The 57,671-nt window shown below is 47.3% G+C and carries 48 protein-coding genes; 13 read left to right on the top strand and 35 right to left on the bottom strand.

Going from position 1 to position 57,671, the window contains the following annotated elements; translation table 11 throughout:
• Nucleotides 1–19: 19 nt before the first annotated feature.
• The 3 genes from ASG16_RS26775 to ASG16_RS26765 all read right to left on the bottom strand — a co-directional run bounded on the left by ASG16_RS26775 (nt 20) and on the right by ASG16_RS26765 (nt 3,111).
• Entirely contained in the window at nt 20–1,078 is a 1,059-nt protein-coding gene (locus ASG16_RS26775) for a Gfo/Idh/MocA family protein (RefSeq protein WP_056494359.1), read from the bottom strand.
• 13 nt (nt 1,079–1,091) lie between these two features.
• Nucleotides 1,092–2,060 (bottom strand): sugar phosphate isomerase/epimerase family protein, encoded by a 969-nt coding sequence (locus tag ASG16_RS26770; RefSeq protein WP_056494361.1) that lies wholly within the window; start codon nt 2,058–2,060, stop codon nt 1,092–1,094.
• A 64-nt stretch (nt 2,061–2,124) separates the two neighbouring features.
• Nucleotides 2,125–3,111: a substrate-binding domain-containing protein gene (locus tag ASG16_RS26765; RefSeq protein WP_082517289.1), complete on the bottom strand. Its 987-nt coding sequence runs from the start codon at nt 3,109–3,111 to the stop codon at nt 2,125–2,127.
• Nucleotides 3,112–3,300: 189 nt separating this feature from the next.
• Here ASG16_RS26765 and ASG16_RS26760 point away from each other — a divergent pair, with 189 nt between their 5' ends.
• Nucleotides 3,301–4,197 (top strand): NAD-dependent epimerase/dehydratase family protein, encoded by an 897-nt coding sequence (locus ASG16_RS26760; protein ID WP_056494367.1) that lies wholly within the window; start codon nt 3,301–3,303, stop codon nt 4,195–4,197.
• Nucleotides 4,198–4,209: 12 nt separating this feature from the next.
• Here ASG16_RS26760 and ASG16_RS26755 read toward each other — a convergent pair whose 3' ends face one another.
• From ASG16_RS26755 to ASG16_RS26725, 7 genes are all read right to left on the bottom strand, one after another.
• Nucleotides 4,210–4,698, bottom strand: a complete 489-nt coding sequence (locus tag ASG16_RS26755) for a MarR family winged helix-turn-helix transcriptional regulator (protein ID WP_056494369.1) — start codon at nt 4,696–4,698, stop codon at nt 4,210–4,212.
• A gap of 145 nt (nt 4,699–4,843) precedes the next feature.
• Nucleotides 4,844–6,181 carry a serine hydroxymethyltransferase gene (gene glyA / locus ASG16_RS26750; protein WP_056494374.1) on the bottom strand — a complete coding sequence of 446 codons (1,338 nt, stop codon included), beginning with the start codon at nt 6,179–6,181 and terminating at the stop codon, nt 4,844–4,846.
• A gap of 11 nt (nt 6,182–6,192) precedes the next feature.
• The gene (locus ASG16_RS26745; RefSeq protein ID WP_056494377.1) at nt 6,193–6,855 is read right to left on the bottom strand and encodes a GntR family transcriptional regulator; all 663 of its coding nucleotides are present in this window, start codon (nt 6,853–6,855) and stop codon (nt 6,193–6,195) included.
• Between the two features lie 180 nt (nt 6,856–7,035).
• Nucleotides 7,036–7,635, bottom strand: a complete 600-nt coding sequence (locus ASG16_RS26740) for a TetR/AcrR family transcriptional regulator (RefSeq protein WP_056494379.1) — start codon at nt 7,633–7,635, stop codon at nt 7,036–7,038.
• 7 nt (nt 7,636–7,642) lie between these two features.
• Nucleotides 7,643–8,392: an alpha/beta fold hydrolase gene (locus ASG16_RS26735; RefSeq protein ID WP_056494382.1), complete on the bottom strand. Its 750-nt coding sequence runs from the start codon at nt 8,390–8,392 to the stop codon at nt 7,643–7,645.
• A 153-nt stretch (nt 8,393–8,545) separates the two neighbouring features.
• Complete coding sequence (locus ASG16_RS26730) at nt 8,546–9,478, bottom strand: response regulator (protein ID WP_056494385.1); 933 nt, start codon at nt 9,476–9,478, stop codon at nt 8,546–8,548.
• Nucleotides 9,479–9,482: 4 nt separating this feature from the next.
• Entirely contained in the window at nt 9,483–10,742 is a 1,260-nt protein-coding gene (locus ASG16_RS26725) for an ATP-binding protein (RefSeq protein ID WP_056494499.1), read from the bottom strand.
• 268 nt (nt 10,743–11,010) lie between these two features.
• Between ASG16_RS26725 and ASG16_RS26720 the strand changes: the two genes are divergently transcribed.
• Nucleotides 11,011–11,988 (top strand): glutaminase, encoded by a 978-nt coding sequence (locus tag ASG16_RS26720; RefSeq protein WP_056494388.1) that lies wholly within the window; start codon nt 11,011–11,013, stop codon nt 11,986–11,988.
• Between the two features lie 43 nt (nt 11,989–12,031).
• Nucleotides 12,032–13,444, top strand: coding sequence for an alanine/glycine:cation symporter family protein (locus ASG16_RS26715; protein ID WP_056494391.1), 1,413 nt, complete (start codon nt 12,032–12,034; stop codon nt 13,442–13,444).
• A gap of 337 nt (nt 13,445–13,781) precedes the next feature.
• Here the strand turns inward: ASG16_RS26715 and ASG16_RS26710 are convergent, their stop codons facing one another.
• Complete coding sequence (locus ASG16_RS26710) at nt 13,782–14,660, bottom strand: PhzF family protein (RefSeq protein ID WP_056494394.1); 879 nt, start codon at nt 14,658–14,660, stop codon at nt 13,782–13,784.
• A gap of 380 nt (nt 14,661–15,040) precedes the next feature.
• Nucleotides 15,041–15,424, bottom strand: a complete 384-nt coding sequence (locus ASG16_RS26705) for a MerR family transcriptional regulator (protein WP_056494396.1) — start codon at nt 15,422–15,424, stop codon at nt 15,041–15,043.
• A 231-nt stretch (nt 15,425–15,655) separates the two neighbouring features.
• Between ASG16_RS26705 and ASG16_RS26700 the strand changes: the two genes are divergently transcribed.
• The 3 genes from ASG16_RS26700 (at nt 15,656) to ASG16_RS26690 (ending at nt 17,391) form a co-directional block, all read left to right on the top strand.
• Entirely contained in the window at nt 15,656–16,411 is a 756-nt protein-coding gene (locus ASG16_RS26700) for an SDR family NAD(P)-dependent oxidoreductase (RefSeq protein WP_056494398.1), read from the top strand.
• A gap of 101 nt (nt 16,412–16,512) precedes the next feature.
• The gene (locus tag ASG16_RS26695) at nt 16,513–16,950 is read left to right on the top strand and encodes a tautomerase family protein (protein WP_241970838.1); all 438 of its coding nucleotides are present in this window, start codon (nt 16,513–16,515) and stop codon (nt 16,948–16,950) included.
• Between the two features lie 84 nt (nt 16,951–17,034).
• On the top strand, nt 17,035–17,391 hold the full coding sequence (locus ASG16_RS26690; protein WP_370444419.1) for an SDR family NAD(P)-dependent oxidoreductase: 357 nt from the start codon (nt 17,035–17,037) through the stop codon (nt 17,389–17,391).
• Here ASG16_RS26690 and ASG16_RS26685 read toward each other — a convergent pair.
• Complete coding sequence (locus ASG16_RS26685; RefSeq protein ID WP_056494400.1) at nt 17,288–19,873, bottom strand: metallophosphoesterase; 2,586 nt, start codon at nt 19,871–19,873, stop codon at nt 17,288–17,290. The genes ASG16_RS26690 and ASG16_RS26685 overlap by 104 nt on opposite strands.
• A gap of 2 nt (nt 19,874–19,875) precedes the next feature.
• Nucleotides 19,876–21,141: a class I SAM-dependent methyltransferase gene (locus ASG16_RS26680; RefSeq protein ID WP_056494402.1), complete on the bottom strand. Its 1,266-nt coding sequence runs from the start codon at nt 21,139–21,141 to the stop codon at nt 19,876–19,878.
• 179 nt (nt 21,142–21,320) lie between these two features.
• Here ASG16_RS26680 and ASG16_RS26675 point away from each other — a divergent pair, with 179 nt between their 5' ends.
• Nucleotides 21,321–22,025, top strand: a complete 705-nt coding sequence (locus tag ASG16_RS26675) for a TioE family transcriptional regulator (protein WP_056494405.1) — start codon at nt 21,321–21,323, stop codon at nt 22,023–22,025.
• Here the strand turns inward: ASG16_RS26675 and ASG16_RS26670 are convergent, their stop codons facing one another.
• Both ASG16_RS26670 and gnd read right to left on the bottom strand, forming a co-directional pair.
• Complete coding sequence (locus ASG16_RS26670) at nt 22,026–22,811, bottom strand: enoyl-CoA hydratase/isomerase family protein (protein ID WP_056494409.1); 786 nt, start codon at nt 22,809–22,811, stop codon at nt 22,026–22,028.
• A 180-nt stretch (nt 22,812–22,991) separates the two neighbouring features.
• Nucleotides 22,992–23,888, bottom strand: coding sequence for a phosphogluconate dehydrogenase (NAD(+)-dependent, decarboxylating) (gene gnd, locus ASG16_RS26665; protein WP_056494413.1), 897 nt, complete (start codon nt 23,886–23,888; stop codon nt 22,992–22,994).
• Nucleotides 23,889–24,059: 171 nt separating this feature from the next.
• On the opposite strand from gnd, the gene ASG16_RS26660 reads away from it, so the two are divergent.
• From ASG16_RS26660 to ASG16_RS26650, 3 genes are all read left to right on the top strand, one after another.
• Nucleotides 24,060–24,926 carry a MurR/RpiR family transcriptional regulator gene (locus ASG16_RS26660; RefSeq protein ID WP_056494417.1) on the top strand — a complete coding sequence of 289 codons (867 nt, stop codon included), beginning with the start codon at nt 24,060–24,062 and terminating at the stop codon, nt 24,924–24,926.
• A gap of 195 nt (nt 24,927–25,121) precedes the next feature.
• Nucleotides 25,122–26,663: a gluconokinase gene (gntK, locus tag ASG16_RS26655; protein WP_056494420.1), complete on the top strand. Its 1,542-nt coding sequence runs from the start codon at nt 25,122–25,124 to the stop codon at nt 26,661–26,663.
• 25 nt (nt 26,664–26,688) lie between these two features.
• On the top strand, nt 26,689–28,017 hold the full coding sequence (locus tag ASG16_RS26650) for a GntP family permease (protein WP_056494422.1): 1,329 nt from the start codon (nt 26,689–26,691) through the stop codon (nt 28,015–28,017).
• Between the two features lie 76 nt (nt 28,018–28,093).
• On the opposite strand, the gene ASG16_RS26645 is transcribed toward ASG16_RS26650, so the two are convergent.
• On the bottom strand, nt 28,094–28,516 hold the full coding sequence (locus tag ASG16_RS26645; protein ID WP_048032855.1) for a VOC family protein: 423 nt from the start codon (nt 28,514–28,516) through the stop codon (nt 28,094–28,096).
• A gap of 124 nt (nt 28,517–28,640) precedes the next feature.
• Between ASG16_RS26645 and ASG16_RS26640 the strand changes: the two genes are divergently transcribed.
• A complete protein-coding gene (locus tag ASG16_RS26640; RefSeq protein ID WP_056494425.1) occupies nt 28,641–28,910 on the top strand; it encodes a hypothetical protein in 270 nt (89 codons plus the stop codon).
• Between the two features lie 228 nt (nt 28,911–29,138).
• On the opposite strand, the gene gltB is transcribed toward ASG16_RS26640, so the two are convergent.
• On the bottom strand, nt 29,139–33,752 hold the full coding sequence (gene gltB / locus ASG16_RS26635) for a glutamate synthase large subunit (RefSeq protein ID WP_056494428.1): 4,614 nt from the start codon (nt 33,750–33,752) through the stop codon (nt 29,139–29,141).
• A gap of 124 nt (nt 33,753–33,876) precedes the next feature.
• On the opposite strand from gltB, the gene gltC reads away from it, so the two are divergent.
• Complete coding sequence (gltC, locus tag ASG16_RS26630) at nt 33,877–34,779, top strand: glutamate biosynthesis transcriptional regulator GltC (protein ID WP_056494431.1); 903 nt, start codon at nt 33,877–33,879, stop codon at nt 34,777–34,779.
• 91 nt (nt 34,780–34,870) lie between these two features.
• Entirely contained in the window at nt 34,871–35,305 is a 435-nt protein-coding gene (locus ASG16_RS26625) for a VOC family protein (RefSeq protein ID WP_056494505.1), read from the top strand.
• A gap of 488 nt (nt 35,306–35,793) precedes the next feature.
• Here the strand turns inward: ASG16_RS26625 and ASG16_RS26620 are convergent, their stop codons facing one another.
• The 17 genes from ASG16_RS26620 to ASG16_RS26530 all read right to left on the bottom strand — a co-directional run.
• On the bottom strand, nt 35,794–36,585 hold the full coding sequence (locus ASG16_RS26620) for an SDR family NAD(P)-dependent oxidoreductase (protein WP_048032850.1): 792 nt from the start codon (nt 36,583–36,585) through the stop codon (nt 35,794–35,796).
• Between the two features lie 187 nt (nt 36,586–36,772).
• The gene (locus tag ASG16_RS26615; RefSeq protein ID WP_056494434.1) at nt 36,773–37,795 is read right to left on the bottom strand and encodes an AraC family transcriptional regulator; all 1,023 of its coding nucleotides are present in this window, start codon (nt 37,793–37,795) and stop codon (nt 36,773–36,775) included.
• 790 nt (nt 37,796–38,585) lie between these two features.
• Nucleotides 38,586–39,065: a Cys-tRNA(Pro) deacylase gene (gene ybaK / locus ASG16_RS26600; protein ID WP_056494440.1), complete on the bottom strand. Its 480-nt coding sequence runs from the start codon at nt 39,063–39,065 to the stop codon at nt 38,586–38,588.
• A 115-nt stretch (nt 39,066–39,180) separates the two neighbouring features.
• Nucleotides 39,181–40,758, bottom strand: coding sequence for a glutathione ABC transporter substrate-binding protein (locus ASG16_RS26595; protein WP_056494443.1), 1,578 nt, complete (start codon nt 40,756–40,758; stop codon nt 39,181–39,183).
• A 184-nt stretch (nt 40,759–40,942) separates the two neighbouring features.
• Nucleotides 40,943–41,233, bottom strand: coding sequence for a hypothetical protein (locus ASG16_RS26590; protein ID WP_048032845.1), 291 nt, complete (start codon nt 41,231–41,233; stop codon nt 40,943–40,945).
• Nucleotides 41,234–41,257: 24 nt separating this feature from the next.
• Nucleotides 41,258–42,916, bottom strand: coding sequence for a hypothetical protein (locus ASG16_RS26585; protein WP_056494446.1), 1,659 nt, complete (start codon nt 42,914–42,916; stop codon nt 41,258–41,260).
• A gap of 2 nt (nt 42,917–42,918) precedes the next feature.
• The gene (locus ASG16_RS26580; RefSeq protein WP_056494449.1) at nt 42,919–46,386 is read right to left on the bottom strand and encodes a DUF4132 domain-containing protein; all 3,468 of its coding nucleotides are present in this window, start codon (nt 46,384–46,386) and stop codon (nt 42,919–42,921) included.
• 25 nt (nt 46,387–46,411) lie between these two features.
• A complete protein-coding gene (locus ASG16_RS26575; protein WP_056494451.1) occupies nt 46,412–47,551 on the bottom strand; it encodes a VWA domain-containing protein in 1,140 nt (379 codons plus the stop codon).
• Entirely contained in the window at nt 47,536–49,938 is a 2,403-nt protein-coding gene (locus ASG16_RS26570; RefSeq protein ID WP_056494453.1) for a DUF5682 family protein, read from the bottom strand. The genes ASG16_RS26575 and ASG16_RS26570 overlap by 16 nt, the downstream gene beginning before the upstream one ends.
• The gene (locus ASG16_RS26565; RefSeq protein WP_198674280.1) at nt 49,899–50,999 is read right to left on the bottom strand and encodes an ATP-binding protein; all 1,101 of its coding nucleotides are present in this window, start codon (nt 50,997–50,999) and stop codon (nt 49,899–49,901) included. Before ASG16_RS26565 ends, ASG16_RS26570 begins: the two co-directional genes overlap by 40 nt.
• 200 nt (nt 51,000–51,199) lie before the next feature.
• Entirely contained in the window at nt 51,200–52,060 is an 861-nt protein-coding gene (gene kynA / locus ASG16_RS26560) for a tryptophan 2,3-dioxygenase (protein WP_048032839.1), read from the bottom strand.
• 80 nt (nt 52,061–52,140) lie between these two features.
• Entirely contained in the window at nt 52,141–53,136 is a 996-nt protein-coding gene (locus tag ASG16_RS26555; protein ID WP_056494459.1) for an aliphatic sulfonate ABC transporter substrate-binding protein, read from the bottom strand.
• A gap of 30 nt (nt 53,137–53,166) precedes the next feature.
• A complete protein-coding gene (locus ASG16_RS26550) occupies nt 53,167–53,922 on the bottom strand; it encodes an ABC transporter permease (RefSeq protein ID WP_048032837.1) in 756 nt (251 codons plus the stop codon).
• Nucleotides 53,855–54,697 carry an ABC transporter ATP-binding protein gene (locus ASG16_RS26545; protein WP_056494462.1) on the bottom strand — a complete coding sequence of 281 codons (843 nt, stop codon included), beginning with the start codon at nt 54,695–54,697 and terminating at the stop codon, nt 53,855–53,857. Before ASG16_RS26545 ends, ASG16_RS26550 begins: the two co-directional genes overlap by 68 nt.
• A 188-nt stretch (nt 54,698–54,885) precedes the next feature.
• A complete protein-coding gene (locus ASG16_RS26540) occupies nt 54,886–56,370 on the bottom strand; it encodes an amidohydrolase family protein (protein ID WP_198674279.1) in 1,485 nt (494 codons plus the stop codon).
• 184 nt (nt 56,371–56,554) lie between these two features.
• Complete coding sequence (locus tag ASG16_RS26535) at nt 56,555–57,166, bottom strand: DedA family protein (protein WP_056494465.1); 612 nt, start codon at nt 57,164–57,166, stop codon at nt 56,555–56,557.
• A gap of 328 nt (nt 57,167–57,494) precedes the next feature.
• A partial coding sequence (locus ASG16_RS26530; RefSeq protein WP_198674278.1) for a transposase occupies nt 57,495–57,671 on the bottom strand: 177 nt, incomplete at its 5' end.

Genomic DNA, 57,671 nt, shown 5'->3' with positions numbered 1-57,671 from the left:
GTAACCCCCTATGCTCATATTAGAAACGGACTGCTTCCCCTTTTTGTGCGGATGCGTAGATGGCTTCGATCAATCTGTTGATGTACAAGGCTTGTTCAGGTGTGCAGAGCACCTCTGCTTTCCCTTCGATGGCGTCAATGAAATTGCGGAATAAAAGTACGCGTTCTTTTTGAGGCTTTGGTGTTAATTCTGTCGAGGCAGTTACCCCGTTCCACTCGTGGTACAGCGTAAACTGGTTCTCCAATAAACGAAGGGATGCCCCGCCTTCTTGTCCATATAGTTGAAGGAAAACGTTTTCCTCTTCGATGTGAGAAGCCCAGCTTGCATCGAGCGTAAGCGACAATCCATTCTCAAAGGTGATCATCGCCACTGCCATATCTTCCACGTCAAACTTCCCGGTATCATCGATCCTGCCCCACTCTGACAAGCCGCGTTTGTGAGGCCCGAATTGCGCGTACGTTTGCCCGAGGACGGATACAGGCTTTGGATGATCCAAGAGCCATAAGGTCAAATCGAGCATATGTACGCCGATATCAATCAACGGACCGCCGCCTGCCCTTTCTTTTTGCGTAAACCAGCTTCCCCATCCTGGAATCCCATTACGTCTGACCCAACCGGTTTTGGCGTGATAAATATTTCCTAGCTTGCCTGCCTTCAGCCAAGCTTTGACTTGCAGGGAATCGCTTCGGAATCGGTTGTTTTGTGCGACCATGAGGATTTTGTCTGCTTTTTTTGCAGCCTCGATCATTTCTTCTGCTTCCTGGGCATTCATCGCCATCGGCTTTTCGCACAGCAAGTGTTTGCCGGCTGCAAGCGCACTTTTGGTGGCCTCTGCATGTAAGTAGTTCGGGACACAAACAATGATCGCGTCTGTATCAGACTCTTGTAGCATTGTCTCATATTCGGTGAAAACCTGTGGAATGTCATGCCGTTTCGCACGATAGGCAGCCATTTCTGCGGAAACATCTGCAATGGCAACTACCTCCGCTCGCGGCTCTTCTCTGATCGCCTCCAAGTGTGCTTCTGTAATCCCCCCTGCACCGATGATTCCGATTTTCCATTTGCGTTGATTCGTCATCTTTTCTCCCCTCCTACACCCACCATAGATTCTGGACTGGTTCTCGCAAGATGACTTGCTGCAGGTTTTGAACAGCGCGCTGAAAGCCTTCTTCAATCGACATGATGGCATCCTCGTGCTCGATGCTCACGACATAATCGTATCCATTCATACGAAGTGCGCTCATCATATCCGCCCACGTCTGTTGGGAATGCCCATAGCCTACGGTTCGGAAATACCAGGCACGTTCATGAAGATTGGCGTAGGAATTCATATCCGTCAGCCCGTACATGTTCACTTTTTCCTGGTCAATATACGTGTCTTTGGCATGGAAATGATAGATGGCTTTTTCTTTGCCCAAGATTTTGATCGCAGCTACCGGATCTATCCCTTGCCACCACATGTGACTTGGATCGAAGTTTGCCCCAATCCCCTCGCCTACCTGTTCCCGCAGCTTCAGCAGTGTCCCTGGTGTGTGAACGAGAAAGCCCCCATGCAGTTCCAACGCAACCTTGACATGATGCTCAGTCGCATAAGCAGTCCACTCGCGCCAGTACGGAATAAGCTTCTCGTTCCATTGCCATTGGAGCACGTCGCGATACTCATTGGGCCAAGGAGCAACGGGCCAGCTCGGGTACTTCGCTCCTTCGTGGTCACCTGCCGTACCAGAAAAGCAATTGACCACAGGCACCTCCAGCATCTCGGCTAGCTGTACCGTTTTCACAAACGTATCGTGGGACTGCTGCGCAAAGCTTTTCTCTGGTGTCAACGGGTTGCCGTGACAACTGAGTGCGCTAATTATCAATCCCCGATCTTCTACTGCTTTTTTGTATGCTCGTCTTTTTTCCGGACTTTCCAACAGCTCATCCAGATTGCAGTGCGCATTGCCCGGATAGCAGCCTGTGCCGATTTCCACCGCTTCTAAACCTACTGCCCTCACATGATCCAGCATTTCTTCGAACGACTTCTCGCTAAATAGAACGGTAAATACACCAAGCTTCATGTCTCTTCACCCCTTTTGCATGCGTAAACTCGTTTGCTTCCTTTATATGGTAAGACTTGTTGCTTCATTCCAGTAAAGCGCTTACAGTTTGGCGAATCACGAGATGGTGTGGGACGGTGCTCATTTTCTCTACGGGTTCAATGCGGATTTGTCTGAGTAATTGCTCTGCTGCGGCTTTTCCGTACATGAACGGGTCATTTTGCACGGTGGTGAGCATAGGGCGGGAAAGGGAGGCGAGCTCCAAATTGTCGAAGCCCATGACGGAGATGTCTTCTGGTACACGAATGCCATGGTCGTACAAGTAATTGAGGACGCCAACCGCCATCAGGTCTGTTGCAACAAAAACTGCTGTCGGACGAATTTTTTCCTCACAAATACGGCGCATAGCTTCGTAACCGCTCTTGGCTGTGAATTCTCCTTCCACGACGAATCCTTCATGGATGGGTAAATCATGTGCCCGCATGGCTTTTCGGTAACCGCCCATGCGATCCAGACCGCACGGCGGGTCCCACAGTGGACCTGATATACAAGCGATTTTTTTGTGGCCTTGCGAGATGAGATAAGCCGTAGCATCATAGGAGGCTTGCACATTGTTGACGTTGACAGTCGGAATCTGATAGCCGGGCAAATCGTGGCCGGTAACAACTAGGGGAACCTGAATCTCTTGCAGCGTCTGGATATTGCCCTCCAGGAAGTGAATACTCGCGATAATGACACCATCGATTTGTTTTTCTTTGAACAGTCGCAAGTACTTCAGCTCTTTGTCCACTACTTCATCGGATATCGCCAAGAACATGCTGTAGTCGTACTCGCTAATGACACTGTCGATCCCATAAATGAGATTGGAGTAAAAATTGTTGGAGATATCGGGAATCATCACCCCGATGATGCGGGTTTCTTTGCTGACTAAGCTCCTGGCAATCGCATTCGGCTGAAAGCCCGTCTCTTGCACGATTTTCAAAACTCTTTCCCGCAGCTCTGGACGGACTGGCTTGGAATTGTTCAGCACGCGCGAAACAGTCGCGATGGAAACGTTGGCGAGTTGTGCGATGTCTTTAATGGTTACAGTAATGGTTCTTCACTCACTTTCCATGTAACGGGTAAACGTTTTCCTAATGTGAAAATAACACCCCGCTTTTGTTTTGTCAATATTCTGTTAATTACAAACGCTGTTGACATCGCTATAATGTTATTAAATAATTTAGTTACTAAATTAATTATATACCAAGGAGGTTTTGTCATGAATGTTTTCCTTACAGGAATAACAGGTTACGTCGGGTCCGTAGTCGCCGAGCATTTTCAGTCTCTGGGGTATCAGGTTGCTGGACTTGTTCGATCGGAAGAGAAAGCGGAGTTGTTACTCACACAAGGGTTCACCCCTATTGTTGGCGATCTTGCGGATACCACACTGCTAACAGAAAGTGTTAAAAAATTCGATGGTGTCATTCATATGGCGATCTCACACACACCTGATATGGAAAAATTGGATGTCGCAGCGGTTCAGGCCATGCTAGATGGTTTGGAAGGCACAGGGAAGCCATTCATTTATACGAGTGGAACGCTGATCTATAACGATACGTACGACAATGTCGTGGATGAGAACTCCCCTCTCAAACCTTTGCCTTTTCTCCAATGGAAAGCGAACCAAGAGCAGGAAGTATTAGGAGCAGCCGAGCGAAATATTCGTACGATCGTCATACGTCCTACACTTGTATACGGTCGTGGCGGTGGACTCGTCCAAGCAACGATTCAAAGGACGCAGCTCTCCCAATCAGCCAACTATATCGATGACGGGCAAACAGCATGGTCTACTATCGATATTGATGATTTGGCGAGACTATACGAATGCGCTTTTTTACGAGCAGAGCCAGGCTCATTATTCAATGCAGCTTCTAAGGAAATGATCACGACGAAAGAGCTCATTACTTCGATCGCAAAAATAGCTGGGATAGAAAAAGTGGAATCATGGAGCTATGAAGATGCGGCAAAAGCCTTGGGACCAGCCGCTTGGGGGGCGAGCATCAACCAGAGGATATCTGGATTACGCGCGGAACAACAGCTACATTGGAGCCCCTCTGCAAACTCGCTCCTCAAAGAGCTGGAGCAAGGTTCTTATCAAAACAATAAAAAACCATAGTCCGTCATCGAACTATGGTTGTGATTCATCGCTATCCTGATAGGTATGCAGGAATCTGATTGATTTCGTTAATATCCGTATGAGTGCCTGCGCATCATCCGTACCAAGATGCTCATGTAATTGCTGAAAACGATTAAACAGCTCTCGCTCTCTCGCTGCCACAAAATCAAAGCCCTCTTTCGTAGGGGCCACGAGAATGGAGCGTCGATCCTTGGGTCCCACGGTACGGGTAATAAGCCCAAGTTGTTCGAGTGATTGAATGACATGCGTCACGGCTGCTGACGTTATTTTCAACTGCTTTCCTAGCTCGGAAACTCTGATGCCGTTCGTGCCTGGGGGACTTACGTAGGTCAAGTGAACAAGCAAATTCAATTCGCTCTGACGGAGGTCTTTCGAAGGACTGAAAACATGTCCGATCCGCTTTAACTGGCCAAATACGAGAGCCAGCTCTTTCGTCGTATGATCAATGGTAACATCCGAGTTTGTATGGTCTGTACTCATCCATTTAGACTCCCATTCTTTGATGGTATCAATCGATTATTTACGAAAAGAAATGACATTGTCAAGAATGAGAGTCTACTTACGACTCGAAAAAGCACCGTATGCCAAGTCTGAACTCCGACATACGGTGTTTATCCTACCTACTCTATTCTGGGAAGCAGTACTGCATCTTGCTAAACGATCTGCGCATTTCGATCACCTTTGACTGGACAACCTCGGGCTTTTCCCTGCCGGACAACACACTTACAATCAGCTCTGCAATCTTGTCCATCTCTTGTTCTTTCATGCCAAAGCGGGTGACTTCTGTCGTCCCGATACGCAGACCGCTTGGGAAATCCCAATCCTCTGGTCCGTCACCCGGAATCAAATTTTTGTTCGTGATGATATTCGCTTCAGCCAATCGCTTGCCTACCTCGTAACCACCACCAAACTCTTTTACGTCCAGAATGACTTGATGTGTACGTGTATAGCCTTTGTGTGCGCAAAGCACCCGTATTCCCCGTTCATCGAATGCTTTACCCAGTGCTTGTGCATTCGTCACAATTTGTGCCATGTATTCCGTGCCAAATGCCAAAAACTCTGCCGCCGCTGCTGCCAATGCCGCTACCCGGTTGACTTGATGTGTAGCGGCAAGTGCCGGGAAGATGGCATCAGTTATCGGTACAGATAGTTCCGGGTCATTCCAGACGATGATGCCGCTTTGTGGACCGCTAAACGTTTTCCCAGCCGAGCCAGTCATCACACATGCCCCTTCTCGTAACGGGTCCTGAAATTGACCACCTCCGATCAATCCCAACTGGTGTGCACCATCAAAATAAATGCGACCACCCCATTCTTTCACGATCTCAGCCATCTCCTTCAGTGGATATGGAAATAAGGTCATGGACGCGCCTAGGGTAACGAGCTTTGGCCTAACTTGCCGTGCGACTTTGGCGAACTCGTCCAGATCAACAGTAAGCTCAACAGGGTCCATTGGCACATCGACAATTTGCAAACCACGAATGCCAGCAGGCCCGTCCACCCGATTGCTAGAATGTCCCCCAAACGGTTGCGCGATCGTCATAATCGTATCGCCCGGTTGCGTTAACGCCGCATAGACCGTCATGTTCCCAATCATGCTGGCTACCAATCGATGGTCAGCGAAATTGGCTTGGAATACTTTTTTCAACAGCTCAACACATAACGCTTCGATTTCATCGATATATTTCGTGCCAGCAAACCATCTCTGCGTGCTGCCGATATGTCCTTCCGCAGCGCGAGTCCCTACCTCAGAAGCGAGCAGTTGTCGTACGATAGGCGTAGTGGGTGCTTCTGGTGCGAGCAAATTCAAGCATTCCTCGCCTCGCCAAATCGCATTGCGGTTTACTGCATTCACGATCTCTTGCTGAATCAGACGGTGGGACGGACTCTCTTCGATAATGGAACGCGCCCATTGCAAAACTCGCGAATCATGTACTTCCCCCTTCATTTCAACCGTACTCATGCCATTACCCCCTATTCATCATTGGAATGGTTCGTAAGCAATCTGCCAAGGTTGATCCAGTTTTCTTCCATCAAAGAAGAGGCAAGCTGACTGTTGTTGTCTCGAATCGCTTCGATGATTCTGCGGTGCTGTTCTACTGATTCCACCCCTTCTAAAGAACCGAACCGAGCAAATTCCAAACGCCGAATTTTCGGTACAACTCGCTCAAGTGCCAGGTAAATTTCACGATTCCCCGTAGTCTCGAGGATCACGTCGTGAAAGCCGTCATCTGCTTCAATCGCTTTGATCACATCTTGCTGTTCGAGTGCGACCTGCAGCTTTTCATTCCATTGCTCCAGACTACGGATGACCTCCGATTCAACTGGCATCGCCAATCGTACTGCCAACCCGTGCAAGGCCGCAACAACTGGAAACGCGTTCTTCGCCTCCTTTTCAAGTAAGGGTGTCACTCGTGTGAGAGAACCGGGAACAGATTCAATAAGCCCTTCGTCCTCCAACCGTTTGAGCGCTTCTCTCACAGGAGTTCGACTCACGCCAAATAAAGCCGCCAGTTCGTTGTCGTTGACTCGTTGTCCTGGCGTTAGCTCTAGCATGACAATCGCTTTCTTCAAGCCTTGGTATACCTGTTCGCGTAATGATGGGCGTTCGATTTGTTTGATTAGGTTAGTGTCCATGAAACCAATATATTGGTTTTGATTATTTCTGTCAATTTTAAATATTTCGATATATGATGGAAACGGTTTGAACGGAATGTGCTTTAGGCTTTTCAGTTATACCAACCGTGCAGAAAAAAGAGGCTACCCCACCAGTAATCATTTACGAATGGGATATCCTCTTCTTTTTTCAACGTAACGCTATGATTCTTCCGGAGGGCTACAATACTCCCGAATCATCTGCTCCTTCATCTCTTCAACCGGAAACCCTTCCGGATAAGTCGTCATCATCAACATTGCGCCTTGGAGCGCCGAAGAAAAATAGAGCGATCTCCATCTGGGCTGCTTTACGCCTAACTGTTTGAATATCTGGCATTGGACTTCAAACTGCCTGCCCGACTCCTCATTTAATTGCTCTCTGTAAGAAGCAAGTACCCGATCATCTTCGGGCTGTGTTTGCAAATTCAAGTAAAAACGATAGACATCCGGCCGTTGGTAGACGTTATCAAGCGCACCGTTGACAATATGGCGCAGTTGTTCATGCGGCGTTGCAAGCTGAGTCGCAGCCTCCATCACTTTTTTTACTTCCTCGATCCGTACCTGAACCATCGCGGCGAGAAGCTCTTCTTTTCCTTTGTAATAATTGTAAAGCAGTCCCTTCGATATCTGGGCCTGTCTGGCTACATCGTCGATTGAGGTTGCGTGGTAGCCTTTTTTTATGAAGAGCGTCATTGCGGCTGCATGGATCTTCTCTTTAGCAGCTTGGCGAATTCGCTCATTTTCAGCAGGGGTACGCGGCACGGTTCAGTCAATCCTCCAAAAATTCAGTGATAGCGCGAGCGATTTCTTCAGGATGCGTCAACGTTGGTTTATGATCGGCACCCGTAATCTCAACAAACCTTCTCTCGGGTAATACTTCTTTAAAATATTCAGCAATCTGTTTCGCATCCACGGCATCTTCCTTGCCGATTATCAAGCATGTTTGATTGGCTAATTTTTCGAGCCGTTCAATCGCAGGTGGCTGCGGCCATACAGACTCCCATGTCGCCCACTCGAATATTTTTGCTAAATTATGTTTCGCCATCTCAGTCAGAAGGTCCTTCTGTGGACTTCCCATCACGACGCGGTACGGGCAGGCCGATAAGGAAAGCTCTACCATGCGGTCAACATCCTGCGTTTCTTGGATTTTCTGCATCCATTCCGTGAATGGCTGACTCGGTGTATACCCTGTCAAATCAGGAGCAATCAGCACGAGCTTGCTCACTCGCTGCGGATAAGTCAGCGTAAAATCCGTTGCAATTCGTCCGCCTATCGAGTGCCCTACGAGCGTGGCTTCGTCCAGTTGAAAATGGTCCATAACGGCAAGCAAATCATCGACGTAGTTCGCTACCCCTGTTGGAGACGGCGATTTCCCGCATCCGCGTCCATCAAAAGCGATGACCTGATAATGCTTCGCCAAAATCGGTGCGACATACATCCAATCTCGCATATCAGCACCGCCACTGTGCAATAAAATGACTGGTTTTCCTTCCCCTGAAACCTCATAGTACAAATCCATCGAAGTAATCCCTCCGTGAATTGCAGATTTGGTATACAATCCCAGTTTATTATTGAATGAACGTTTAGTCAATAAAAAGAAGTACTCCTATACAAAACAAAAAGCCCTAATCAACATGATCAGGACTTACCTCTACCGTCAGACAAAGAACAATTACGCCTCCGACTGTATGCGCTTCGCCTCTGCATACAGCACTTGAATGAACTTTTTCATATTGATCCGAATATCTGAACCCGGCGATGCGGCATTGCTCTTTAACTCCGCCATCTTCTTCCACACATACGTAAAATCAAAAAACTGCGAAGCGTAATTCTCGAACTTCCAATTCGAGAGGTCTGCAAGCCCAAGCGACGCCAAATGATTCAGTGACTGATAGATTGCTCGACGGACTCTCTGCTCAGAAGCTTTGACAACCTTGGCGACTTGTGGATCGTCCGCAGCTACTCCATGTCTGTGCTGTGCTACTGCCACAAAGATCTCTTTCAGGGCTGGAAATCCATTTTTAAACGTATGCGTCTGTTCGTATCCATGCAAGAAGTCCAAAATATCTAGCAAGTCATTGCTTCCATTGTCACCCGCGATACCCAACTCCGTTAACAGAAACTGTCCCGCCTCGCGAAGCGGTTTGCCCTGTGACGGACGAAGTTGTCCGGAAGGCTGCTGGTCCACTTGCATGACAGCATTCAGCGATTTGTGAATGTCCCGTATCGAACGCTCGAGACGAATTTTCTCGATCACTTTTTGGAGGATCGTTACGACTTCGATCTTGTTTACAGGCTTGATAATGTAGTATTCGCTTCCAAGGGCATAAGCTTGGGCAATCAAATCTTTCGTTTCTGCCTGAGAGATCATGATGATCTTTCCTGTGAATGTCGGCTTCACTTGGCGAATCGTCTCAATCCCATCCCGGTTGGGCATGAACAAATCGATCAGCATAATATCTACGTTGCGTGCGGTTAATGTATGACCGTCTACCATCGAGCCGTCAGATGCTTCCCCCACGACTTCGCCCAGATTCTCGTCTTCTATGATTTCCGTCAACATGAGGCGAACGGCATCATCGTCATCAACTAAATAAAACAGCATCTTCTCACTCTTTCTTCGTTATCGGATCAATTGGTAATCGCATGAGAAATGTTGTCCCCTTCCCATCTACTCCATCCTGTAAGGAGATTTCCCCTTGCCATTGTTCCACCAATTGTTGTACATAAGACAGTCCGATCCCTGTAGAGGGGTTGCCGGTTTGATCGTATTTCGTAGTAAAGCCAGGCTTGAACAGCAAAGCCTTTCTCCGTGGAGGTACTCCCGGTCCGTCATCGTTGATTCTGATTTCCACAAGATCGCTTATCCGTTCAATTTCAATAGAAATCGCTCCTGTTTGCTGGATGGCCTCCACTGCGTTTGCCACCAAATTATTAATCAGGGAAAGCATCATGAAAACGTGATAGAGCGGATGTGTCCCCGTAATAGAAGCTGTGATTTGTATGTCCTTCTCCAACAAAGTTGCATACTTCATATTGCTTCGTTTGATTATGTCCACGAGCTGATGGATGTCCATGTAATCCGTGATGCTTTCATCGGATATCAGCTTGTGAAGCCCTGCAAATATGCGTTGGTTGTCCTTTTTAATTTCGTGAACCTCGCCTGCAACAATCAATGCTTGCTTGGCAAATCTCTCTACATTCGTGGGCACCTGTTCCTTATGAAGCTCCTGCAAGCCTTGGTATAGCTCAAAAGACTTCATACTAATACTCTCGGCATTTTGCAGTGTTTTTTTCAGATGAATCGATTCCTCATACAAGGTGGAAATCAGCATCAGCATACGCTCGTTCTGTTTTCTTGTCTGCTGCTCTCGCGACTGTGCTTCGTACAGCTTCATCATGTTGAGAAAACTAATCACGATAAAGCTGTGGGACAGAGCGATGACGAGCATCTCTTGCACCGCTCCCCATGTGAGGACGGTATCTAACAGTACATGTTGCGAGAGAACTTCAATCAGGTCGGCCAATACCTCGATGACCATTCCCATCAATCCAACCAAAATCGTCCTGTTGTGAAAATAGCGTACTCCGGTTAAATAAAACAGAACAGAATAAGCAAAATAAAAGAAAAAGCTAGAATAATGCGCTTGGAGAGAAGCCTCCCATACTGTATGATTCCCGGCGATGAGGTCAATCACAATCCGAAAGCATACGACCGTAATCCCCGTCAAAAAGCCAGCGAGAACAGATGGAATTCTTTGAAACAGTAATAAAAAGAAGAAAAAGGTAGGAGCTCCAAAGCTAATTCGAAATGTCTCATTGACGGGATAAAATTTCAACTCCCCTGCCAACGGAACCGTAATAAGCATGAGGGCCAATATATACCAATCTCGTTTTACTTGTGTTTGAACACGCACGCCTTTCACTTCCCATGTTGTTTCTTGATGCCCCTATCTATTTTTACCGAGGATACGCCTGTAGGACAAGTCTCAAAAAAAAAATGGAGCACTCACATGAATCAATCTGTGAGTTTTTGTTTTATTTTGTAGGGTGGTTGTAAAGTGTTCATTATATGTATTTCGCGAAGCATGGAAGCGCTTTCTCTTCCTCTTCGCGTAAGAGCAGTGTATTCGATTTTTGGGGGGAAAGGCGTTGATTCAACAGGTTTTACTTGTGGATGAATTACAGCAATGGGTGGAACAATATCGTTCCAAGGCATCTGAAGGAAAATGTGCCAGTTATATCCCTGCTTTGGACAGAACAGATCCGAATCAGTTAGGAATTTGTATCATCGAACCTACAGGAAAAATGCACACAGCGGGTGACTGGGAAGTTCCTTTCACGATGCAAAGTATTTCCAAAGTAATCAGTTTTATTGCTGCTTGCTGCTACCATGGTATCCCTTACGTGTTGGATCGGGTAGATGTAGAACCGACTGGAGATGCATTCAACTCCATTATCCGTCTGGAAATGAACAAGCCAGGTAAGCCTTTTAATCCGATGATCAATGCGGGAGCGATTACGACATCTTCACTCCTCCCTGGTCAAACACCGGATCATAAGCTGCGTTACTTGTATGCATTTTTCAGTAAAATTACAGGCGTTACACCAATGGTGAACGAGGAAGTGTTTCTTTCCGAATGGGAAAACTCTCACAGAAACCGGGCACTTGCCCACTATTTAAAGGATACCGGCTATTTGGCGTGCGAAGTGGAAGACGCTTTGGAGGTCTATCTCACTCAATGCTCGATTGAAGTAACCACCGAGCAAATTGCCTTGATCGGTCTCCTTTTAGCACTCGATGGCTACCATCCGATACGTAACGAACAAGTTCTCCCGAAAGATGTCGTCCGCCTAGCCAAAGCACTGATGCTCACCTGCGGCATGTACGATGCATCGGGCAAATTCGCCGCGAATGTTGGCTTGCCCGCAAAAAGTGGCGTCTCAGGTGGAATCATGACACTGGTTCCTCCTAACCGCAAACCACGTTCACCGTTTCAAGATGGTTGTGGAATCGGTATTTTTGGACCTTCCATTGACGGTTGTGGAAACAGTGTAGCGGGCGTTTCTTTGTTAAAACATATGGCTCAGGAATGGGATGTAACGATTTTTTAGAGAATACTAAGGAAAAATTCATAACAAAATTCGAGGTGACACGATGCAACAATTCTTACTCGATGTAACAGCTACTATAAACGATTTTTTGTGGTCCTATATTATCATTATCATGCTAATCGCGTTAGGCTTGTTTTTTACCTTCCGTGGCAAATTTTTGCAAGTACGCATGTTGCCGGAAATGCTCCGTTCCATTAAAGAAGGAAGAGCGAAAGACGATGGCGGCATCTCCCCTTTCCAGGCTTTCGCTATTAGTATGGCCGCGCGTGTCGGTACAGGTAACATTACGGGAATTGCTATTGCGATCGCATTAGGTGGTCCTGGTGCCGTATTCTGGATGTGGGTCATTGCGATTATTGGTTCTGCATCCAGCTTTGTTGAGAGTACGCTCGCTCAGATTTATAAAATCAAGGATAAGAACGGTTTTCGTGGCGGTCCGGCTTATTACATGGAAAAAGGGTTGAACAAACGTTGGATGGGCGCCCTGTTCGCTGTCCTTATCACCCTTTCTTTTGGTCTCGTATTTAACGCCGTGCAATCCAACACCATCACGATTGCCTTTGAAAATTCTTTTGGGACAGATCGACTGGTACTCGGTATCATCATGACGATCGTATTTGCTGCCATCATCTTCGGCGGTGTGAAACGCATTGCGAAAATGTCCGAGTACATCGTCATTGTATTGGCTGTATTGTACATCGGGATGGCGCTCTTCATTGTGATCCTGAACATCTCGAAAATGCCGGAAGTCCTTTCTCTGATTGTGAAAAACGCGTTCGGCTTCGAGCAAATCGCAGGCGGCTCTCTCGGTGCAGCGCTCATGCACGGCATCAAGCGTGGTTTGTTCTCTAACGAAGCTGGTATGGGTAGTGCCCCGAATGCTGCGGCTACAGCAACGACAAGCCATCCAGTGAAGCAAGGTTTGATTCAAGCATTCGGTGTTCTATTCGATACCCTCGTGATCTGTACAAGCACAGCTTTCATCATTTTGCTGTCCGGCGCATACACACAGCAAGGACTGAGTGGCATTGAGCTGTCACAAGCAGCACTGAGCATTCATATCGGTTCTTGGGCTTCTGGCTTCCTTGCCATCATGGTGTTCTTGTTCGCCTTCAGTACATTGATCGGGAACTACTATTACGGCGAGACCAACATCGAGTTTTTAAAGACAAGCAAAGCATGGCTCTTGCTGTATCGTTTTAGTGTACTCGCCATGGTGTTGTTCGGATCAGTGGCAAAGGTACAGCTCGTGTGGGATTTGGCCGATTTGTTCATGGGCTTCATGGTCATTGTCAACCTGATTGCGATCGCCATGTTATCAAAAGTCGCGTATGCTGCCCTACATGATTATTTGGAACAGAAAAAAGCAGGAAAAGATCCTGTGTTCTACAAGGACAGTATTGAAGGCGTGGATAATATCGAAGCCTGGGATGCTGCTCCATCGTCCAACAAATAGCTCTGCAAATCAAAACGAGAAGCTTGCTCGGTCAGCAGCTTCTCGTTTTTGTTCAGAGAAAATAAAGTATTAGACTGGCCTGGTTTATTGAGCTATCGTACTGGTTAGCTCCATGAAACTATGTGTCGCTCACGATCTTCAATGCAAGCGACCTAGCATTGCGTTAGCCCCGAGGAACGCAAAACGATCAAAATCAGAGGAAACGACAGATTGGATGAAAAACGGTTAACCCGTCTGTTCACGCATACATCCTCTGCTATCTATCCTCGCCTTACCATTAGCAGAATTAGCCTATTTGCCCCTATATAGTGGCTGAAAACAAGCTATTTAATTCCGCTTATATCATGATATGTCTTTGTTCAATGCCAGCCACTGCACCGCCAACTCGAACTTGGATGATTTCACCGCTCTCGCTCAGGCGCAAACTTGCCTTGATTTCAGAAGGACAATCCATCGAATACCCTTGCCTGAACATGACATGCTCCACTTCCTGCAAAGATCGTTGGCCATGTTGGTACAAATAGCTAAGCAGGGCACCGTTGGATGTTCCTGTAGCGCTTTCCTCGGGAATATCGTACAGCGGCGCAAAATTCCGGCATTCCGCAGCAGCATCGTCTGGAGTATCCATCGTGAACAGATGATATCCAACCACATCATATTTTTCGCTGATGGCGGTTATAGCGTCAAAATTGGGCTGAACCTCATACAAGAGCTTCCTGCTGCGGATAGGGATAAAAATGTCCCGCAGTCCCGTCGAAACAATTTGGATGGGTAACCCGGTTTCCAGATCCTTGGCATCCATTCCCAAGGATGGGGCTATTTCCTCACAGGATATCCTTTCAAAAAATTTTGGTAAAGCCTGTGACAAATAAACAAGACCCTCGGAGCTAATATCCACATCCAAAATCCCTGCCTTGGTTTCTATCGTATAGAAGGTCCCTTCCTTTGCCAAACCCAGCGAATGCATGAGTCCAAATGCAGCAATCGTGGCGTGTCCGCACAGATCAACTTCGCTGGCGGGGGTGAAATAGCGGATTTTGTAATCCGCAAGCAAGGATTTTTCCATAAAGGCCGTCTCCGAAAAGCCCAATTCTTTCGCGATGAGCTGCATATCTGCAGCATTCAGCGACAGGCCATCCTCTAAGACAACACCTGCTGGATTACCGCCACTCTCCCCTTTCGAAAACGCATTTAACGTATACACTTCCACATTCATGTTCCGCTCGTCCTCTCCTTATCTTCAAAAAACGATGTGCGCAACAGCACGTCCCACTCGCTGCCATGAGACGGATGTCAGGGCTCTCCGTCAATTCGGAATCGTTCAGTTTCGTAACATGCGAATAATAAGGACTAATCTCTCCCGCTCCGTACGGCATTACATTATGTTCACTCCAGACCGGCTCTCCCTGTTTATCAGTATCCATATACATCGTACCGCAACCACCTATTTGTAGAAACATGTTTAAGTCTGGTTGACACTACAAGCGAAACGAGGGGCTGCGGGCTTAACTTATGAAATCTATAACAACCCCAGTACAATGATAGGCCTGGGGCTACTGACGTTTATACCGTATGCGTTTCGGAAACAGGCTTTAGTCAAATTTTTATGCTAGTCCGTTCAATCTGTGATTCTAATACATCATATAGAGCAAGTTTATAGTTTATTTTGTCCAAATTAAAATATAGTTCCCTTATACTCTTCTCAATTTCTTTTTTATGATGAAGCATCATCCTTTTTCGTTCCGAAATAGTCGAATCCCCTTCTTTATACAAGTATACATACTTCTGAATTTGGGCAATGGGCATTCCTGTTGCTCGAAGTGCAGTAACAAAGTGTATCCAGCTTAAATCTTCTTCGTCATATAACCGCTTCCCACTTTCATTTCTCTTCACATGTGGAAGAAGCCCCTCCTTTTCGTAATATCGAAGTGTGGGAGCCGCCATTCCTGTCAATTCAGTTACTTCTCTTATAGTCAACATAAATATCCCTTCATCCCCCTCTATTAAAGTAAACTTTAACACTTTCTTGACTTGTCTAATTAAATTAACCGTGTTTTCGCTATAAATATTGGTAGAAATATGATGAAAACAAAAAAATCCTCTGTTTAATTATGTACTTATTATTATATAAAAAACCCTTGACTTCAAGTAAACTTTAACTTTTATGCTAACAGTGTAATTAATAATGATTCTTGAGAGGATGAAGTTACAATGACAAATATCTCAATCGTCACTGGCGGCAGCCGCGGACTTGGTCGCAATACTGCCATCAGTATTGCGCGTCATGGCGGGGATGTCATCCTGACCTATCGTAGCCAAGCAGATGAAGCAAAGTCTGTTGTTACTGAAATCGAAGCTCTGGGGCGTAAAGCAGTCGCTCTACAACTCGATGTTGGAAACATCGCCAGCTTTGCGGCCTTTGCTAAGACAGTCCGTTCGACCTTGCATTCTACTTGGGATAGCGCCAGTTTCAATCATCTGGTGAACAATGCCGGCCACGGAGAAATGATAGACTTCGCCGAAACAACAGAAGCTCAGTTCGACGGCCTGTTTAATGTGCACGTCAAGGGCATGTTTTTCTTGACTCAGACCCTTCTGCCACTTCTTGCAGATGGTGGCCGTATTGTGAATTTCTCATCAGGTCTCACTCGTGTATCTTATCCCGGATTCTCCGCCTATTCTGCGGCGAAGGGAGCGGTCGAGATTCTAACCCTCTATATGGCCAAAGAACTTGGTCACCGCGGTATCACCGCTAATACCATTGCACCTGGAGCAATCGAAACCGATTTTCTAGGAGGTTCTGTACGCGACATACCTGCTTACAATGACACGTTTGCCGCGATGACTGCCCTTGGTCGAGTCGGGGTACCTGAGGACATTGGTCCCGCAGTCGCCAGCCTACTTGAAAACGATAATCGCTGGGTTAATGCTCAGAGAATCGAAGTCTCGGGTGGTCAGAACATCTGATCGCAGGTAATGGCCCCAAAGTGCCTTCCTTCTAGTTGTCAGAGGCCGCTGCGTGGAGATGCGGCGGCCTCAAAAATATGTCTAAGGAAAGGAAAAATACAATGCCAATGATTATTGTTCACGCACCTGAAGCTGCATTCGATTTGAAGGCACGGCGAGCAATTGTCGGAGAGCTTACCGATTTTGCGCTTGAATGCGAAACCTTGCCAAAGTCCCCCTTCGTCAAAAGTACGGTTTGGACCTATTTTAATCTTTACGATCAAGATACCGTTTTTATGGGAGAAGAAGAAGCGACAACGAATGTTGTCAGCGTGCAGATCTTCGTAATTGAGGGCGGTTTAGACAGCGACGCCAAAAAAAGGCTGATCGAAGGAGCTACTACAATTTTCGGACGACAACTCGGTACTTCTACTCTCATGCCCGTCTATATCATTATTCACGAAGTCCCCGAAGAAAATTGGGGGATCTTTGGGCGGAAAGCGGATTTAGCAGCTTACCGAACATCACCAATTGACGCGGCAGCTATGATAATCAATTGAGCAGCAATAACAACTTCAATTGCGGCCCAACAACAATGCACCCGTTGTGAAATTATCTGATACGACAATTCCATTAATGGGAGGTTGCAGAGTTTTTTAGGTTTGTCTCTAGCGAAAAAATTCGGAGAAAATGGTTTTAAGGTTGTGCCGATTGCACGTAATCCTGAGAAATTAGCCATTATCGAAAGCGAGCTTAGAAAACAAAATATTGAAACACAGTCATTTGTAGCGGATATTACAGACTTAGCCGCTTTGAAACGAGCCATTCAAGCTGCAAAAAAAGAGTTCGGTTCGATTGATGTGTTGGAATTTAGCACCTATGCCAAGGAGAATACATTTACAAGCGCGGATCGATCTCTTTTTCCTTCGCCACTTCAAAGAGCATGGTTGCGACTACTTTTTGATACTCCGTATTTTCTGGAGAAATATCGTCGAATTTGAATCCAAGCATCCGCTGACCCAGCTTGTATTCCCGCATCGAAGTCTTGAGCTTTTGCGTACTATTTTTCTGATTAAAAAGCTTGCGGTACTTGTGGGGGAAACGGTAATCGTAGCCATAAATAATCGCCAAGTACTCCGGATTGCGAACCTTCATGGCAGGCACGACCTTGTGATCGATGAACTCTGGCTTGATCACAATGCCTTCCATCTTGTTTTCCAGTGTAATCGTGGAAAAGTAACGTGCCGCTTGTTCATATGCATTCGGCTCAGACAAATCGATGGCGAGAAAATGATCGTCATTTACAAAGCGATACATATCAGATGTCTTCCAATCCGGCAATTGCTCGTCCCCATTCAAATAGACAGCCTTTAGAATCGAAAAAGGCTTGTAGACCAGCTCCCCTTCTCCTGCATAAAGCTCCATCTGTTTTTGGTAAATGTGATAGGCCTCCAAATGCTTGTCGACAGGAACGTAGCTCTCTTTGATTTCTCGCACATACTTGTAGCTTTGATACACGCTCGAACCGAATTTTTCCGTGAGCGCACTCTTGGATAGGTGGAACTGGTCTTTTTCGAATCCGCTCTCGCCATAGTTGTGAACGAGTTGGTGAAGCGCCTCTTCAAAACCGTTTTCCTGCAAAAATGCAAATTCACTGCGAAGCGCGGATTCGATTGGTTTGAACTGCTTTTCGATCAAGCCCTTCCCTATTGCACTCCACGGCAACAATTCGCCATCCAAGATGAGCATCGCCATTTCATTTTGCTCCATATATTCACGGAACCTTGCATGTAGCTTGTCATATATCGATGTCAAATCAACCTGATTGATGGCATATCCATTTCTGCTGATCGCAAAGCATTTGTCGCGATCATAATGGAGATAGAGATTGCATCTCGAACCCATGTATTTCGGCTGCAACACGACTTGATGAATGCCTCGATTCGCGAAATAATCCAGCCCCGCCTTCAACGACTCCAATTCCTGAGTCTCCACATCCTTATCCGCTGGGGGCATCGTTCCGGAAATAAAATTGACCTTATTTTGCGAGCAGTAACGGAGTCGACGGAGTTCTTCCTCTTCCAAATCACCCACGGATACTTGTTTTTCTGCATGGAACAAGATCGGCAGCTCATCAGTCATCACCCGATGCTCAGATTGAAACGATTTGAAAAACGGCTTGTGTGCGATCACGACGGAGGTTAAAGCGTTTCCGTGTACACATCCGGTATCGAGATGGAGCTTGTTCTTCAGGCGAAACGTTTTTTGGGCCGCGATATGTCCAAAAATATGGTACGGATGATTACTGACCGCTTCAACCGTCAAAAATGCGAGCTGCTCTTCCAATGATGCTGTTCGGTCTATCCGATAATTGCGTTGGCGCCGCATCGAATTCGCATCAAGCTTTCCAATATACTTCTTTTTGCAGGGAGCGTGTGTTACATAATAGGACGGGCCAGTCAGTGCGTTCGATCGATAAAACGGCTGAGCCAGCGTATACAGGTGATTGAACATCGCTGTTAATTCAGCGTCTTTTTCCAGGACGTGTGTGGAATCAAAATAAGTATTCAGTAGCTGTTGATCTACCCCTTTTAGTTCCTTTCGCAAGTACTTGTAGACAAAATTTTCATGGTTCCCGAGAACAAACAAGAAATGCTGTTGATTTTCGTATAGAAACTCGATAATCTCCCTGGTTTGCGCTCCTTTGTCGATCCAGTCCCCTGCTACGATGATTTTGGTATGCTGCACCTTTTCCGTCGTGATGAGACGATTGCCCTCAAGCTTGAATCCGTAGTTTTGCAGGAGACCTTTTAATTCTTGGACGCATTCGTGAATGTCTCCGATGATGATGTATGTTTGATCTTTGGGAAGGATCGTTGCCAGATAGGCATCCTTATTTTCGATCACAACCTCATAACGAGGATTAGTCCCCCCATCTGCCAGTACGTAAAAATCTTTGTGCCGTATCCGGTGAATGTTGTGGTACCCTTCCTTTGATAATGCTCGGAGCACTTCTTGCTTCAACCGGAGAATATGGTTGGTAATCAGCTTTTTTGACCGTTCGGATGCATAGTAATCTTCCCGATTGCGATAATCAAAGAGGATCACTTCCAAGCGGTAATTGTTCTCGGCTGCAATGTCGCGGACTTTCGAGCGAAAGTCTTCTGCTAGCCCTGTTGTATCGACAACCACGAATTCGGCGTTGATCGGAAACGAAGTCACCAAGCGCAGCTTTTCAAACAGGAGCTGAAATGCCTGCTCACTGGCCTCCAGCATCACCTGATCATACTTGTCGTAATCATAGCCCAGCAGTTCCTGGCGAATGCTGTCCGAGGAAATGTATTGGACATTTGCTTTTACGTTTTTTTGTTCATCTTCAAATGAAAGCCTCGGTATAAGAACTTCCTTGGCAAAGGTCGTTTTCCCACATTCGGTGGGACCGACGAGCATAAAAATCGTGTGGACCTGCGTCTGTATCAGCATCGTTACGCCCCCTTTCGCTGGACAATGACGCCTTGTGTGGTGTGTATGTCATTCACGCCGTCACCAATAGATACAAATTGCCCCTGCACCCCGGCTTCTTCCATGATCTCGGTCATCCATGCCTGGAACTCTTCTTGTCCCATTTCCCATTTATGATCGTCGTGGCGATAACCTTCCAGCTCATAGAACTGATTAAAATCTGAGTTCGGTGTCGTAATGATAAAATGGTCAAAATCCAATTGACTGCAAATTTGCTTAATGAACACTCTCGCTTCCTCTTTGCTCATGTGCTCAATGACCTCAGTCAAAATGACATCTACTTGTTCTCCGTTGTAATCCTGTAAAAACTGATCAAGCGAGCTGAACAAAATCAGATTCGAGATTTCTTTTTCCACGGCCCTGCGTCTGACTAAATCCAGCGATTGTTCATTGATATCGATGGCATAGTAATACTGCGGCAGCTTGGTAGCGAACGGGATCGCATAAAAGCCCTCTCCGCATCCGATATCCACAATGGATTTCGTAAAAGGAAGCTTACTCGAGATGTAGTTCCTTCTCTGCAAACCGGTGCTGCCATATTCCAATTGTATGGGGTAGCGGCTCGTCTTCTCGATCTCGGTCTTGTACTTGCGATAGCGCTCTCTGGTTGTCAGGAAATTGCGAGCGAACAGGCTTCTTATGTAAAAAGGCGCGTCGATGACATGGATGCTTTTGATGTATTTATCCAGGATGTTATCGGATATATCGATGTGCTCTTTTCCAAACATACTCAAGAATAGACAGAGCACGCTCACGACGTGGAGAAGCTGATGCAGACTCGTTCTCGTTGTGATGGTCAAAGCGTAGCTTTTATCGGCGTGGTGCTTGAGTTCAAAGGTGAAATCCTTCAGGTGCTTCTCAAAAAATGTCAAATACAGCAGACGTTCGATGTGAATCATGTTGATGAAAAAAACATGCTCATACCCTTCTGCATCCCGCTCGTCGTGTTGCTTCATCGGAGCGGAAAAAAATTCATTGATCGCATTTAACGGAAACAAGGGTGTATTGTACCGGGAGACATTCAAGTATTCAAAATGCTCCTGTTCGGATTGCTTGTAGGAAACCTCATTTTCTGCATCTTTAAAGTAAACGTTATAGGTATCCGCATTGGAAAACCACCCGTATGCGATGCCTTTTCGAATGGATCGTAAACTCATTCCGGAATTCGGATTTTTCTTGATCATGTACGAAAAGTCCGGGTTCTCTGATCGTAGCTGAACAATGGCCATACGTTATCTCCCCTCTGGAAAAGAAGAATCAATACCTACTGACAATCTTCGCTTTTCCATCCCATGCTGAACAGGGTAAAAGTATTACGACCTTCCAAAAATGACCGGAACATTTGCTACGAGATGCTGTTCTTGGTATAGTGATATCCGCGATAACTAACCAGCGGGAGGTACGTTTGATGCCTTATTACAAGCCGATTGAGATCGCTCGCGAGCTACATATTAGCACGAGTGCTTTGCGCCATTATGAATCATGGGGAGTCGTTCCTGCTCCTGATCGTGCCGACAATGGTTATCGACTTTATACAGAAATTCATCTTGCCTATTTTCGTTGCCTGCGCGCCATGTTTCCCGGCTTTGGGGTCGCTGTCACCTGTGAAGTCCTTCGATCGCTTCAAAAAACGGATATGGATGCTGCCTTTTGGCTCGTGAATAAAGAACAGGCCAACCTTCAGCAGGAGAAGGTCGCAGCAGACCAAACACTCGAGCTTTTGCAAAATCTTGATCTCCCCTTGCCTCCAAATAAAAAGTGGCGAAACCGCATGACGATTGGTGAAGTTGCTGCTTACACAGGAGTCACAACGTCTGCGATTCGTCATTGGGAAAAAGAAGGCTTGCTAGTACTGCCACGCGATCCTGAGAATGGCTACCGCCAATTCACTCCCATGGATATACGGAAGATTTTGCTTATCCGCACATTGCGCAATACCGTGTATTTTTTAACGAACATGAAAGAAATTGTACAAGCAGTCGAAAATCAAAGTATTGAGCAGGCCAAAAAAGTGACGGCAGATGCGATCAAAAGTATTCACGATCGCAATCGCCATCAGATGTACGGAATTAGGCGGTTGGTTGAATTATGCGAGGTACTGAAGCTCGTATGATTATCTCCCTGTAAAATGCGGTTTAGTCTTGTCTAAGAAAGCCTTGGTTCCTTCCCGGAAGTCTTCGGTGGATGCCACGAGTCCGAAGTAGTCTGCGCCTAGAAGTGCGGACTCCTCTACTGTCAGATTACTCCCTCGATGAATCGCATCCCATGTTAGTTTCACTGCCAGCGGAGACTGAGACAAAATTTCTCGGAGAACCTCCTCTGTTTCTGCCAGTAGCCGCTCAGACGAAACGACCCGGTTTACCAGTCCCATTCGATATGCTTCATCCGCATCTATCGCTGATCCTGTAAGCAGTAACTCCGCGGCACGGCCTTTTCCTATTAGCCTAGGGAGCCTTGTTGTTCCACCAAAGCCCGCCACTGCTCCAATTCGCACTTCTGGATGTCCCATTTTGGCATGTTGAACCGCAATACGCAGCGAGCACGATTCAGCGATCTCAAGGCCTCCGCCTAACGCATAGCCGTTTATCGCAGCAACAACTACTTTTCCCAACGATTCGATTTGACTGGTCACCGAAACAGCCAACTGAGCAAAATCCCTTACTTCCAACGGTGTCGCCTGATGCAGATACGAGATGTCGGCGCCGGCCGAAAATGCTTTTTCTCCCGCACCTGTAAGGATGACCGCTTTCACACTGGGATCGGCTTTGATCCTGTCCAAGATGGTCGAAAGCTGAGTAAGGACATCTCGGTTCAATGCATTCAATGCCTCTGGTCTGTTTAGCGTAAGAGTCACGATTCCTTTCTCATTCTTGTACAAAACAACCTCTTCGACGCTCATCTTTCCATCCTCCCATCGTTTTAGAAGCTACTGAATAAAAAAGCACTTTTCGACCAGGCAAACTTCTGGGCGATACCTGCATACTTTGCTTTCTAAATAAAAATTCCTTCTTCTTCCATATAAAAAAAGGATGACCCCGGAGCTTCAACCACCGAAGCACCTTTACGGTCATCCCATTTCTTATTTCTTTTCTACGGCATGTCCACCAAATTCATTGCGCAAGGCTGCGACCACTTTTCCGTGGAACGTATCCTCGTCCAACGAACGGTAACGCATCAGCAAGGACATCGCAATCACGGGTGTAGCTGCCTGTAGATCCAGCGCGGTTTCCAGCGTCCATTTTCCTTCCCCGGAAGAATGCATGACCCCACGGATTTCATCAAGCTTGGCGTCTTTTCGAAAAGCTCGCTCTGTTAAGTCCATCAGCCAACCTCGAATGACGGAACCATTTGCCCACACGCGTGCGACCTCGGCAAAATCGTAGTTATACTGGCTTTTCGCAAGTACCTCAAAGCCTTCTCCGATCGCCTGCATCATACCGTATTCGATCCCGTTATGAATCATTTTCAAGAAATGGCCGCTGCCCGCTTCCCCAGCGTATAAATATCCGTTTGCAACGTTAATGTCGCGAATCATCGGCTCGATATGAGTGAATGCTTCCCGATCGCCACCAATCATCATACATGCTCCGTGGCGCGCTCCCTCCATACCTCCGCTCGTACCTGCATCCATGAAGTGAATGCCTTTTTCTTTTAAGCGAGCATAGCGATCTACAGATTGCTTGTAATGAGAGTTGCCACCGTCAATGACGATATCTCCTGTATCCAGCAAGGTAGAGAGTTGATCAACCAATTGATCCACAATCTCTCCTGCCGGTACCATCAGCCATATGACGCGAGGTGTCGGCAGCTTCGTCACAGCGTCTTCCACCGAAAATGCTGGAATCGCGCCTTCATGACTCAACTCTTCTGCACGCGTAGAATCTACATCATAGGCTACGACCTCATGCTGATGCGAGAGCAAATTAAGCGTAAGATTGTACCCCATTTTTCCTAACCCGAGGATCGCAAGTTTCATATCGTGTACGTCACTCCTTTTTGGATCATATCCGTTACCACGTATTATAAGACAAAAATTTTCATCTTTCATCAAAAATGAAGAAAATTTTTTCGAACCTATGAAAAGAAGTCTGATTTTCCTTATACTATCAGTACAGATTCACAATGGAACGTTAGGAGGTACCTATTGATGAACGCTTCCACCCCGCATGCTCCTCGTGTGCTCACGCAATTACGCGCCATCTATACGCAATTAAGCGGGAAAGAACAACAGATCGCCGACTATATTTTGGAGCATGCCAGTGAAATTATTCACTTCTCTATCACGGAGCTAGCCGACCAATGCCAGTGTGCAGATGCTACCGTATTTCGTCTTTGTCGCAGGCTTGGCTTTCGCGGCTACCAAGCATTCAAGATCGCCTTGGCGAGTGAAGTCACGAATCCGAAGCAAACCATTCACCAAGAAATCAATCTCGACGACGATGACGTCAGTGCGATTGCTGAAAAAATTTTCACAGCGAATATCGAGACGATTCGAGATACACAGCAGATTATTAATAAAGATGAGTTAATGAAAATCGTCTCCTGTTTGGAAAACGCAAGTCGGATCGAGTTTTATGGCTCGGGAGGCTCAGCCGTCATCGCACAGGATGCGTACCACAAATTTATGCGGACAGGCATCCCTTGTCTCTATCATTCTGATGCGCACTATCAAGTAATGTCCGCCTCTCTGCTTACCAAAGGAGCTGTCGTCGTAGGCATCTCCCACTCTGGCTCCAATAAAGATATTTTGGCAGCCCTACAAGTTGCCAAGGAAGCCGGAGCAAAAACAATCGGCATCACAAGCTATGGGAAATCTCCTCTCGTGCGTCTGGCAGACATGTGCTTGTACACAACCTCACGCGAAACGGTATTTCGTACAGAAGCCTTGTCCTCCAGGCTTGCTCAACTCAGCTTGATTGATCTGCTCTATGTAGCCGTATCTTTACGGCGGCAGGATGATACGATCGCCAATATCCAGCACATCCGCGAAGCCATCTCACTCAAACGCCTGTAAATCAGGCGTTTTTTCTTTTGCTTGCCTTCTTTTGCAACTTGCAGGAGAAAAATGCAAAACATACAAGCATGGTGTGAAGTGTTCAACTGCGAAATAATTTTTTTCTTAATGCTTAACAAATGAAAAAAATTTCGATATAATCGCGTTATCTCCATGACAACACGTTGAAAGCGTATTCAATTAGGGGTGACTTCTATGACGCAAACCTACTTTATCGGGCTCGATATCGGGACAACCAGTACCAAAGCAATTGTTTTTACTCCTTCCGGCGCCATCCGCGGTACGGGTAATATCGATTATCAGCTACTCGTTCCCCAGCCGTCTTGGGCTGAGCAAGAGCCGGAGACGATTTTTGCTGCTGTCATCCAGGCATTGAAACAAGCACTGGAGCATGCAGGCATTGCCAAAAGCGAGATCGGTGGTATTGGTTTCTCTACTGCCATGCACAGTCTGATCGCTGTCGACCCGAGTGGCAATCCCCTGACAAACAGCATCATCTGGGCTGACAATCGGAGCGTGGCCCAGGCAGATCGACTAAAAGCAGACGGTGTCGGCCACCAGATTTACTTAGTGACGGGCACACCCATCCATCCCATGTCTCCACTGCCCAAAATCATGTGGCTACGGGAGAACTTGCCAGATACGTTTCGCCGGGCAGCCAAGTTTATTTCGATCAAGGAATATGTCATTTATCGGCTTTTTGGTGAGTATATCGTCGATTACTCCATTGCTTCAGCTACGGGGCTGTTCAATCTGAGAAAGCTCGACTGGGATGAGGAGGCGCTGCGAGTCGCAGGCATTTCCAAGCAACATCTCAGCGAGCCTGTACCAACTACTCATATCCTGCGAGGAATGAAGATTCGCTATGCGGAAGAGATCGGGATCGATCCAGATACGCCTTTCGTTGTCGGTGCCAGTGATGGGGTTTTGGCAAACCTCGGCATCGGTGCCATTGATCACGGACAAGTAGCCATTACGATTGGCACGAGTGGCGCTGTAAGAACAGTAGTTCCAGAGCCGATCACCGATCCAAAAGGACGGACTTTCTGCTACGTGCTGACGGAAGATCATTGGGTAATTGGCGGACCATCGAACAACGGTGGGATTATGCTTCGCTGGTTCCGTGACGAATTCAGTTGGCCCGAAGTGGAAAAAGCCAAACAGCTCGGCGTTGATCCTTATGAAGTCATGATCCAAGCTGCTGAGCATGTTCGAGCTGGTGCAGACGGGTTGCTCTTTCTCCCCTTCCTATCCGGCGAACGAGCTCCGTACTGGAACGCCCAAGCAAGAGGCTCCTTCTTCGGTATCGGCCTCCATCATAAGCGCGAGCATTTCATCCGGGCTGTTCTTGAAGGAATCTTGTTTAGCGTATACAGCATCGGTATCGCCCTGCGCGATCTGGCAGGTGGAGCCAAGGAAATCCGTGCATCGGGTGGATTCGCCCGCTCGCGGGAATGGCGCCAGATTATGTCCGACATGTTCGGCTATGAAGTGCTGATTCCGGAAAGTCATGAAAGCTCGAGCTTTGGTGCGGCCCTCTTGGCGATGCATGCATTAGGGGCAATGGATCATTTGCAGGATGTGAAAAAGATGATTCATATTTCGCATCGCCATGAGCCAGATTTGGAACGATCCAGTGTCTATTTGGAGCTTTTCTATATATACGAGCGTGTTTATTACAACCTGCTAGAAGAGTACAAGCTGATAGCCGAATTCCAAAAGCGGTTAAACAACTAGAGACAACAACTAGGGAGGGTTCATCATGCCACTCGTCATTACACTGCTGTCCATCGTCTTCCTGCTCGTTCTCATTACTCGCTTCAAACTGAACCCATTCATCGCACTTTTATTGGCCGCTGGATTTGTGGGAATCGCATCCGGTATGCCGCTTGTAAAAGTTGTGGATTCAATAAAGGATGGGATGGGCGGCACTCTCGGCTTTATCGCGATCGTGCTTGCCTTGGGAACCATGCTTGGCAAAATGATGGCAGAATCTGGCGGTGCCGAACGCATTGCCCGTACTCTCATCAATCGCTTCGGTGAGAAAAACGTACACTGGGCCATGATGTTCGTGGCGTTTATCGTAGGGATTCCGGTATTTTTCCAGGTTGGTTTTGTTCTATTGATTCCACTCGTGTTTACGATTGCCAGACAAACAGGTGTCTCCCTTGTCAAAATTGGAATACCGCTCGTAGCCGGCCTTTCCATCGTTCACGGGATCGTGCCGCCGCATCCTGCTGCTATGGCCGCTGTCGATCTGTTCCAGGCGGATGTTGGTAAAACGATTTTACTCTCGATCATTGTCGCGCTGCCTTCCGCGATCATTGCAGGACCGATCTACGGCAGTTGGATTAGCAAACGAGTCAAGGCCAGCATTTCTCCAGAGCTCTCTTCCCAATTGGCGGAGCCAAAATCCGAGCGTGATTTGCCTAGCTTTGGGATCACCGTCTTCACCGTCCTGCTCCCTGTACTGTTGATGTTGTCTGCAACCGTTGCGGATGTAACTCTGCCAAAAGAACATACCATTCGCCAATGGGCTGATTTTATCGGAAGCCCGATTACGTCTCTGTTGATTGCCGTGATTGTCTCCTTCTGGACGCTCGGGTTCAACCGTGGTTTTACTAAAGACGATATTCTCAAATTCACAAATGATTGCTTGGCCCCAACCGCGACAATCTTGCTCGTCATCGGCGCAGGTGGCGCATTTAACAAAGTTCTGCTGAACAGCGGTGTGGGTGATTATATTGCCGAGCTCGCTACTGCATCTGCGATCTCCCCTATTTTCCTGGGCTGGCTGATCGCCGCCTTGATCCGTGTAGCAACAGGCTCTGCGACCGTCTCCATGATGACGGCAGCCGGTATCGTAGGTCCGATCGCGCTGCAAATCCCTGGAACAAGCCCTGAGCTTTTGGTACTGGCAACAGGTTCTGGCTCCCTGATCCTGTCTCACGTAAATGATTCCGGCTTCTGGCTGATCAAGGAATACTTCAATATGTCTGTGCAAGATACATTGAAAACGTGGACAGTGATGGAGACCATTCTTTCTGTTGTAGCAATCATTTTGATCATGGGACTGTCCTATATCGTGTAATAGGAAATAAAAAACAGGTCTTTCCATCCACATCGCTGGGAGGTAAGACCTGTTTTTTGTCTGGCTGTATAACTGGCTACTTCATACGTTTGGCAATCGGATGATCTTCATTTAACTCTAGCAAATCCCACAGGTTGCCATATAAATCCTGAAAGACCGCCACCATTCCATACGGCTGTTCTTTTGGCTCTCTCACAAATTGGATTCCTCTTGCAACCATCTCATGATAATCTCGCCAAAAGTCATCTGTGTTTAAAAAGAGAAAAACTCTCCCACCAGCCTGATTCCCGATAAATAGCTCTTGCTCAGGTTTGGATGCTTTTGCAAGCAAGATCGTAGTGCCAACAGAACCAGGTGGAGATACGACAACCCACCGCTTGTCCTGTTCTGGCTGATACGTATCTTCCACTAAGGTAAAATGGAGCTTTTTCGTATAAAACGCTATGGCTTCATCATAATCTTTGACCACGAGCGCGATATGGACGATGGATTGAATCATGATCCGGTACCTCCAGCTTTAAATTTTTTTTGGAATGAAATGATAGGTTTGGGACAACCTATGCTTTGGGACTGCACGTTTGATATAGCAGAACTTCCCAACACTAATCGAGGGAGTGACAATCTTGGCTACTAACAACGAACGCAATCACAACGATGCTGTTGAGAACGACGACGCGAACATGTCAGGCAGTGGAGCTTCTGAAGCTGTAGGAACAGTTGGCGGTGCGGCAGTAGGTGCTGCCGTAGGTTCTATTTTAGGGCCACTTGGTACCATTGCAGGTGCGGTTGCCGGGGGTGCACTTGGCAACGAAATGGGAGAAAATGTGGCGGCTGACGGTAATGACACATGGGATGTTGCGAATAATGATGCCAATAAAGACCGAGCAGAATAAAGCAAGCTTCTACTAGGTTTGACGAAACGGGGTGCAGGGGAGAAATCTGCACCTCGTTCCCATTACTTAGCGCAAATGCCTCTTTACTTCTTATTTAAATAATATTCTACTGATTTTCGCAAGACCATCTTTTTAGATTCTTGTTGTTGTTCCTGGTTGGTTATTTCTTTGCTTTGGGCGTAACAGAAAAAACCGACGACTCACAAAATAAGTCATCGGCTCTCCTCCTTATTTGCCCACAGAAACAAAGGCTTGCTCGTGCGCTTTCTTTTTCGCTGCTTTGGCATCGCCTTTCTTCTGGCTCATTTCAAAAGCGGCCAAAATCGCCTCTTGACGCTTCATACCCGATTTCTCCAATTCCTCCATCGTGGAGACGATTTGCTTGTAATCTTTTGGAATGACTTTAACAAACTGCTGGACGGTACGTTCCCACTCATCGAGCAAAGCCTGGGCATGACGGCTGCCTGTGTGGCTAACATGGTTTTCCAGCAAGCGTTTGACTCGGTCGATCTCCCGTTGATCTTCCAGTGTCTCCAAGAGTACCATCTCCTGGTTGCACATCGCGGCAAACTTCTCTTTTTCCTCAGCCAGAACATACGCTGTACCGCCTGACATGCCTGCTGCAAAGTTTTTGCCGACAGGGCCGAGAACGACGACGCGTCCACCTGTCATGTACTCGCAGCCATGATCGCCTACTCCTTCCACAACCGCCGTCACTCCGCTGTTGCGAACGCAGAATCGTTCACCAGCCATCCCGTTGATATACGCCTCACCAGACGTTGCTCCGTAGAACGCAACGTTTCCGATAATCATGTTGTGCTCGGGAGCGAATTTGCTGTTTTTCGATGGTGCGACCGCAATTTTGCCGCCCGACAACCCTTTTCCTACGTAGTCGTTCGCATCTCCCTTGAGATGAAGCGTGATCCCTCGTGGAACAAATGCCCCGAAGCTTTGACCTGCCGAGCCAGTAAAATGCAGGCGGATTGTATCCTCCGGCAGACCGTGCTCGCCAAAGCGTTTGGTTACCTCGCTGCCCAAGATCGTACCAACCACGCGATTCGTATTGGTGATGGTGAGCTTTGCCTCTACCTGCTGCTGTTTATTCAATGCTGGCTTGCACAGCTTGAGCAGTTTTTGACGATCCAGCGTTTCTTCCAGCTTGTGATCCTGGTTGCGTTGATGATAGCGGCCCACTTCCTCGGAGATATCCGGTTGGAACAAGAGTGCAGACAAATCAACATGCTTGGCTTTCCAGTGTTCTTTTGCCTTGTCGTTCATCTTCAGCACATGGCTCTGACCGACCATCGACTCGATGGAGTGATAGCCCAGCTCCGCCATGATCTCACGAACTTCACGGGCTACGAGACGCATGAAATTCACGGCGTGCTGCGGATCGCCTTTAAACCGTTTGCGCAACTCAGGATTTTGTGTCGCCACACCCACTGGGCATGTATCGAGGTGGCATACGCGAGCCATGACACACCCGATGGAAACAAGTGGTGCGGTAGCGAAGCCGAATTCCTCCGCACCGAGTAAAGCTGCAAGGACGACATCACGTCCTGTCATCAGTTTACCGTCCGTTTCCAGAACCACACGGTCGCGCAACTGGTTCAACAACAGCGTCTGATGTGTCTCAGCAAGACCGAGCTCCCATGGCAGTCCTGCGTGCTTGATGCTTGATTTTGGGGAAGCGCCGGTGCCTCCATCGTGTCCACTGACGACAATGACATCTGCCAGACCTTTTGCCACACCAGCCGCAATTGTTCCGACTCCAGCCTTGGATACGAGCTTCACGCTGATCCGTGCACGTGGATTCGCATTTTTCAAGTCAAAAATCAGCTGTGCCAAGTCCTCAATCGAATAAATATCGTGATGAGGCGGCGGCGAAATGAGTCCAACTCCTGGTGTCGATCCGCGTACTTCGGCAATCCACGGGTAGACTTTGCTTCCTGGCAATTGACCGCCTTCGCCCGGCTTTGCTCCTTGTGCCATCTTAATTTGGATCTCTGAGGCATTGACCAAGTAATGACTGGATACGCCAAAGCGTCCTGATGCGACTTGCTTAATTGCACTGCGTCGCAAATCACCGTTTTCATCCATGATGTAACGTACCGAATCTTCGCCACCTTCCCCGCTGTTGCTTTTCGCACCCAAACGGTTCATGGCGATTGCTAAGGTCTCATGCGCTTCCTTGCTGAGAGAGCCATATGACATCGCCCCCGTTTTAAAACGATGAACAATGGAGTCAACTGATTCTACTTCGTTTAACGGGATCGGCTGTCGATTGGACTTGAAATCGAGCAAATGGCGCAGGGCTACGAATTGCTGTGCTGTCGCTTGCTCTGCATAGATTTTGTACTGCTCATAGTTGCCTTCCCGACAAGCTTTTTGCAGGGCATGAACCGTCTTCGGGTTGAATAGGTGGAACTCACCGTCACGGCGGAACTGAAAATCGCTGCCTGCCTCCAATGCTTCCTCGGAATGCTCTGGCAAAAATGCTTTCGCATGGCGAAGCAAAGTCTCTTGCGCAATCACATCCAGTCCGATCCCCGAAATCTGCGAAGGTGTACGGCTAAAATAACGATTGATGACCGCAGAATGAATGCCTACTGCCTCAAAAATTTGTGCGCCACGGTAGCTCTGAATCGTCGAAATGCCCATCTTCGACATGACTTTTACGACACCTTCTACGGCTGTGTGCAGGTACACTTCGACTGCTTCGTCGCCTGTGATATCCTTCAACTTATCCGATTCAACCAAATGGTTCACAGTTGAGATGGCGACGTATGGGTTGATCGCGTCGGCACCGTAACCAATCAGCATGGCAAACTGGTGTACATCACGCGGTTCTCCGGATTCGATGATGATGCTCGCTTTGGTACGTGTCCCTGCGCGGACGAGGTGATGGTGAAGTCCACTTCCAGCCAGCAAGGCAGGGATCGCAGCCAAATCTTTATTCATTCCGCGATCTGATAAGATCAGCAAGCTGTAGCCAGTAGCAATCGCTTCATCTGCCGCAGCGAACAATTGATCAAGTGCCAGCTCTAACCCCTGTTCTCCCCCTTGTGCCGGGAAGAGTATCGACAATGTTTTCGCCTTGAACTCTTGGTATGGGTTCGCGCGGAGCTTCGCCAGCTCTTGATTGGAGATCAACGGATTGGTCAAACGAATTCTTCGGCAATTGCTCGCATCCGGTGCAAGCAGGTTTCCTTCCGCGCCAAGCACAGTATGTGTCGATGTTACGCAAGCCTCCCGTAGCGCATCAATCGGCGGATTCGTGACTTGGGCGAAGGACTGTTTGAAATAGTGGTACAAAAGCTGGGCGCGATCTGACAATACCGCAAGTGGTGTGTCTACGCCCATCGAACCGATGGGGTCTTTCTGCTCAGCCACCATCGGGGCAAGTACCTTGTCGACTTCCTCCTGTGTATAGCCAAACGCTTTTTGGTGCGCAAGCAGGCTCTCTCCTTGCAGCTCCTCCGTGTGACCTGCTGCTGGCAAATCCTCGATAGCATGCAGGTTGTTTTTCACCCATTCCCGATATGGCTGTTCACTTGCGATTTTTTGCTTGATTTCCTCGTCAGACACGATTCTGCCTTCCTCGAGGTCGACGAGCAGCATCCGTCCAGGACTAAGTCGTCCTTTCTGAACAATCGTTTCATCTGGTACTTCGAGAACTCCAACCTCCGATGAGAAAATGATGGTATCATCGGACGTCACATAGTATCTCGCTGGGCGCAAGCCATTTCGGTCGAGAATCGCGCCAATGTGTCTGCCATCCGTGAAAGAAATGGCTGTTGGACCATCCCACGGCTCCATGAGGCAGCTATGATACTCGTAAAAAGCTTTCTTATTTTCGTCGATTCGCTCATCCTGATCCCACGGTTCAGGAATCATCATCATCGCAACATGCGGCAAGGAGCGACCTGCCAACGCGAAAAACTCCACGCAGTTATCCAAAATTGCCGAATCACTGCCCGCCATATCAATGACTGGCACCACTTTTGCCAAATCAGCACCAAAGGCCTCGGACTGAAACATTTTTTCACGAGCCATCATCCAGTTCATGTTTCCTTGCAAGGTGTTAATTTCCCCGTTGTGAATCAAATAACGATTCGGGTGTGCCCTCTCCCATGTAGGGAATGTGTTCGTGCTGAAGCGGGAGTGAACGACCGAAAAGACAGAGGTGTAAGAATTTTCTTGCAAATCTAGATAAAAAGCATCCAGTTGTCCTGGTGTGAGCAATCCTTTATAGACAATCGTACGCGAAGACATGGAAGCGGCGTAAAAATCAGCACCTGCTGCCTGTTCCACCTGCTTGCGAATGACGTACAGCTTCCGTTCAAATGCCATTTGGTCCTGGATATTCGAGCTCGCTCCGATGAATACTTGGCGGACATAAGGCTGACTCGCTACAGCCGTTTTGCCGATTTTCGTCGCATCGACAGGAACTGTTCTCCAGCCGAGTAGCTTTTGTCCCTCTGCTGCAACAATCGCCTCCAGCTGATCTTCATACTTTTGCCGTTTCGCTGCATCCATTGGAAGAAACAGCATACCAACACCGTATTTGCCTGGCGCTGGAAGCGAGATATTCAGCTCTTTACAGGTCTTTTTGAAAAAGGCGTGTGGAATTTGAGTTAAAATCCCTGCACCGTCTCCCGTTTCCGGATCACTGCCTTGACCGCCGCGGTGTTCCAGTTGGCACAGAATTTTCAGACCTTTTCGGACCATATCATGCGTCGATTTCGATTTTAAATTTGCAATAAAACCAATTCCGCAAGCGTCATGTTCGAAAATCGGATCGTACAGACCTTGCTTAGCAGGCATTCCTTGTGTCGTCATGTATCTCCACTCTCCTTGCTCTCTCTGGTATGTACATTTTAGATTGAGTGAAACGATACAAACAATATATAATTTATGCAAAATCTATCTCAAATCGAGATCAATAGGTAAGGTGGGGGTATTCATGGAGCTACGACAGATTCAATACTTCATCGAGGTTGCCAAACGAGAGCACTTCACCGAAGCCTCACATCATCTGCACGTCGCCCAATCTGCCCTCAGTCGGCAAATCGCCAATCTGGAGGAGGAGCTCGGTGTGTCGCTGTTCCTCCGCGAAGGTCGCAATATCAAGCTGACGGCAGTTGGAAAAATCTTTTTGCATCACGTGGAAATGGCGATGAACGAAATCGAGAAGGCAAAAGAGAAGATTGAGGAGTTCCTAGACCCTTCTCTCGGTACGATTCGTGTTGGTTTTACGAGCAGCCTCGCCGCCAATCCCCTTCCGACAGTCATCTCCGGTTTTCGAGCCCGGTACCCAGACATCGGCTTTCAATTAAAGCAGGGCTCTTATCAGGGGCTGATCGACTCGGTCATCAACGGAGAAATTGACTTGGCTTTTCTTGGACCTGTACCCACTCAGGAAAAAAATGTGCGCAGCCACATCTTCTTTGCTGAAAATATCGTGGCACTGCTGCCTGCGAAGCACCCGCTGTCCAAGCAACCAAGCTTGCGTCTCAGTCAGTTGCAGGAAGATACTTTTGTATTGTTTCCACCCGGTTTCATCCTCCGCAATATCGCAGTCAATGCTTGCTCACAAATGGGTTTTTCTCCGAAAGTTGCTTTTGAAGGGGAAGATATCGATGCGATTAAAGGGTTGGTAGCAGCAGGCTTGGGTGTCACATTATTGCCAGAGCTTACGTTAACGGATAACGTTCCCCGTGAGACAGTGAAAATCCCGATAAGTGAGCCATTGGTGACGCGAACGGTGGGCATTATCATCCCCAACAACCGGGAGCTTCCCCCTTCTGAAAAGCTTTTTTATCATTTTCTGAAAGAGTTTTTTGATGTGCTGAGTAAGTACAGTTAAGGGGAAAGAAAATCAAACTACTGACAGACAGTTGTCAGTAGGCAGTCCTTATAATCGAAAGTACCATCCATTTGAAGGAGGAATTTCGATGATGAGCTACAACCAAACCTTACGGGGCTTTGCTACGATCAGTTATTGGGCGGATGATGTGCTGGCGGCAAAAAAGTGGTACACGAAACTATTGGGCTTTGCACCGTACTTCGAGCGGTTTGGACCGGATGGGCAGCTCGCCTATGTCGAGTTTCGCATTGGAGACTACAAGCACGAACTAGGCCTCATTGATCGCCGTTTCGCACCTGCGGCTGCGGTACCTGGTCCGGGTGGCGCTGTGATGTACTGGCACGTCGACGATATCGAATCCGTACTGGATAAGTTGTTATCCATGGGAGCAAGAGAGTACGAACCCCTGATCCAGCGTGGTGACGGATTCATAACCGCTTCAGTCCTTGATCCGTTTGGGAATGTCCTCGGCATCATGTACAATTCTCACTACCTGGAGATACTCGGTTCGTTTCAAACAGAGTAAGCGCAAGAAAAAGTCCTGATGAACAGATGCATCAGGACTTTTGTGTATCTTCATTCCGTTGCAGAAAATTCCCGTGTGCTGGCTTCCCTGGCGGTTGGTCGCGTCAATCTCGGTATTGGCAGGACTCGCGGCTGTTTTTCTGGTGGAAAACCGAAGCTAGTTGTTACCTCTATCCCCTTCTGTTCCAACCACTTCTTCGCTTCATCCATATCTATGCGATCAATTTGAAAGGCAACATGACGTAACGAAACGTGATAAGGGGTATCAACCCGGTCTGTCTCCCATAGTCCCTAACCAGCTCCGCCCTTTTTCAATCCAAAAGAAAGCAATTGTAGGAGTCTGATGGGCGAGTTCCAGATCAAGCCGTTTGTAAAACTCAATGGATCACAAGAGATTTTTGACAGGTAAATGTGCTTCGTATAATCCTTTACTCATACTGGACACCCTCCCTTGTCTTTTTCAATTCTGATCGATACATGGAATTCATGTTAAAAAATAGTTGGCACCATGCCCCCGTCCATACGGATAGGTGAACCTTTAAATGCGGTTGCATAAGGGCTGGATACGAATGCTACCAGCCTACCTATTTCAAAAGGTCTGATAAACCGCTGTAATTCGGATTGGGGCAGGTTTGCGGCCATAAATTGATTCTCTTTTTCCGAAAATGCCATATCATCAGGGAACAAACGATCAATGATTTGATATACATTTTCGGAAAGCGTTGGTCCTGGCATGATTGTATTGGAGGTGACTTCCGTTCCAATCGTTTGTTTAGATAGGCTTTTTGACAGTGATAATAGCATAGATTTCGTCATGCAATACTGAGGCATTTGCCCCGAAGGCATGATCGCTTCTTCACTTGCTATAAAGATGATTCGTCCATAATTGTTCTTCAACATGGTAGGCAAGTAAAATTTAGATAATCCATTAGCGGCAAGGACATTTGTTCGGAAGTATTTTTCCCATACTTCATCGTCAACGTCTTCATAGGACATGATCTCATAAATACCCATATTGTTAACGAGAATATCCACGTGGGGATATTTCTCAAATAATGCTTCTCTCTGCTTCTTATCTACAATATCAGCCGTAGCATTCTGAGGAGAAGTATCCGGGAATTCCGACTTCAATTCATTTACGATTCGTTCTACCTCTTCATCATTCCGTCCATTTACGAGGACATTGACGCCTTCTCTGGCAAGCTCAATGGCAATTGCTTTCCCGATACCTTTCGTCGATCCAGTAACTAAAGCAGTTTTGTTCCTTAATCCCATATCCATAACACTTGTCTCCTTTGTAGTCATTCACGGCAAGCTGACTAGAAGTCCATCTTGGAACATTCTTGTGCTCCGGATAGAGATTATCGTACTTTGTCTGGATCGTTCGGTAACTAGCGTACAATGCCAAATTTCTTGCTGGACCCGCCAAATATGGAAACAGAGAAAATGGTAGCCCTGCTTGGAACCGTTAGCTTGGGAATTTGACGGCAGGATTGACCCGAAAGTATTCGGAACGCCAATGGGAAGGTGTATCGCCTTCCCAAAGCCGAAAGGCCCGGTAGAATGAGTTCTGATCTTCATATCCAAGCAAGAAAGCCACTTCTTTTATATCGAGCTTGGGATCGGCTAAGTATTCTCGTGCCTGTTCATGTCGAGCCTGTGTTAACAGTTGCTTGAACGTTGTGCATTCATCCGTAAGACGGCGTTGCAAGGTACGATCACTCATGCCCAGCTCGCTGGCAACAGCTCGAATATCCAGGCGGCCTCCGGATAGACTTCGCTTCAAGCTCCACTTGACTATCTCAGCAATGGAATGACTACACTGTTCATCCAATGATCGGTCCAATACAGGTGTCAATATCTCCAACAATTCTTTGTTATACGAAAGAAAGAGGCCGTCCAGATCGCGTCGATGGAGTGTTAATCGGTTATCGGTGGCACCAATCCGTATAGGGCAACCGAAGTAAGCCTCAAGGGCAGTTACATCTCCCATCGCGTGAGAAAACTCAACGGACTGTGCAGTTAATCGCTTGCCCGTGCCCCGTCGCCCAAGTTCTAAAAGAAAGGCGAGTGTGGTTCCAACCAGGACTGGTGGTCCGGGTTGCTCGCTATGCATCCACTCCAATTCGATTGTACAGCGCTCGCCCTCCTCTGTTATACGCAACCTTTCCGGAGGGCACAGTTGTTTGTACCGGGCCATTCGATTAAGCGCGTCGCGATAGTCACGAGCATGGTAGGTCGCTAAAACAGTCGGTGGGTATTGTGCCGTTTCAAAGGCGGTTGAAAGCTTGATGATTCCGGTAGCAATGTCACCAACAAGATCAGAGTACGCTTGCCAGATGCTGAAATATTGGGCTGTGGTGACTATAGCTGGTTCTGTAAGAATGGTGAGCGGCAGGCGCGCTTTGCGAACTAGATCGTAGGGGGCAATCCCTATTCGTTGTAATCCCGCCCAAAATCCCGCCGGGAACTTTATACGGTCTGATTTCATTACGTATGGATCTCCTTTAGTTGCTTACCGATTCGTTCCGCTTATACTTAAGTATACATGAAGGTGATCGTACGTGTTATTATGGCTTGCCTGGCAGCAACTGGTATGCTCTCTGATCGGTAAAAAGTATAGTCGGATACAACAACTTCCATATCATACCGGGGAAGAAACCGACGAACATACCCCTCACCCCTCTCTGGATAAGGAGCAAATCATAGCGGAATGGAGAAAGTTTTACTATGATAGGGGAATAGTGGCACATTTCAGCAAGAGAGGTGATGGTTCTTATGCTAGATTTAACAAGTCCTGTATGGGGGAAGCTACAAGGTCCTTATGGTTTTTCCGATCGCGTCCCTTCGCTCCTTCAGCATATTCAGCACGACTATTTTTCCGAGGAAAAAGAAGAGTTGTACAGAACCAGAAACCTTCAGAGAAATCTGTCTAGAATACCGACGTGCCATTCTATCACTGACTGAGCAGACTGAATCAATCCTTCACCAAGTATCAATGGGAGAGCATGAAGCCGACAAGCGCTACTTACTAGCCGCGGACGCTGTTTTTCGTGGGGACAAAGACATTGCAAACATGCTCCTCACTTTTTCAGAGGGAGACGAATATGTAACGGTGTGTCCAACGTGCGCTTGCGATTGGGGATAAAAAGCTGCTTGCCCACCTTCCTTATCTTGCTGGTGAATTGAACTGCTGCTCATGCGACACCCCTATCCAAGTTTGGAAGGGACTTTTTCCCTAAACAACAAAAGGCCCCAGCTAATGCCGCGGCCTTTTTGCTTTACCATGCAGATACATCTGCCAAGGAGCCTTTCGTTGCTTGTAACAAGCCCTCTACTGCCATCTCGATCTGAACGCCAATGTTTCCGCCGCTGACAATGATCGTCTCTAACGATTGTGCTTGTTGATCGATCACAGTAGGAAACAATTTCTTCATCCCGATTGGCGAACATCCACCACGAATATAGCCAGATACTTTGGTAATCTCTTTCACGGGAATCATCTCGATCTTTTTCTCGCCGACTGCTTTTGCCGCTTTTTTGAGATCAAGCTCGGCTTCAACGGGAATGACAAACACATAATACGATTTGCTCGTCCCTTGAGAAATCAATGTTTTATAGACAACGCTCTCTTCGCGACCGATCTTTTGGGCAACAGCGATTCCGTCGATTTTTCCATCATCCGTTGCATATGTAAGCATGGTGTATGCAATTTTTTCTTTATCCAATATCCGCATCGCATTCGTTTTTCCTTGCTTCACGCCATTTCACCTCCGCTACACACTGGTCAACAAAATATAATCTATCTTAGGGGATGGCGTTCCACTTTTCAACCAAAAAACGCCACTGACACAAGCATGTCAGCGGCGCCTCGTATTACTGAATCGTTACTTCGTCAATCTCGATATGGCCAGCAGGGCTAATCCATACACCCTGTACATTCTTTTGAATGGCCGCCAAGTTCTCGGAGAATCGGAACGGAATAAGCGGAGCTTCGTTCATTTCGATTTGTTGTGCTTTTTCATAGATTTGTTTGCGTTTTTCTGCGTCTGGTTCTCTGCGTCCTTCGTCAATCAGCTTGTCTACTTCCGGATTGTTGTAGAAGGAATGATTACCAGGTGCGCCATGTGCTTTCGAATGATACAGATTGGCCTGGTTGTAATCGGGATCGCCCGTAGCATTTCCCCATCCACTCATGAACAGGTCTGTCTCCCCTTTGGATGCTGCATCGATATAAGCCCCGAATTCCATAACATCCAGTTGCAAGTCAATACCGATTGGCTTCAGTTGTTGCTGCAAAACCTCCGCTACGCTAATCCGTGCTTTGTTGTCATTCAACGCGATTTTTGCTTTGAAGCCGTTTGGATATCCAGCCTCGGCGAGCAATTGCTTCGCTTTCTCGACATCATACGGAATGTCTTTTACATTCGGACTGTACCCAACCATCGCTGGTGTAATCGAGGAGTGAGCTGGTGTTCCCACGTTGTTGTAAACGCCTTCAATAATGGTCTTCTTGTCGATTGCGTGGGCAATGGCTTGGCGGACACGCACATCATCAAACGGCTTTTTCTTTGTATTCAATCCGATGTGATCGACAGAGAACCCAGGGTATCGACCCAATTGCATGGATGGAGAATTTTGTACGCGATCGATGTCCGTCACAGGCAGGTTTTCTGCCACTTGAACTTCTCCTGTCTCAACCATGGCAAGGCGAGTTGTGTCTTCGGGTACGGTTTTGAAAACGACTTTATCCAAATTTGGTGTACCGCCATAGTAGCTATCGTTTCTCACGAGAACCACTTCTTGGCCCGGCGTCCATTTTTCGAATTTGTACGGGCCCGTGCCGGTTGGATGCTTGCTCAAATCTTTTCCATATTGTTCAATGGCTTTCGGGCTGATGATGCTTCCCTCTGCACTCGCCAAAACAGACAAGAGCGGTGCATACGGGTAATTCAGAAGAAACTGTACCGTGTACTCGTCTACCACTTTTACTTCTTTGATTGCTTCAAACATATTAATCCGGCTCGAGCCAACGGCAGGGTCCTGGACGCGAGCGATCGTTGCCTTTACCGCTTCCGCATTGAAAGGTGCGCCATCATGGAACGTCACGCCTTGACGCAGCTTGAACTCCCATGTCAAATCATCGACCTGCTTCCACTCACTTGCCAGAGATGGGACGTATTTGCTTTCTTTATCCATGCGGACAAGCCCTTCGTATACTTTGTGATGAACGATTGCTGCTGAAGGAATTTGAGACAGGAAATGCGGATCGAGGTTGTTCGCATCGGACAGACGAGCGATGACGAGGGTTCCTCCTGTTTTTCCTGCTTCAGCAGTCCCCCCTGCTTGTCCAGCGCTAGAGGACGCATCCTGCCCCGACGAACACCCAGCCAAAGCTGCAGATACTGCGATTGTCATGGCAATCAGCGTGTGATAAAAGCTCTTCTTTTTCATCTGTGTTCCCCCAATTCTTGTTGCAAATGTTTTAGCATTCAAACATGTTTTATTTTAGATAATATTCAGTCATTATATTTTCACTTTGTTTACCTTTATTTTCAGTTTCTTTACAACTTTGTATATAAACAAAAAACTCCCCCCTATGGTAGCGAGAGAGTGATTCAAGGATTAGCTGACAAAATTACGATGATCGTGTTAAAGGCTTTTTCATCATATTGACGTATTGCACCACATACAAATACTGCTGTGTCAACAACTCCGCATCCGCTTTTACTTCCTGCAAATAACGATTGCCTTCCACATGTAGGTCTTCTATCAATGAGCCGAGGAAGCTCATATCGTATTCGTTCGCGAGCTCTTGCAGTTTTTTCAGCTCCTGCAAATCTTGCTTATCAAGTTTATGGATTCCTTTGAGTAACAAGCGTTCCTGCCAATCCGTCAGCTTTTCGGTAAAGGAATATAACTCCTCCATGATTTTACGTCCACTCCCTCACCGTTATAGGTCTAATTTAAAGCTCGTCAGCGATTTGCCCTGCATGATGCTGATCGGATAAAGCCCATCTCCTATTTTTTGCACAAGCAAATACACATCGCGCAATTCCAGGAGTCGTTTGTTTTGTTCGAGATGACGTATATTGCGGGCAAATTCCCCCTGATAGGAGATGCTCAATTGGAGGGACTGACATTGCTCGTCTTCGATCGTCAAAATCAACTCCTGCGTCTTCTGATCGAAATCGACTTGGTTGAACTGCTTCGCTTTCAATATAAAAACGGAGTCCATCGCAGTCTCAAACATATCTCCTGCCGCATCCTTCCAATCACTTGACCAGTCGCAAACGAACACCTTGCCGAGATCTAGCTCTTCAATATTGTCCCTGGGAACAATGGTTAGCCGTGTCTCTTCACTGGAAGACAAGCGCTGCTCCCGATTCGTCTTCGCCTGTGTCAGGATGACCTGTGAATGCGAGAGCTCCTCCATCGAGATCAACCCGCCCCAGGGTACCTTGCCTTTATAGCTGTCCTTAAAGGAAAAGGATATGCCTTCATAATATACGGGGCGCGCTTCTGTATACGTGTATATCCGTTGATCAGTAAGCGAATAAAAGTAATACGTAATCCCCTTGTACCCTGAGCGCGTCTCCCATGGATTTGCTCCCAAGGCATACAGACTTAACTGCGGAACCATATGGTACTTACTCTTGAAGCTGCCGAGCAACTGCTTTTTCGCTTCAGTGTGATCGGTCTTCTCTAGCGCAAGCAAGCTAAGATACACCCGGGAAAGTCGATCGAGCAGCCCTTCTGTTGAAAACTTGACATGACGTTGAAAAAATAAGTTCAGCTCCCCATGAATGCCGCGAATGTCCTTTTCCACGCGGGGAAGATTGCCGTTATGCGCAGCGATAGCAAGCAGCTCCAGCCGTGTACAAATCGTCTGGGATAACTTCGCCAAGCCAATGCCTAGAATCTCTGCGATCAGTGATTTGGCTTCCGCTACGACATCGGTTTCGTAGCTGACATCGGTTACGGATGCGTGTAACTGCTCACGATCCTGTAACTGATGCATGGCCCGATAACGTAAAATGACCTCCAGCTTGTGCAAGCAATTGCCCTTTGCCTTGCAGGTGCACATGCTTTTCCCGATCTCCGATTCACTGTCAAAAGATACGGATATATCTTGGGTGCGCAATGTCATGGTTAAAAAGGATGTTTCAACGACCTCCATCTCCTCGAAATAGTCGAGGCGAAACAGCACTTCTTCTAGCTGCGCTGGAGTAAAAGCCTTACTGATGTGAGACGGCTGCAATTGCAACAGCCAGCTAAAGTCAGGCTTGTAGGTCTCCAGCTCTTCCTCGCTCTCTGCCCCTGCTTGCAAATGGTTTTGGGCATAGTTGACGATGGCAATGATGACATGCTTGCATATCTTGTCAGATGGACATGAGCAGGAAAAGCGAGTAATATCGGCATGAAGTCGGCATACGCTGTCATCTGACAGCGCACACTCGACGTAATCATCCCCGAACTCGTAGGAAACGGTAATTCCTTTTTCCATTTCCTTGATAGAACGATTGTAAATTCCTTTGTTCGCGTATTTGATCAGATACTCTTCGTTGCACAGCGCGATAAACCGATGAAATTCCGATGTGAAATCCGCCATCGTTATTTTCCTGCTGCTCGCATGACATCATAAACGGTTTCGCTGAAAATGCGTGTTGGAATATCAGTGAGCTTCAGCCGATCCACTGGTTTGAAGTAAAAATGCTTGTACTCGGCATCTTTATTTGGAAAGAAAGCCAATGTCTCCAGCTTCACATCCTCCATTCCTTCCCAATACGAAATGCTTGCCCCGCTGATTTTCAACTCAGCCACCATGCCGTCATACAGTTTGTAAAACTCGTAATAATAACCGGCATCAAGCGGCGTTCCTTTGACCCAGCCGAATTTCTCCATCATTTTCGCAAAAGCAGTAGGTGAATACGATTCAACAGGCAGGCGGAGCAATTCATTGGCTTTTATTTCTTCTTCCGTAGGCAAGAACGCTTCACGATTCATTTGCTCGAACGGTTGCGTAATTTCGTAATCTTCTAGCTGAGTACGCCAGCCGTTCAAGGTCTCTTCGTCCAGCTCCAGTGGATGAATCAAACCAATGAGCTGCTCATCTGCCAACTCATACTCGTCCTCGTCCACGGTGTTAAATGTCCCATCGTCCATATAGCGGAACGTATCTACGAGCTTTCCGTCCTCGTATACGCCCCAGATTAGCCCGATTGCGAATTTTTGCATCAACACGTTCTCCACAAAGAGACGTTTCCATGCTGCCGTTGACCAATAACGCGATTTGGACAGAGACTCCTCCAGACGAAGAGATTGTACTTTCACCATATTTTTCAGGTCTTTTTTCAATTGAGCAAAAGTCAATCGCGCTTGTTCTGCCTTCTCCTGATCGTCTTTCGCCGACGGTGCAGGCAGATTTTTGACCGCTTTTCCTGTGCTGTCGTTCGTAACTTCCAGCTCCAGCTCGTTGCTGACCTTGACCGTGAAGGTACGGTCGCCGTAGTCAAACACTTGCTTGCCCGAGGCATCGAAGCCAAGCGTGGTAACCAGTCGGTCTTCCAATTCCATCGCGGAAATGTTCTGATTCGCAGCCGCCATGGACAGCGCCTCTTCTGCTGCTGATTTGACTTGTCTGTTTTTGATCGTACGTTTGATCTGGTCGATTAGGCGCAGCGCAGTCAAATCATTCGAGAACGACAGGGCACGCACGCCATCCGCAGCCAAAGCTCCGCGAGAGTGATCTGTCCACTCCTTAATCCATTGACCAATCGTATCGACTATACGTCGATCTCCGAAAGCCACGCAGAGCGGCATAACCCATTTTTCTTTGGCGACCGCTCCATTATCGAGCCATGTGCGCAAAACTTCTGCGCTAAAGTCAGCAACAGATACCGCTTGCAGAGACGGTTTCAAGTCAAGTACCAACTGGTTTGGCGCTGTCGGGAAGTCGATCGAAGCGGTTAGCATGTACTCCATTACTTCCTGACCCAGCTCGTTGCCGTCTTGGTCGCGAAGGACTGGCATGCGCTCCAGTGGCATCCATTTAATCCGTGTGAGTTTCCGCTTGTCGGTCAGGTTGCCCAAATGGGTCAAGCTCGCATCCGGCCCTTGCTCCTCGGCGTCGATAAATGTTTGCAGCAGCGTTTTAAATTTGCTGCTTTTTTCATTTATCAGCAGCTCCTGGAAAATCTCCTTGTTATTGTCCAGGGAGCGAATCGCATCCAGCGCCATTTCCTTGACCTTTGCTTTTTTCTCGGTTTGATAGACGTGCAAATAAAGCTCCTTGTCTTTGGCCTGAAGAAACGCTGCGCCAGCGAGGCCGCTCACTTTTTTCGAGCTGTCAGCCAATCCGAGCAATATCGCTTGGTTACGCAATTCCTCTGACAGTGTCTCCTTTGCCGCTAATAGGGTTTGCGTCACAAACACGCGAAGCTCCGTTTCCAGCTTGTCAAATTGAGCCAGACTCATTTCCGGATTCGCTACGACCAACGAACGATACACCTCTTCATTGACGTCTGTGTAATAATAGTGCGTCTCCTTGATCGATAAAATCTGATAGAAAAGTGTCTGGATATCTACAGCTTCGTCCTTCCGGTAATGATCGATGAAGGCGGTCAATCGATCCTGGAACGCATGAGCGAAGCACATATGGCCTACTCTTCGATTGGACTTGTCTTTGTATTGGCACATGAACGGAATCAGACGCGCAATAAACGGATGGTCCACAGGCAAGAAGCTCAGCAGGATCATCTGCTGTCTTACGAGTTGTAAGTCCTCCAGATGCACATGCTCGAGCACATCCTCTAGGACAACTTTTTCATCCAAATAGTTCGCCAGCTTTGTTGAGCCCTTTGCACGTCGCAGCGCGTCTTGAATAATACCTTCCAAAGAAGGCTGGAATTCGGAGAGATCCACACCTTCTGCCGCCAACGTTTTGTATAAAAATCCTTTGACCATCGGGATCGAAGCAAGCTCAAGCGCTCGTCTTGATTTGGTTACGTCTTCCTGCACCAGTTGCTTCACTTGCTCCCAATTGGTCGGAGGGGATAGCAAATGCTCGCGAAGTCCCAGCAGTAGATCGTAAGGCTCATCCATGTGCACGAGGTTAGACAGTCTCTTATCTTCGGCCAAGATATCAAGCGGGAACATGTCAAACAAGATCTGCAAAGTGTCGTGCAGCTCCCGATCTATCTCCTCTTCCTTCTTCAGGAATGCATTGATCCCGCCTTTGACGTGAATGCGGAAATACAGCAAGCTGAGGACCAGCTCCATATACCGCTTCAAATGCTTCTGGTTCAAAAGGGAGCCTTCCTTGACCTGCTCTCCTGGATAATACTTTTCTCGCAGCGCAGCCTTTTTCTCTTTGACGTATGAAGGATACAACGACTCGTTGGTCAGAAAACTGTTGCTCGAAAACTGCATGGTCACGACTTCTTTGGCAATAGCATGCAGCTCTTTTATATATTCGCGCGTATCACCTGTAACTAGGTAATAGTAGCTCGGCATAAGCTTTTCTTTTGCTTCTTCCAATAAGCTCGGAGAAATCGTGTACGCATACGAAATGAATAGTAAAAATTCGGCCCGATCAAATGTCGAGGAGTAATCACGGCTGATACTTGCGCGATAATCCTCCGCAGCTTTTAACAAAAATTCGGCAAACAACGCATGTCCGAAATGCTCGATGGTTTTTCTCATGGCCTCCATTGCTTTCTGATCTGTTGCTCGGATTTCAGTATCACCGATGTCCTTCATACCCTGAAGTTCGATCTGATCCAGAAAGCACTCATCCATCACATTTTTCTTATCGTAAAAACGATTGCTAGCCTTGTAGATCAGCACCGCTGCTCGATAGAAGGCCAACTCCTCGCCGCGTTTTTTCAGCTTGTCAAATTCGGATCGAACCGTATAGCTGTAAAACCGCGGGTCCTCTGCGATTGCCGGGCATTCGTCTGTGTCACCCGCAACGTAATCAGCGATTTGATCATACAAATGCTTGTTTCGATCACTTGCACTGATAAACTCCTCCACAAATTTCTTCGTAACCGGATTCAGATCTGTCTTTCGTAAAACCATTCCTTACTCCTCCTTCTCTCTATCTCTATTTGATAACCTTTCCAATCCACTGCGCGAGCTCATCGGGCGTGATCGCAGCTACATTTGCTCCCATATCACTCAATACCCTGGCAGCATGCTGGTTGTACGTAGCGTTGCCATTGAAATCCAAAGCCGTCAGCACTAAAAACTTGCAGCCTGCGTCTATAATCTCCTTGCTTTGGCGATACATTTCCTTGATCGGATAGCCTTCCTCCAAATCGCTGACGAGGATAAATATCGTCTTCGATGGATTTTCGAGCAGTGTTCTTCCGTATTTGAGCGCTTGGGCAATATGAGTCCCCCCACCAAGCTGCACACTCATCAGCACATCGACCGGATCATCCAGTCTATCGCTCAAATCAACGACCTTCGTATCAAAAATAACCAAATGTGTCTTCAAGGCAGCGAGCTTGTAAAAAATACTTGCCATAACGGAGCTGTAAATCACAGAGTCCATCATACTGCCGCTCTCGTCCACAACAATGACGATGTTCCACTTGTTGTGATGCTGGATATTGCTGTGGAAATACAGCTCATCGATGATAAAACGACTTTTTTTGTGATCGTAGTTCTTCAAATTTTTCCGAATCGTTTTATGGACATCCAGATTTTTCATCGACTTCGTATAGCCGCGTTTGTGGCGATTGCGTTTGCCGACGATGCTGGTCTGCACTTCATTTTCAAGCTGTCGCCGCAGATCGTCTACGACCTTGCGTACAATTTCCTTTGCACTTTTCACGACCTCTCCTTTCATCCTGCCTTTAAATTGGAGGATGTTTTTCAAGAGCGTCATGTTGGGCTCCATGCTTTCCAACACTTTTTTGTCTGTCAGCAGCTCTGTCATGTTATAGCGGTCCAGAGCTTGCCGCTCGAGGATTTCTACTGTCTTTTTGGGAAACAGCTTGCGAATTTTGTTCAGCCAGGCGGGAACCGTCAATGCCGAATCTCCCCGGCCACCTTCTTTTCGATAGCCTTGCTCTTCCCCGTATTCACGGTTGTATAAAAATTCAAGAATCGAATCTAGTTCCTGATAGGAAAACTCGGATGATTGATAGACCCCGCTGCCTTCTAATGATTCCTCGGCATGAGAGCCCAATAATAACCGCCAGCGGTTCAAGGCTTCGCGGCTCAAATCAGGTTCCATTTGGCAAACTCCTCCTTGATCGCTTGATCGAGCATGCGGGCATCACGCAAGGTCCGCTCATCGATGACTGGATTCGTGACTTGTTCTACCGTCGTTTGGAAGAGAGCTGCCACTTTTTCCGAGAGCATACTAATTTCCATTGGGCTAAAATATGTAAACGCCAATCGCAGTTCAGGCACCACCTGCAAAAAGTCGTCGTAGGCCAAGGATGTAATCATCTGATGCAGATCGCGCAAGATTTCTTCTTGATGAAAGAGGTAGTCACGAGCCACGATAAAAACGCCATGTAAATACGCGGCCGTATGCAGCATTTGCTCAGGCGAGCCGAACATATAGGCACGCGCACGTCTGGAGATTTCTGCGCGGTCGATCACTTCGAGATTGCACAAGATCGCGACCACTACCCCCTCCAGTTTCGCGGGAAGCTTGTCATTACGGAGCAATTCCAGCAGTTGATCACTGAAAATCTCCTGGGAATCATCCGCTTGTCTCTTCTCACTCAGCATATAGAGGAATTTGAGCTGATCAGCCAACTCATCCAGTTCGTTGGGGTTCGGGTTTCCCTGCTCGACGATTTTGGTCACAGCCTGGTAATAGACTTCTTCCACCAAATTCTCCAGTCGTTCTGTTTCGCTAAGACCGAACAATCGTTTTTGCTCCAAAAGAATGGTGAGTGTCTTCAACGTTTTGCAAAGAGAGAGAAAATGTCCATCCTGCCTAACGGACTCTACTACAGATTCAAAGAGCCTTTCTGACAGCTCTTCCAACCCCATAACGACCGCCATCAAAAGCCATTTTGCCAACTCATAGCTCTGGTGCTGCGGCAGTTCTTTTACCATATCGGTTAGCTTATGCGCTGCTGCCTCCTTCACCGTCCCACCGTAGACCGAGCTTTCGATCAGACGGGCTTCTACAAAGGAGGAATAGCTGTAGCGCCATGTTTCTCGGACGAGATTGACATTTCGGTTGTTCATCCAGTCTGGTCCGGCTTCTTTGGCGCAAAATTCTGTGCTCAAGAACTGCATGCAGTGAAAAAACTGGCTGGCTTCGCGATGCGACTTTTTGGCATAAAGCTCTAGCACCTTTTGATTGCGCCCTGTCGTCGTGATCGCGAGCTTTAGCGATTTACATCTGTCTTTGCAATCGCGAACGATGGGCACATCTAGTGAATTTGGCGCAACCTCACCGATTCCGTCCCCTGTCAACAGCTCTCGCAATGTCTCGATCGGCTGTGAAGTCGCAATCGAGCGTTCGCCTTTTGTAAAAGCAGAGAGAACGGAATCGATCAACTCATAGGCACCGCCCTCCGCCTTTTCCCGCATAACAGCCAAGCCGTTCATGAGGCTGTACGCTTCGATCGCATCCGCAGTCGACGTCGTTTCTCCCTTGCCACGCAGTTTTTTGAGCAGTTGCGGGAGGTACACCAACGCGCTTTTCGAGAAGGGAGCAGGCTCCTTCTTCTCCAATGCCTTCCACACACTCTCGTAGTAGTGAACGTACGGCATCCCGCTTGCGTATCCATTCAACTGATCTGCTTCCTGGTACGTGTACACCATCGGATATATTTTTTCTTCCTGCACCTTTTGGATCTTGTAGGAAGTCTTGCGTTCCTCGATGAGTCCGTATGTATGAAAGCCCCCGGTCACCACGAGTATTCTCGCATGCTTTTGCTTGGCCTCTGCAATTTTTTGACGCATGTGCGCCTCGCGAATCAAATCGCCTTCCGCCTCCAAAGTGGCGTCATCATAGCATTTTCGAGAAAGGTAGCAGTAGGCAAAGACATCCTTGACGAAATCCTGCGTCTTTTTGCGGATACCATCAATCTCAAAAACCTTTTCCCACAACTCATCGAAGTTCCGGCATTTCATCGTCTGGCACAATCGCTGAATGAACTGCGAGCCTGCCAGCATGCGCTCATCGTGATAGGACAGCTTTTCATTCTTCTTTTTTAAATCATGGCCGTCTTCCAAGCTTTCCAGGCGGCTTCCGTAGCTTAGATCAATGAAAGCAGCAGGTATCTGCCGGCGTTTTGCTTCGAGCAAGGCTACATATTCCGGCGAATACAGAAGAAACGGAAAGTAACAGACGTATTTTTGCTCCCCTGAGGCGTACGCATAATAAATGCTCACAGGAGGCTTCGTCCGTTCATCCGTCAAAATCGGAATGATATGATTGCTATGGTCCGGTCCTTCAATCAGAATGATTTCCGGTTGATACTCTTCGATTGTTTTTTTCAAATGAAACGCGCAGGCAGGACTATGATGACGTACCGGGAAATAGACGACCTGTTTGTTGAGGTTGTAGACCTCTTCTTCGACGAATGATTTTATGAAGCGGTCTTGACCGTTTATTTGATCCATTTCTTCTCGTTGTAATAAGTTCCCCATAGACCCTCTTCCTTTGCCCGTTCTTTGACCACTTTGGTAAAGTAGGTTTTCAGGATATTTGCGTCCTTTTGGTTTTCCTTGACGACCGCTCCCAGCATGTTCTGCACCAGTCGATCCATGGAAATCGGCCTGCCATCATAGTAATGCGACGTCATTGCACTTTGGACATAGACGGATACGGCTTCGGCTGTACTCATCACGGATTGAGGGGAATCGATTTTGAACCCTTCCTTGGTCTCGCCCATGCGTAACTCCATGAAGGTCGTCGCCAAGATTTCAACCACATCCCGATCGATTTCGATGTTTACGCCACTTTGTTCCAGAATCACTTTTGCTTGGGATTCGATAATTTGTGCTTCCATTTTCACATGATTAATCGGCGCGATTGTCTCGAAGTTAAACCGTCGTTTGAGCGCGCTGCTCATTTCATTGACGCCTTTGTCCCGCAAGTTCGCTGTTGCAATGATATTAAAACCGGGCTTCGCAAACAGGATGCCGTCTGACAGCTCGGGAATGTTCATCACCTTGTCGCTCAAAATACTAATCAACACGTCTTGAACCTCAAATGGACAACGGGTAATCTCTTCAAAACGGGTAATGATTCCCTTGCTCATTCCGGTGTATAACGGGGAAGGAACCAGCGCTTGCAGTGAAGGACCTTTGTCCAGCAGCATTGCGTAGTTCCAGGAGTATTTGATCATATCCTCTGTCGTTCCTGCGGTGCCTTGGATCGTATTGGTGCTCGTACCGGAGATCGCCGCAGACAACAGCTCAGACAGCATCGTCTTTGCCGTTCCAGGTTCACCGACGAGCATCAAGCCACGATTGCCTGCCAATGTGACGATTGCACGCTCAATAAGCACATCGTCTCCATAGAACTTCTTCGTAATCGGTATACTTTCGCCCTCATAAGAGATGGGTTCATCCGTTCCTAAAATAAAATCGCGCACAGCTCTGGGCGACATCAGCCAATTGGGAGGTTTTGTCCCTGTATCATGGGATCGCAGCGCATTCAGCTGTTTGTCATATAACACTTCCATAGGTGGCTTCATTGTTTCCATCCAAATGCCCACTCCATTTCTGGTTGTACTTGAAAAATAAGGGATACTACAAAAAATGAAAACATATGTTTGTCAAGAAAAGAAGGGTATTTGTACCCAATATTAGGAAAGATATGTGAAAAGATGTGAAATGAGTACTACATGCTAAAAAGCGCCTTGGGTCCCCAAGACGCTTTTCTCGCATTTTTTGAAGAGTTTTTTTACAACGATGTCCGCAAGCTCCAAAGCTCCGGGAAAAAACGGTGATCAAGCGCTCTGCGTAAGTACATGACGCCTGATGATCCGCCTGTCCCTGGCTTTTGGCCTATGATGCGCTCGACTGTCGTCATATGGTTAAAACGCCATTGTTGTTGCTGGCTGGCGATGTCCACCAGTTTTTCTGCCAACTCGTACAAATCCCAATACTGGTTCACATTTCGATACACGGTCAGCCAGGCTTGCTCTACACTATGATTTGGTTGATAGGGCTGTGACCAGTCGCGCTCTAAACATTCTGGATCAATCGGCAAGCCACGAGCAGCCATTTCCCTGATCGCCGCATCGTAAATGCTGGGCTGCTGCAAGGCTGCACTCATTTTGGCGTGAAGTTCTGGTTGATGCGCATACACCGCCAGGACATGCTGGTTCTTATATCCTAGCGTAAATTCAATAAATCGATTTTGATAAGATTGAAAACCGGACGAATGACCCAGCTTGTCACGGAATTGGAGGTAGTCGGCTGGTGTCAATGTAGAAAGGACATCCCACGATTTAATCAATTGCTGCTGGATACGCGAGACTCGTGCGAACATTTTGAAAGCAGGCTCCAGATCGTGATTGCTGATGCATTCATTTGCTGCTGACAGTTCGTGCAGAATTTGTTTCATCCATAGCTCACTCACCTGATGAATGATAATAAACAGCATTTCATCATGATGGGTAGATTGACAGCGTTGACTCGACAAGATTTGATCGAGCTGTAAATAATCGCCGTACGTCATTTCTTTTTGGAAATCCGTATGAATCTGTGCCTCCAATGAAGTGTCGTTCGGTTGATTACTTCCTTGTTCATGTGGTCTCATCGCGGCATGACCTCCTTTCCCATCTAATTCCTTTCCCCTCCTCGTTCCTCCTGCTGAATCTCCCTCCTTCTTACCCGATTTTATTTCGCAGCTTCCAAATATTTCAAATTGATTAAGCCATCGATTTTATTACTGGTTATATAACCGGCTTCTTGGCTAATATCTGCCATTTCCTGAATAACCTTTTCATTGACCGCCGTTGTTACTTCCAAACGGGAAAAGGCTGCCTGTACTTCTTTTTTGCTCAGCTCTTTGCCAGTCAGATTTTTCAAATGCTTGATGATCAGGTCTTGGCTTTCTTCGGGATTTTCCTGAATGAATTTGACTGCCTTTTTATGTGCTTGCAGGTAAGCAGTTGCCAATCCTTCTCGTTTCAAAAATTCATCGCTGGCTGCTACCACGGTATTCGTTGATTCTTTCCCCCAAGCGAATTGATCCCAGTCCAGAAGCAATTTTCCTCCTGCCTGATTTTCCAGTACATATCCCCACGGCTCCTGAGTTGCTGCGCCATCTACGGATTTTTGCACGAATAATGCTGCCGTATCAGCTGGAGCCGCCGCATACAGTTCCACATCGCCACCATTCGTCGTCGGTTTCAGACCAACCTCATTCAGTGCTTTTCTAAGCATGACATCCTGTGTGCTGCCGATTACCGGAATCGCGATTTTTTTGCCTTTTACATCTTTTAGTTCCGTAATATTGGTTGAATCATTCATGACGAGCACAGCTCCGCCATTGACCGCACCTGAAATCAAACGATATCCGGGATGCTTGACATAAAAGTTCAAAAGAGGTCCAGGTCCTACGGTCCCTACATCAATCGCTTTGGTAGCCATCGCTTCCATAAACAATCCGCCATTGGTGACCGTTTTCGTTTGAATCTTCACATCCTCACCGAAGGCCTCCTTGAAATAGCCTTTTTCCAGTGCGATGATTGTTGCGCTATGGGTCAGGTTTGGGAAATATCCGATTCTTACTTCCTTCTCAGAGGATTCTGCTCCGCCTGTAGAGCACCCACTCGCAATCCCCATCAATAATAGGGATGCGACAACGGTACTGAACACTTTTTTAAGCATGTGACGACACACTCCTTAGCCATTTTTCTTTTATGAATGGACTCCCCACTTCATCTGAACGTTGCGTTCAATGCGTGAAAAGACAACATTATCGACGATGGTTCCGATGATCGCAATAATGATCATGACAGATATCACCAAATCCATTTGTCCAAGTGAACGTCCCATCTCGAGCAATTGACCGAGACCACCGCCACCCCCGAGCAATTCACCAGCCATGAGTGCCCGCCAGGAAAATGCCCAAGCGATTCGAAGTCCGGAGATGATCTGCGGTACGGATGCAGGAAGAATGACTGTTCGTACAAAGTGAAAGCCAGTGGAACCGTACGTCCTGGCTACCCGCTGATAGAGCGGCGGGACATTTTTGAAACCGCTGGTCGCGTTGACCGTCATCGTCCAGGTCGCCCCGATCGTCACGATGAACAGAATGGAGAAGTCATTTAAGCCAAACCAGATAATCGCAAGCGGGAACCAGACAATACTCGGGATAGACTGAAGCGCAGTCACCACAAAGCCAAGCGTATCTTCTACGAGTTTGTACCTCCAAATGAAGTAGCCCAATATCAGTCCGACGATAATGGCAATGAGAAAGCCCAACAGGATTCGTCCCATGCTTTTTCCAATCGCTGCGGTAATTTGCCCGCTTATCAATCCATTTACGAGCGTTTCGAAAACCTGGGTCAAGCTGGGAAACATGAACGATGGCAGCCCAGATAATCTAGATGTGACTTCCCATATCGCCGCTATCATAGCGATGAAGATGACCCGTCTTAAAGCTGTAGTCATTGCCCATTTCCTCCTTCAGCACCTTTTCTATCTCTTCTTGCAGGATCGACAGCACCTTCTGCTCCGTGTTTAATGTCACACTGTCCGGCATGACTCCATCGCGCATGGCAGGAACCGCAATGATCTCCTTGATTTTGCCTGGGCGTGTGGCAAAAACGACGATCCTCTCGGCAAGCTGAACGGCCTCCCGGATATTATGGGTGACGAAAAATATTGTGACCTTGGTCGTCCGCCAAATCTCAAGCAACTCCTTATGAAGAACCATCCGTGTCTGTTCATCCAGCGCCGAGAATGGTTCATCCATCAGCAAAATGTCGGGTTCCATAACAAGTGCCCGAGCTATGGCTACACGTTGCTTCATCCCGCCTGAGAGCTGATGGGGATAGGAATGAACATACTTGCTTAAATGGACCATTTTGAGCACTTCCAGCGCCTTTTCGTTGGCTTTCGTTGCAGACATTTTCTTCAACTTGAGCCCGTATGTAACATTTTCCAAAACCGTCAGCCATGGAAATAATCCCGCTTCTTGAAAAACGACGACTCTGTCAGGACCGGGCTTATTCACTTTGTTGCCAGCAACGTGTATGTCACCGCTGTCCGGTTGATCCAATCCGGCTATTAAGTAGAGCAGCGTTGACTTTCCACAGCCAGAGGGTCCGACAATGGAAACGAAGCTGCCCTTTTCCACCTCCAGATTGATATCATCCAACACCTTTACTTTTTGTTTCTGCTCATTCAAAAAATGTTTCGTAACATTATCAATAGTCAGATACATGGCTGCACCTCTTTTTATTCCAACTTAGTCGATGGGGATTATGAATAAATAATGATTAATCCTATCGTTTTTGTCAACTATAATCCGATAAAAAAGGGAAGGCGGCGGGCACCTTCTCCTATTCAATGCAGTATCCAAGTATTATGTGCAGCATTACACGGCGTCTTCTTTCACTACTCTTTTTTCCCCTACAACTTCGTCGGATCAAATCTTCTCTCATCTAAATAAGCGCGCGCATGCCCCCAGAAATACTTGCTTGGCTGCATGTAGATTTCCAGACCTGCCCGCTCGATTGTACGATTTGCCTCTTCATTGGCTTCTTTGAGGATTTGCTTTTCATCCACAGTCAAAACACGGCGCTCGTCCATAATCAGCTCACCATCGACAATGACATGGTTCACATCTCCACCGACTGCCTGATAAACGACACGATGGACGTGCATGTTCTCCGGATTCAAGTGGGCCTGATGCATATTTACAGTAATGACATCCGCTTTTTTACCTGCCTCAAGCGACCCAAGCTCGTCATCCCAGCCGACACAGCGAGCTGCATCGATCGTTACCATTTCCAGCAGCTTGCCCGGCGGTAGGTAATAATAATCGCGCAGCGCCGCTTGTTGCAGCAATTGCATTCTGCGCATGGCCTGGAACATGTCAAAAGGAGTCATCGGCGAAGTACCATCTGTCGTGATCGCAACGGTCGCTCCCATCTCCAGCAGTTCCGTAATGGGTGTGCGTGCATTGATTTGACCAAAACCAGGAGAAGCACTCACATTCGTTCCTGTTTCGGCCAAAATCTTCGCCTCGTCAAAAGAAATTCCCCGGCAATGCTGCAAGTGTACGTCTGGACCAAGTAGCGCGTACTCTTTGTCTTGAATCGCGAGGTGAATCATGCCTCCAAAAGCATCAGAATGGATGCGCGTGTCGTACTTTTTCGCAATTTCCCTGATTTTCCGCGCTTGGTACCGGTCGAAATCAGTTAAGCCAAACAATTGGTCAGCTGGTGTCGGATAGGACGGATTGACAGAGGTCACGATGACAAACGGAGTTATGTATGCTCTGGTTTTATCGTTATTCGCGTGATTCAGGGCTTCGATCACTGCTTCTGCCCCAGCGAGCACTTGCTCATAGGTGACTTCCTTTGTTACTTTTTGTCCATCGACCCAACGGCTGAAGGGATGCGGCCACGGTGGATTGCATGGACCTGTCGCTACGATTTCGCGAACGCCAACCTCGTTGTACGCTTTGGCGTGATTCAAGGCAAAGATCGGATCATCTGAGCGCGGCATCGAGCCCAGGACGCTAACACCTGTTGTAATCCCGGCTTTAAGTCGCTCCAGTGCAGACAGCTTTCCCTCGTAATACCAGAAATCGTCTGTCACGTAATGCTTGTAAGTGTTGGTCATGATTGGCATCCAGTCGTTGATATTGTCTGTCGCAATCGTTTTGAACAACGAATGTCCGCCATGACCATGTGCGTCAACAAAGCCTGGCAGTATACAATGATGCGCGCAGTCGACTACCTTTTGCGCGGGATACTTGTCATTTAGAAGTTGAGTGTCGCCTACCTCCAAAATTCTTCCTTTATCAATGGCGACTGCCCCGTCCTGTAATACCCGACGGTCTTTGTCCATGGTAATGACTACACCGTTTACGAGTAACAAATCGATCAAGTTGCATCTCCTCCAGACTCAAGAATAAGGGCGGTGCCCATGACACCTACTCCCCCTTTCTACACCTTACCGCACTTTCGGCACTTTGTATTTGCAAGAAAATTACAACTTTTTATAATATGTTTACTTGTTGGTTCCAAATGGAAAAACCACCTTCCCTTGAAGGAAAGATGGTTTGAAGATTTTAGGCATCCGCTTTTCGCTTGCGTAGGAAAAAAATGAGAAAGGTTATCCCCGCAAATGCGAGTACAACATAAGCGACATTGGAATAAAGATCGAAATAATACAGAATCTCTTCCCACGATTCCCCCAATAAGTGCCCAGCCATCACTAGGACGATGTTCCAAATAAGCGTACCGAGTGTTGTAAACAGCAAAAACAGTGGGAAATTCATTTTGGTCATACCAGCAGGAATGGAAATCAGACTTCTGATTAATGGGATCATGCGGCAAAAAAAGATCGTCCAGTACCCGTATCGGTCGAACCATTCATTTGCTTTATGGATATCTGCCGTTTTAATGCGCAGAAGATGCCCCCATCTCTCAACGATCTTCTCTATTTTTTGGACGTCTAGGTAATAACCGATACCGTAAAGCATGATTGCCCCAATCACCGAACCGATTGTCGCTGACACGATTACGCCAATAACGGTTAAGGATGATTGTGTCGTCATAAATCCACCGAAGGTCAAGATCACCTCAGAAGGGATGGGTGGAAAGATGTTTTCCAGTGCCATCATGAGCAAGATACCGAAGTAACTATATTGTTCAATAATTTGGGTCATCCAGTTCTGCATGCTATCCCTCACAATTATTTACCAATGCTTATCTCTCCAGTATAGAGACACGCGTTGCATAGTTCAATCAAAAGCGATAATCTTTTCCTTTATTTCAATACGAAAGAAGGAAGGCTTGGGTTACCTTTCCTTTGAAAATTTTCATTTTCGATCTCAAAGTGACTGGGACAGCCTTCAATCACATTCCCATAGAAAATTCCAGCACTGATGTTCTCCATGAAAAAAAGGACGGCTATGTGGAGAGCCGTGCAAAATACTCTCTATCTTGAAAAGAGACGTTCTCTTTTGGAAAAATTCGGTCCGTAGGACCTAAAAAATGGAGGCTACCTTATGCTGAGGTGGCCTCCATTTTGGTTTGGAGTTTTATCATTCGCTTTACATTTACTGTAAAGGCAGTTAGTATGGCTTGGATTTGCATACGAAAGAGACCACGGTACTTGGCCCTGGTTAACCCATGATACCTTTTTAACTCAGCATTTTTATGTTCAATAATCGGTCTACGACG

This window comes from Brevibacillus sp. Leaf182, from assembly GCF_001423865.2.
Lineage (GTDB): Bacteria > Bacillota > Bacilli > Brevibacillales > Brevibacillaceae > Brevibacillus > Brevibacillus brevis_C.
Note: the sequence above shows the minus strand (reverse complement) of the source record. Positions and strands in the feature narration are given on the sequence as shown.

Excerpts from the sequence above, each read along its gene's own strand:
- ASG16_RS26775 (WP_056494359.1), bottom strand. The coding sequence starts at position 1,078 with ATGACGAATCAACGCAAATGGAAAATCGGAATCATCGGTGCAGGGGGG.
- ASG16_RS26770 (WP_056494361.1), bottom strand. The coding sequence starts at position 2,060 with ATGAAGCTTGGTGTATTTACCGTTCTATTTAGCGAGAAGTCGTTCGAA.
- ASG16_RS26760 (WP_056494367.1), top strand. The coding sequence starts at position 3,301 with ATGAATGTTTTCCTTACAGGAATAACAGGTTACGTCGGGTCCGTAGTC.
- ASG16_RS26755 (WP_056494369.1), bottom strand. The coding sequence starts at position 4,698 with ATGAGTACAGACCATACAAACTCGGATGTTACCATTGATCATACGACG.
- glyA (WP_056494374.1), bottom strand. The coding sequence starts at position 6,181 with ATGAGTACGGTTGAAATGAAGGGGGAAGTACATGATTCGCGAGTTTTG.
- ASG16_RS26745 (WP_056494377.1), bottom strand. The coding sequence starts at position 6,855 with ATGGACACTAACCTAATCAAACAAATCGAACGCCCATCATTACGCGAA.
- ASG16_RS26735 (WP_056494382.1), bottom strand. The coding sequence starts at position 8,392 with ATGGATTTGTACTATGAGGTTTCAGGGGAAGGAAAACCAGTCATTTTA.
- ASG16_RS26730 (WP_056494385.1), bottom strand. The coding sequence starts at position 9,478 with ATGCTGTTTTATTTAGTTGATGACGATGATGCCGTTCGCCTCATGTTG.
- ASG16_RS26725 (WP_056494499.1), bottom strand. The coding sequence starts at position 10,742 with ATGCTTATTACGGTTCCGTTGGCAGGGGAGTTGAAATTTTATCCCGTC.
- ASG16_RS26715 (WP_056494391.1), top strand. The coding sequence starts at position 12,032 with ATGCAACAATTCTTACTCGATGTAACAGCTACTATAAACGATTTTTTG.
- ASG16_RS26710 (WP_056494394.1), bottom strand. The coding sequence starts at position 14,660 with ATGAATGTGGAAGTGTATACGTTAAATGCGTTTTCGAAAGGGGAGAGT.
- ASG16_RS26705 (WP_056494396.1), bottom strand. The coding sequence starts at position 15,424 with ATGTTGACTATAAGAGAAGTAACTGAATTGACAGGAATGGCGGCTCCC.
- ASG16_RS26700 (WP_056494398.1), top strand. The coding sequence starts at position 15,656 with ATGACAAATATCTCAATCGTCACTGGCGGCAGCCGCGGACTTGGTCGC.
- ASG16_RS26695 (WP_241970838.1), top strand. The coding sequence starts at position 16,513 with ATGCCAATGATTATTGTTCACGCACCTGAAGCTGCATTCGATTTGAAG.
- ASG16_RS26685 (WP_056494400.1), bottom strand. The coding sequence starts at position 19,873 with ATGCTGATACAGACGCAGGTCCACACGATTTTTATGCTCGTCGGTCCC.
- ASG16_RS26680 (WP_056494402.1), bottom strand. The coding sequence starts at position 21,141 with ATGGCCATTGTTCAGCTACGATCAGAGAACCCGGACTTTTCGTACATG.
- ASG16_RS26675 (WP_056494405.1), top strand. The coding sequence starts at position 21,321 with ATGCCTTATTACAAGCCGATTGAGATCGCTCGCGAGCTACATATTAGC.
- ASG16_RS26670 (WP_056494409.1), bottom strand. The coding sequence starts at position 22,811 with ATGAGCGTCGAAGAGGTTGTTTTGTACAAGAATGAGAAAGGAATCGTG.
- gnd (WP_056494413.1), bottom strand. The coding sequence starts at position 23,888 with ATGAAACTTGCGATCCTCGGGTTAGGAAAAATGGGGTACAATCTTACG.
- ASG16_RS26660 (WP_056494417.1), top strand. The coding sequence starts at position 24,060 with ATGAACGCTTCCACCCCGCATGCTCCTCGTGTGCTCACGCAATTACGC.
- gntK (WP_056494420.1), top strand. The coding sequence starts at position 25,122 with ATGACGCAAACCTACTTTATCGGGCTCGATATCGGGACAACCAGTACC.
- ASG16_RS26650 (WP_056494422.1), top strand. The coding sequence starts at position 26,689 with ATGCCACTCGTCATTACACTGCTGTCCATCGTCTTCCTGCTCGTTCTC.
- ASG16_RS26645 (WP_048032855.1), bottom strand. The coding sequence starts at position 28,516 with ATGATTCAATCCATCGTCCATATCGCGCTCGTGGTCAAAGATTATGAT.
- gltB (WP_056494428.1), bottom strand. The coding sequence starts at position 33,752 with ATGACGACACAAGGAATGCCTGCTAAGCAAGGTCTGTACGATCCGATT.
- gltC (WP_056494431.1), top strand. The coding sequence starts at position 33,877 with ATGGAGCTACGACAGATTCAATACTTCATCGAGGTTGCCAAACGAGAG.
- ASG16_RS26625 (WP_056494505.1), top strand. The coding sequence starts at position 34,871 with ATGAGCTACAACCAAACCTTACGGGGCTTTGCTACGATCAGTTATTGG.
- ASG16_RS26620 (WP_048032850.1), bottom strand. The coding sequence starts at position 36,585 with ATGGATATGGGATTAAGGAACAAAACTGCTTTAGTTACTGGATCGACG.
- ASG16_RS26615 (WP_056494434.1), bottom strand. The coding sequence starts at position 37,795 with ATGAAATCAGACCGTATAAAGTTCCCGGCGGGATTTTGGGCGGGATTA.
- ASG16_RS26595 (WP_056494443.1), bottom strand. The coding sequence starts at position 40,758 with ATGAAAAAGAAGAGCTTTTATCACACGCTGATTGCCATGACAATCGCA.
- ASG16_RS26590 (WP_048032845.1), bottom strand. The coding sequence starts at position 41,233 with ATGGAGGAGTTATATTCCTTTACCGAAAAGCTGACGGATTGGCAGGAA.
- ASG16_RS26585 (WP_056494446.1), bottom strand. The coding sequence starts at position 42,916 with ATGGCGGATTTCACATCGGAATTTCATCGGTTTATCGCGCTGTGCAAC.
- ASG16_RS26580 (WP_056494449.1), bottom strand. The coding sequence starts at position 46,386 with ATGGTTTTACGAAAGACAGATCTGAATCCGGTTACGAAGAAATTTGTG.
- ASG16_RS26575 (WP_056494451.1), bottom strand. The coding sequence starts at position 47,551 with ATGGAACCTGATTTGAGCCGCGAAGCCTTGAACCGCTGGCGGTTATTA.
- ASG16_RS26570 (WP_056494453.1), bottom strand. The coding sequence starts at position 49,938 with ATGGGGAACTTATTACAACGAGAAGAAATGGATCAAATAAACGGTCAA.
- ASG16_RS26565 (WP_198674280.1), bottom strand. The coding sequence starts at position 50,999 with ATGGAAACAATGAAGCCACCTATGGAAGTGTTATATGACAAACAGCTG.
- kynA (WP_048032839.1), bottom strand. The coding sequence starts at position 52,060 with ATGAGACCACATGAACAAGGAAGTAATCAACCGAACGACACTTCATTG.
- ASG16_RS26555 (WP_056494459.1), bottom strand. The coding sequence starts at position 53,136 with ATGCTTAAAAAAGTGTTCAGTACCGTTGTCGCATCCCTATTATTGATG.
- ASG16_RS26550 (WP_048032837.1), bottom strand. The coding sequence starts at position 53,922 with ATGACTACAGCTTTAAGACGGGTCATCTTCATCGCTATGATAGCGGCG.
- ASG16_RS26545 (WP_056494462.1), bottom strand. The coding sequence starts at position 54,697 with ATGTATCTGACTATTGATAATGTTACGAAACATTTTTTGAATGAGCAG.
- ASG16_RS26535 (WP_056494465.1), bottom strand. The coding sequence starts at position 57,166 with ATGCAGAACTGGATGACCCAAATTATTGAACAATATAGTTACTTCGGT.